The organism is Pseudomonas sp. FP818 (assembly GCF_030687335.1).
GTDB lineage: Bacteria > Pseudomonadota > Gammaproteobacteria > Pseudomonadales > Pseudomonadaceae > Aquipseudomonas > Aquipseudomonas shahriarae.
In genome coordinates this window covers 288,358-345,522 of record NZ_CP117427.1, presented here as the reverse complement: position 1 = coordinate 345,522, position 57,165 = coordinate 288,358, and the positions used below count along the sequence as shown (strand labels likewise).

At 60.2% G+C, this 57,165-nt stretch carries 49 protein-coding genes, 2 tRNA genes and 2 pseudogenes (2 of these 53 cut by a window edge); 30 read left to right on the top strand and 23 right to left on the bottom strand.

The window, feature by feature from the left end; all coding sequences use genetic code 11:
- Positions 1 to 63, bottom strand: the 5' portion of a protein-coding gene (locus PSH80_RS01520) for a DUF2339 domain-containing protein (RefSeq protein WP_169989251.1). 3,009 nt of this gene lie to the left of the window's left edge; the window shows 63 of its 3,072 coding nt (coding positions 1–63); it begins with the start codon at positions 61 to 63; its stop codon lies off the left edge, out of view.
- A gap of 156 nt (positions 64 to 219) precedes the next feature.
- Entirely contained in the window at positions 220 to 2,670 is a 2,451-nt protein-coding gene (locus tag PSH80_RS01515) for a glycogen/starch/alpha-glucan phosphorylase (protein ID WP_305418902.1), read from the bottom strand.
- A gap of 240 nt (positions 2,671 to 2,910) precedes the next feature.
- On the opposite strand from PSH80_RS01515, the gene PSH80_RS01510 reads away from it, so the two are divergent.
- Complete coding sequence (locus PSH80_RS01510) at positions 2,911 to 3,345, top strand: YkgJ family cysteine cluster protein (protein WP_032862271.1); 435 nt, start codon at positions 2,911 to 2,913, stop codon at positions 3,343 to 3,345.
- A 205-nt stretch (positions 3,346 to 3,550) separates the two neighbouring features.
- Here PSH80_RS01510 and typA read toward each other — a convergent pair whose 3' ends face one another.
- Both typA and thiI read right to left on the bottom strand, forming a co-directional pair.
- Positions 3,551 to 5,371, bottom strand: coding sequence for a translational GTPase TypA (gene typA / locus PSH80_RS01505; protein ID WP_024072901.1), 1,821 nt, complete (start codon positions 5,369 to 5,371; stop codon positions 3,551 to 3,553).
- Between the two features lie 139 nt (positions 5,372 to 5,510).
- Positions 5,511 to 6,965: a tRNA uracil 4-sulfurtransferase ThiI gene (thiI, locus tag PSH80_RS01500; protein WP_057437149.1), complete on the bottom strand. Its 1,455-nt coding sequence runs from the start codon at positions 6,963 to 6,965 to the stop codon at positions 5,511 to 5,513.
- 333 nt (positions 6,966 to 7,298) lie between these two features.
- Between thiI and glnA the strand changes: the two genes are divergently transcribed.
- From glnA to ntrC, 3 genes are all read left to right on the top strand, one after another.
- The gene (gene glnA / locus PSH80_RS01495) at positions 7,299 to 8,705 is read left to right on the top strand and encodes a glutamate--ammonia ligase (protein ID WP_057958042.1); all 1,407 of its coding nucleotides are present in this window, start codon (positions 7,299 to 7,301) and stop codon (positions 8,703 to 8,705) included.
- 464 nt (positions 8,706 to 9,169) lie between these two features.
- A complete protein-coding gene (glnL, locus tag PSH80_RS01490; RefSeq protein ID WP_057437145.1) occupies positions 9,170 to 10,255 on the top strand; it encodes a nitrogen regulation protein NR(II) in 1,086 nt (361 codons plus the stop codon).
- Positions 10,252 to 11,688, top strand: coding sequence for a nitrogen regulation protein NR(I) (ntrC, locus tag PSH80_RS01485; RefSeq protein WP_057444610.1), 1,437 nt, complete (start codon positions 10,252 to 10,254; stop codon positions 11,686 to 11,688). Before glnL ends, ntrC begins: the two co-directional genes overlap by 4 nt.
- A gap of 427 nt (positions 11,689 to 12,115) precedes the next feature.
- Here the strand turns inward: ntrC and PSH80_RS01480 are convergent, their stop codons facing one another.
- Positions 12,116 to 12,556 (bottom strand): hypothetical protein, encoded by a 441-nt coding sequence (locus PSH80_RS01480; RefSeq protein ID WP_057958040.1) that lies wholly within the window; start codon positions 12,554 to 12,556, stop codon positions 12,116 to 12,118.
- Between PSH80_RS01480 and PSH80_RS01475 the strand changes: the two genes are divergently transcribed.
- The gene (locus tag PSH80_RS01475) at positions 12,555 to 13,010 is read left to right on the top strand and encodes a tRNA (cytidine(34)-2'-O)-methyltransferase (RefSeq protein WP_057437141.1); all 456 of its coding nucleotides are present in this window, start codon (positions 12,555 to 12,557) and stop codon (positions 13,008 to 13,010) included. The genes PSH80_RS01480 and PSH80_RS01475 overlap by 2 nt on opposite strands.
- 157 nt (positions 13,011 to 13,167) lie before the next feature.
- On the opposite strand, the gene secB is transcribed toward PSH80_RS01475, so the two are convergent.
- From secB to PSH80_RS01460, 3 genes are read right to left on the bottom strand one after another with little or no spacing between them, the layout of a single operon-like run.
- Positions 13,168 to 13,653 carry a protein-export chaperone SecB gene (gene secB, locus PSH80_RS01470; RefSeq protein WP_057437139.1) on the bottom strand — a complete coding sequence of 162 codons (486 nt, stop codon included), beginning with the start codon at positions 13,651 to 13,653 and terminating at the stop codon, positions 13,168 to 13,170.
- 44 nt (positions 13,654 to 13,697) lie between these two features.
- Positions 13,698 to 13,952, bottom strand: coding sequence for a glutaredoxin 3 (grxC, locus tag PSH80_RS01465; protein WP_115127178.1), 255 nt, complete (start codon positions 13,950 to 13,952; stop codon positions 13,698 to 13,700).
- A 1-nt stretch (position 13,953) separates the two neighbouring features.
- On the bottom strand, positions 13,954 to 14,367 hold the full coding sequence (locus tag PSH80_RS01460; protein WP_029295907.1) for a rhodanese-like domain-containing protein: 414 nt from the start codon (positions 14,365 to 14,367) through the stop codon (positions 13,954 to 13,956).
- A gap of 151 nt (positions 14,368 to 14,518) precedes the next feature.
- On the opposite strand from PSH80_RS01460, the gene gpmI reads away from it, so the two are divergent.
- The 4 genes from gpmI (at position 14,519) to PSH80_RS01440 (ending at position 19,701) form a co-directional block, all read left to right on the top strand.
- Positions 14,519 to 16,045, top strand: coding sequence for a 2,3-bisphosphoglycerate-independent phosphoglycerate mutase (gpmI, locus tag PSH80_RS01455; RefSeq protein WP_057958038.1), 1,527 nt, complete (start codon positions 14,519 to 14,521; stop codon positions 16,043 to 16,045).
- A gap of 257 nt (positions 16,046 to 16,302) precedes the next feature.
- A complete protein-coding gene (locus PSH80_RS01450) occupies positions 16,303 to 17,589 on the top strand; it encodes a murein hydrolase activator EnvC (protein ID WP_057958037.1) in 1,287 nt (428 codons plus the stop codon).
- A gap of 29 nt (positions 17,590 to 17,618) precedes the next feature.
- Positions 17,619 to 18,926, top strand: coding sequence for a S41 family peptidase (locus tag PSH80_RS01445; RefSeq protein ID WP_057958036.1), 1,308 nt, complete (start codon positions 17,619 to 17,621; stop codon positions 18,924 to 18,926).
- A 1-nt stretch (position 18,927) separates the two neighbouring features.
- Complete coding sequence (locus PSH80_RS01440; protein ID WP_273878737.1) at positions 18,928 to 19,701, top strand: divergent polysaccharide deacetylase family protein; 774 nt, start codon at positions 18,928 to 18,930, stop codon at positions 19,699 to 19,701.
- Positions 19,702 to 19,704: 3 nt separating this feature from the next.
- On the opposite strand, the gene PSH80_RS01435 is transcribed toward PSH80_RS01440, so the two are convergent.
- The 7 genes from PSH80_RS01435 to PSH80_RS01405 all read right to left on the bottom strand — a co-directional run bounded on the left by PSH80_RS01435 (position 19,705) and on the right by PSH80_RS01405 (position 25,472).
- On the bottom strand, positions 19,705 to 20,460 hold the full coding sequence (locus PSH80_RS01435) for an ABC transporter substrate-binding protein (protein ID WP_057444609.1): 756 nt from the start codon (positions 20,458 to 20,460) through the stop codon (positions 19,705 to 19,707).
- A gap of 66 nt (positions 20,461 to 20,526) precedes the next feature.
- A complete protein-coding gene (hisF, locus tag PSH80_RS01430; protein WP_003171107.1) occupies positions 20,527 to 21,297 on the bottom strand; it encodes an imidazole glycerol phosphate synthase subunit HisF in 771 nt (256 codons plus the stop codon).
- A 9-nt stretch (positions 21,298 to 21,306) separates the two neighbouring features.
- Positions 21,307 to 22,044 (bottom strand): 1-(5-phosphoribosyl)-5-[(5-phosphoribosylamino)methylideneamino]imidazole-4-carboxamide isomerase, encoded by a 738-nt coding sequence (gene hisA / locus PSH80_RS01425; protein WP_186625110.1) that lies wholly within the window; start codon positions 22,042 to 22,044, stop codon positions 21,307 to 21,309.
- Positions 22,045 to 22,083: 39 nt separating this feature from the next.
- Positions 22,084 to 22,341: a DUF2164 domain-containing protein gene (locus tag PSH80_RS01420; protein ID WP_029295898.1), complete on the bottom strand. Its 258-nt coding sequence runs from the start codon at positions 22,339 to 22,341 to the stop codon at positions 22,084 to 22,086.
- Positions 22,341 to 22,979, bottom strand: coding sequence for an imidazole glycerol phosphate synthase subunit HisH (gene hisH, locus PSH80_RS01415; protein WP_305418890.1), 639 nt, complete (start codon positions 22,977 to 22,979; stop codon positions 22,341 to 22,343). The genes PSH80_RS01420 and hisH overlap by 1 nt, the downstream gene beginning before the upstream one ends.
- Positions 22,979 to 23,572, bottom strand: coding sequence for an imidazoleglycerol-phosphate dehydratase HisB (gene hisB, locus PSH80_RS01410; protein ID WP_003218037.1), 594 nt, complete (start codon positions 23,570 to 23,572; stop codon positions 22,979 to 22,981). Before hisB ends, hisH begins: the two co-directional genes overlap by 1 nt.
- 238 nt (positions 23,573 to 23,810) lie before the next feature.
- On the bottom strand, positions 23,811 to 25,472 hold the full coding sequence (locus PSH80_RS01405) for an OFA family MFS transporter (RefSeq protein ID WP_057958034.1): 1,662 nt from the start codon (positions 25,470 to 25,472) through the stop codon (positions 23,811 to 23,813).
- A gap of 296 nt (positions 25,473 to 25,768) precedes the next feature.
- Here PSH80_RS01405 and PSH80_RS01400 point away from each other — a divergent pair, with 296 nt between their 5' ends.
- The 6 genes from PSH80_RS01400 (at position 25,769) to PSH80_RS01375 (ending at position 32,753) form a co-directional block, all read left to right on the top strand.
- Positions 25,769 to 27,988 (top strand): AsmA family protein, encoded by a 2,220-nt coding sequence (locus PSH80_RS01400; protein ID WP_305418887.1) that lies wholly within the window; start codon positions 25,769 to 25,771, stop codon positions 27,986 to 27,988.
- Positions 27,985 to 29,052 carry an A/G-specific adenine glycosylase gene (gene mutY, locus PSH80_RS01395; protein WP_057958032.1) on the top strand — a complete coding sequence of 356 codons (1,068 nt, stop codon included), beginning with the start codon at positions 27,985 to 27,987 and terminating at the stop codon, positions 29,050 to 29,052. The genes PSH80_RS01400 and mutY overlap by 4 nt, the downstream gene beginning before the upstream one ends.
- Positions 29,049 to 29,321 (top strand): oxidative damage protection protein, encoded by a 273-nt coding sequence (locus PSH80_RS01390; protein WP_038445278.1) that lies wholly within the window; start codon positions 29,049 to 29,051, stop codon positions 29,319 to 29,321. The genes mutY and PSH80_RS01390 overlap by 4 nt, the downstream gene beginning before the upstream one ends.
- A 103-nt stretch (positions 29,322 to 29,424) precedes the next feature.
- Positions 29,425 to 29,500 (top strand) — tRNA-Phe (locus PSH80_RS01385).
- Between the two features lie 206 nt (positions 29,501 to 29,706).
- A complete protein-coding gene (locus PSH80_RS01380; protein ID WP_057437122.1) occupies positions 29,707 to 30,375 on the top strand; it encodes a hypothetical protein in 669 nt (222 codons plus the stop codon).
- Between the two features lie 302 nt (positions 30,376 to 30,677).
- Complete coding sequence (locus tag PSH80_RS01375) at positions 30,678 to 32,753, top strand: TonB-dependent siderophore receptor (protein ID WP_057437686.1); 2,076 nt, start codon at positions 30,678 to 30,680, stop codon at positions 32,751 to 32,753.
- A gap of 29 nt (positions 32,754 to 32,782) precedes the next feature.
- Here the strand turns inward: PSH80_RS01375 and PSH80_RS01370 are convergent.
- Positions 32,783 to 34,421: pseudogene (locus PSH80_RS01370) on the bottom strand (ArnT family glycosyltransferase).
- 321 nt (positions 34,422 to 34,742) lie between these two features.
- Here PSH80_RS01370 and PSH80_RS01365 point away from each other — a divergent pair.
- Together PSH80_RS01365 and PSH80_RS01360 are read left to right on the top strand one after the other, a co-directional pair.
- Positions 34,743 to 35,651, top strand: a complete 909-nt coding sequence (locus PSH80_RS01365; RefSeq protein ID WP_120731284.1) for an alpha/beta fold hydrolase — start codon at positions 34,743 to 34,745, stop codon at positions 35,649 to 35,651.
- 70 nt (positions 35,652 to 35,721) lie between these two features.
- Positions 35,722 to 36,135, top strand: coding sequence for a hypothetical protein (locus PSH80_RS01360; protein ID WP_057437118.1), 414 nt, complete (start codon positions 35,722 to 35,724; stop codon positions 36,133 to 36,135).
- 240 nt (positions 36,136 to 36,375) lie between these two features.
- Here PSH80_RS01360 and gabP read toward each other — a convergent pair whose 3' ends face one another.
- Positions 36,376 to 37,767, bottom strand: a complete 1,392-nt coding sequence (gabP, locus tag PSH80_RS01355; RefSeq protein ID WP_057437117.1) for a GABA permease — start codon at positions 37,765 to 37,767, stop codon at positions 36,376 to 36,378.
- Between the two features lie 553 nt (positions 37,768 to 38,320).
- On the opposite strand from gabP, the gene PSH80_RS01350 reads away from it, so the two are divergent.
- The 5 genes from PSH80_RS01350 to PSH80_RS01330 all read left to right on the top strand — a co-directional run bounded on the left by PSH80_RS01350 (position 38,321) and on the right by PSH80_RS01330 (position 42,562).
- The gene (locus PSH80_RS01350) at positions 38,321 to 39,094 is read left to right on the top strand and encodes an ABC transporter ATP-binding protein (protein WP_057437115.1); all 774 of its coding nucleotides are present in this window, start codon (positions 38,321 to 38,323) and stop codon (positions 39,092 to 39,094) included.
- Positions 39,095 to 39,107: 13 nt separating this feature from the next.
- Positions 39,108 to 39,860, top strand: coding sequence for an ABC transporter substrate-binding protein (locus tag PSH80_RS01345; RefSeq protein ID WP_057437113.1), 753 nt, complete (start codon positions 39,108 to 39,110; stop codon positions 39,858 to 39,860).
- 74 nt (positions 39,861 to 39,934) lie between these two features.
- A complete protein-coding gene (locus PSH80_RS01340; RefSeq protein ID WP_057437111.1) occupies positions 39,935 to 40,630 on the top strand; it encodes an ABC transporter permease in 696 nt (231 codons plus the stop codon).
- Positions 40,631 to 40,668: 38 nt separating this feature from the next.
- Entirely contained in the window at positions 40,669 to 41,358 is a 690-nt protein-coding gene (locus PSH80_RS01335) for an ABC transporter permease (RefSeq protein WP_029295855.1), read from the top strand.
- Positions 41,339 to 42,562, top strand: coding sequence for a methyltransferase (locus PSH80_RS01330; RefSeq protein ID WP_057958028.1), 1,224 nt, complete (start codon positions 41,339 to 41,341; stop codon positions 42,560 to 42,562). Before PSH80_RS01335 ends, PSH80_RS01330 begins: the two co-directional genes overlap by 20 nt.
- Positions 42,563 to 42,792: 230 nt before the next feature.
- Here the strand turns inward: PSH80_RS01330 and bcsQ are convergent, their stop codons facing one another.
- Positions 42,793 to 43,644 (bottom strand): cellulose biosynthesis protein BcsQ, encoded by an 852-nt coding sequence (gene bcsQ, locus PSH80_RS01325; protein WP_198817962.1) that lies wholly within the window; start codon positions 43,642 to 43,644, stop codon positions 42,793 to 42,795.
- 190 nt (positions 43,645 to 43,834) lie between these two features.
- Complete coding sequence (locus PSH80_RS01320) at positions 43,835 to 44,683, bottom strand: SDR family NAD(P)-dependent oxidoreductase (protein ID WP_198817961.1); 849 nt, start codon at positions 44,681 to 44,683, stop codon at positions 43,835 to 43,837.
- A 252-nt stretch (positions 44,684 to 44,935) separates the two neighbouring features.
- On the opposite strand from PSH80_RS01320, the gene PSH80_RS01315 reads away from it, so the two are divergent.
- A tRNA-Thr gene (locus PSH80_RS01315) sits at positions 44,936 to 45,011 on the top strand.
- 199 nt (positions 45,012 to 45,210) lie between these two features.
- Positions 45,211 to 45,849, top strand: a pseudogene (locus PSH80_RS01310) (integrase); the annotation flags it as partial.
- Here the strand turns inward: PSH80_RS01310 and PSH80_RS01305 are convergent.
- Both PSH80_RS01305 and PSH80_RS01300 read right to left on the bottom strand, forming a co-directional pair.
- The gene (locus PSH80_RS01305) at positions 45,830 to 46,483 is read right to left on the bottom strand and encodes a hypothetical protein (RefSeq protein ID WP_305418880.1); all 654 of its coding nucleotides are present in this window, start codon (positions 46,481 to 46,483) and stop codon (positions 45,830 to 45,832) included. The pseudogene PSH80_RS01310 and the gene PSH80_RS01305 overlap by 20 nt on opposite strands.
- Positions 46,480 to 47,460 (bottom strand): ImmA/IrrE family metallo-endopeptidase, encoded by a 981-nt coding sequence (locus PSH80_RS01300; RefSeq protein ID WP_170044754.1) that lies wholly within the window; start codon positions 47,458 to 47,460, stop codon positions 46,480 to 46,482. The genes PSH80_RS01305 and PSH80_RS01300 overlap by 4 nt, the downstream gene beginning before the upstream one ends.
- Positions 47,461 to 48,252: 792 nt before the next feature.
- Between PSH80_RS01300 and PSH80_RS01295 the strand changes: the two genes are divergently transcribed.
- On the top strand, positions 48,253 to 48,543 hold the full coding sequence (locus PSH80_RS01295; protein WP_057958022.1) for a DUF3077 domain-containing protein: 291 nt from the start codon (positions 48,253 to 48,255) through the stop codon (positions 48,541 to 48,543).
- A 43-nt stretch (positions 48,544 to 48,586) separates the two neighbouring features.
- On the opposite strand, the gene PSH80_RS01290 is transcribed toward PSH80_RS01295, so the two are convergent.
- Positions 48,587 to 49,384 (bottom strand): helix-turn-helix domain-containing protein, encoded by a 798-nt coding sequence (locus PSH80_RS01290; protein ID WP_057437098.1) that lies wholly within the window; start codon positions 49,382 to 49,384, stop codon positions 48,587 to 48,589.
- 119 nt (positions 49,385 to 49,503) lie between these two features.
- On the opposite strand from PSH80_RS01290, the gene PSH80_RS01285 reads away from it, so the two are divergent.
- From PSH80_RS01285 to PSH80_RS01270, 4 genes are all read left to right on the top strand, one after another.
- Positions 49,504 to 50,382, top strand: coding sequence for an EamA family transporter (locus PSH80_RS01285; protein WP_305418876.1), 879 nt, complete (start codon positions 49,504 to 49,506; stop codon positions 50,380 to 50,382).
- 136 nt (positions 50,383 to 50,518) lie between these two features.
- Entirely contained in the window at positions 50,519 to 51,865 is a 1,347-nt protein-coding gene (locus PSH80_RS01280; RefSeq protein ID WP_057958019.1) for a CHASE2 domain-containing protein, read from the top strand.
- 37 nt (positions 51,866 to 51,902) lie between these two features.
- A complete protein-coding gene (locus PSH80_RS01275) occupies positions 51,903 to 52,268 on the top strand; it encodes a hypothetical protein (protein ID WP_057437096.1) in 366 nt (121 codons plus the stop codon).
- Positions 52,269 to 52,280: 12 nt separating this feature from the next.
- Positions 52,281 to 53,846 carry a M48 family metallopeptidase gene (locus tag PSH80_RS01270; protein WP_216312182.1) on the top strand — a complete coding sequence of 522 codons (1,566 nt, stop codon included), beginning with the start codon at positions 52,281 to 52,283 and terminating at the stop codon, positions 53,844 to 53,846.
- A 75-nt stretch (positions 53,847 to 53,921) separates the two neighbouring features.
- On the opposite strand, the gene PSH80_RS01265 is transcribed toward PSH80_RS01270, so the two are convergent.
- Entirely contained in the window at positions 53,922 to 55,217 is a 1,296-nt protein-coding gene (locus tag PSH80_RS01265) for an OprD family porin (protein WP_057958017.1), read from the bottom strand.
- Positions 55,218 to 55,677: 460 nt separating this feature from the next.
- Between PSH80_RS01265 and PSH80_RS01260 the strand changes: the two genes are divergently transcribed.
- Positions 55,678 to 57,165, top strand: partial view of a TonB-dependent siderophore receptor gene (locus PSH80_RS01260; RefSeq protein ID WP_305418872.1) — the 5' portion only. It continues 579 nt past the right edge of the window; the window shows 1,488 of its 2,067 coding nt (coding positions 1–1,488); it begins with the start codon at positions 55,678 to 55,680; its stop codon lies beyond the right edge, outside the window.

The following is a 57,165-nucleotide window of genomic DNA, read 5'->3' as shown; positions in this document are numbered from 1 at the left end:
ACTGAACGATTCATCCAGCGCCCAGCCGAGCACCAGGCCAATCAGCATGAACATCCATTGCATGGTCCAAATCCCTAAGCAAACCGAGACCCAGTATATAGACGCATAACCCATGTGGGAGCGGGCTTGCTCGCGATAGCGGTGCATCAGTCAACTATTTGCTAACTGACGTACCGCTATCGCGGGCAAGCCCGCTCCCCCATTTTGCTCCTGCGGCGTTTAGTCCAGGGCTTTCCAGATCTCGGTCGCATATTCCCGGATGGTGCGGTCCGACGAGAACCACCCCGTACGCGCGGTATTGAGCACCGCCGAACGCCACCATTCCTTGGAGTCATGCCAATGGGCTTCGACCCGCGCCTGGGCGTCCCAGTAGGAATCAAAATCGGCGCACACCAGGAAGCGATCGTAGTCGATCAACGAATCAATCAGCCCCACATAGCGCCCTGGATCATCCGGCGAGAACACCCCGCCACGAATCGCCTGCAGCACATCGTTCAGGCGATGAGAGGCGGCGATTTCGGGAGCGGCGCTGAACTCACCGGCCTGTTTACGCGCTTCCACCTGTTCGGCACTCAGGCCGAAGATAAACATATGCTCGCCGCCGATGCGCTCGTGCATCTCCACGTTGGCGCCGTCCATGGTGCCGATGGTCAGTGCGCCATTGAGGCCGAACTTCATATTACTGGTGCCCGAGGCCTCGAAGCCGGCGGTGGAGATCTGCTCCGACAGGTCAGCGGCCGGGATGATGTTTTCCGCGAGGCTGACGTTGTAGTTAGGCAGGAACACCACCTTGAGCAAACCGCGCACGGTCGGGTCGTTGTTCACCGTACGGGCGATGTCGTTGGTCAACTTGATGATCAGCTTGGCCTGGTGATAACTGGCCGCCGCCTTGCCGGCGAAGATCTTCACCCGCGGCACCCAGTCCACCTCGGGCTCGGCACGAATCGCCTGGTACAGGGCGACGGTGTGCAACAGGTTCAGCAACTGGCGCTTGTACTCGTGGATGCGTTTGACCTGCACGTCGAACATCGCCGCCGGGTTGACCGCGATCCCCAGGCGTTCATGGATAATATCGGCCAGCACGCGCTTGCTGTACAGGCGTTGCTCGGCAAAGGCTTTGCGAAATGCCTGTTTCTCGGCAAAGGTTTCCAGCTCCACCAGGCGCTGTTCCATATTGTCGAGAATATCCGGGCCCAGGGCTTCCACCAGCATCGCGGTGAGCTTGGGGTTGGCCTGGAACAGCCAGCGGCGGAAGGTAATGCCGTTGGTCTTGTTGTTGATACGCTCGGGGTAGAGCTTGTGCAGTTCGGAGAACACCGTGCTGCGCATCAACTGCGTGTGCAACCCGGACACGCCGTTGACGCTATGGGAGCCGAGGAACGCCAGGTTGCCCATGCGCACACGCCGGCCGTTGTCCTCTTCGATCAGCGAGACGGCGCGCAGTACATCGAAATCGTGGATGCCCTTGGCCCGCAGCGAATCAATGTGCTGGGCGTTGATCAGGTAGATGATCTGCATGTGCCGGGGCAGCATGCGTTCCATCAGGCCCACCGGCCAGGTCTCCAGGGCTTCGGGGAGCAGGGTGTGGTTGGTGTAGGACAGCGTCTCCACCGTGACCTGCCAGGCCGCCTCCCAGGCAATATCGTGCAAGTCGACCAACTGGCGCATCAACTCGGCCACGGCGATGGACGGGTGGGTGTCGTTGAGCTGGATGGCCGCGTGCTCGCCCAGGCTCAGGACCGACCCGTGCATGTTTTTGTGGCGCCGCAGCAGGTCTTGCAGGGAGGCCGAGACGAAGAAGTATTCCTGGCGCAGGCGTAGTTCCTGCCCCGCTTCGGTGCTGTCGGCCGGGTAAAGCACCCTGGAGATGCTTTCGGCACGGGCCACTTCGGCGACGGCGCCCAAATGGTCACCGGCATTGAAACGCTCCAGGTGCAGGTCTTCCACGGCCCGCGCGCGCCACAGGCGCAAGGTGTTCACACTGGCACCGCGCCAGCCGACCACCGGGGTGTCGTAGGCCACCGCGCGCACGGTTTCATTGGGCGACCAGACCTGGATCGACTTGCCGGACGCATCCAGCACGGTCTCGACACTGCCGCCAAAACCGATCGGGTAGATCACCTCGGCGCGCTCGAACTCCCAGGGGTTGCCGAAATCCAGCCAGCGCTCGGTCTGTTCCTGCTGCCAGCCATCGACAATCGCCTGGCGAAACAGCCCGTGCTCGTAGCGAATGCCATAACCATGGCCGGCAATGCCCAGGGTCGACATGCTTTCCATAAAGCACGCGGCCAGGCGCCCCAGGCCACCGTTGCCCAGGGCCGCATCGGGCTCCAGCAGGCGAATGCGCTCCAGGTCCACACCCAACTCGCCGACAGCTTCGCGCGCCACCTCCCACAGGCCGAGGTTGCTCAGGCTGTCAAACAGCAGACGGCCGATCAGGAACTCCAGGGACAGGTAATACACCCGCTTCTGCCCGCTGCGGTAGATACGCCGGGTGTGGTCCATCCAGTGCTCGACCATATGGTCGCGCGCCGCCAGGGCAATGGCTTCGAACCAGTCGTGGTCGAAGGCGTGATCGGGGTCCTTGCCCACCGCATAAGTGAGTTTGGTCAAGACAGCATCGCGAAACGCGGCTACCTCTGCTTCTCGTGCAAGCGGTTCCTGAGACATCGGTGCGACCTCGGGCGAGATAGAAGAAGGGAAATCCTAGAGCCTAGACGGTCTGACCCATGGCATGGCTGACGGTTCGGCAGTTTTTTCACTCATTCACGCATACCGGTTTTAGATGCAGGGGCCGTGCCCGTTTGTGCGTCGGACCGGCCTTTGAGCCGAAACCCGCAAAATATTGTTCAAAAAATCACCAATCCCGGTATCATCGCGCGCCCGGACAAAGCCCCTCTTGGAAACCTGATGAAGCCTCAACTGATCGCCGCCGCGGAACTCGACCGTCTCGAAACGTGGCAGAAATACTCCAGCCACATGTGCGGCGGCTGCACATCCAACTGCTGCACCCTGCCGGTTGAGGTGAAGATCAAGGATTTGATCCGCATTGGTATCGTTGACGAGTTCGAGCGTGGCGACCCGCCGAAGAACATCGCCAAGCGCTTGCAGAAGGAAGGCATCGTCGAGCGGTTCAACTCCAAGTCCGAGATCTTTACTCTGCAGCGCATGAGCAACAACGATTGCCTGTACCTGGATCGTAAGACGCGCTTCTGCACTATTTATGACAAACGCCCGGATACCTGCCGCAATCACCCGAAAATCGGGCCACGGCCGGGGTATTGCGCGTACAAGCCCAAGGAAGTGGTGCGCGAGACCAAGTTGCGTACGCTCGACAAGTTCTAACCGATGATCGTTCCCACGCTCCGCGTGGGAATGCCTCCTGGGGCGCTCTGCGCCCCGCTGCCAAGGGCAAACGCAGAGCGTTCAGGGCTGCATTCCCACGCGGAGCGTGGGAACGATCACAGGCCAGACACCACACAATCTGCAGGCATAAAAAAACGCCCCCGGCCTTTCGACCGGGGGCGTTTTTTTCAGCTGGAACTAAGTATCAGTTCTTGGCCTTTTTGGCAGCGCGGGTACGCTCGCCTTCGTCCAGGATCTTCTTACGAAGACGGATGGACTTCGGCGTTACTTCGCACAGCTCGTCGTCCTGGATGAATTCCAGAGCCTGTTCCAGGGTGAAGCGAACAGGTGGAACCAGGGCGATGGTTTCGTCTTTACCCGAAGCACGCATGTTGTCGAGCTTCTTGCCTTTGGTTGGGTTGACGCCCATGTCGTTGTCACGGCTGTTCAGACCAACGATCTGGCCGTTGTAGATCTCTTGACCGTGTTCAACGAACAGCTTGCCACGCGCCTGGAGGGTTTCCAGGGAGTAGGTCAGCGCCTTGCCGGTTTCTACCGATACCAGAACACCGTTCTGACGGCCGGACATGTCGCCGGACTTCATGGTGTCGTAGCGATCGAAGATCGAGGTCAGGATGCCAGCACCGTTGGTCAGGGTCAGGAACTGGTTACGGAAACCGATCAGACCACGAGCAGGGATGTTGTATTCCAGACGCACACGGCCTTTGCCATCCGGCACCATGTTGGTCAGGTCGCCCTTACGCAGGCCCATCTCTTCCATGACCTTGCCCTGGGATTCTTCAGGGGTGTCGATGGTGACGTTTTCGAACGGTTCCTGCTTCACGCCGTCAACGGTACGGATGATCACTTCAGGACGACCAACGCCCATTTCGAAGCCTTCGCGACGCATGGTTTCGATCAGTACCGAGAGGTGCAGCTCACCACGGCCGGAAACCTTGAACTTGTCAGCCGAGTCGCCTTCTTCAACGCGCAGTGCAACGTTGTACAGCAGCTCTTTGTCCAGACGTTCCTTGATGTTACGGGAAGTCACGAACTTGCCTTCTTTACCGCAGAAAGGCGAGTCGTTTACCTGGAAGGTCATGGAAACGGTTGGCTCGTCAACGGTCAGAGGCTTCATCGCCTCGACAGTGTCCGGCTGGCACAGGGTGTCGGAGATGAACAGCGAGTCCATACCGCTTACGCACACGATGTCGCCGGCGAAAGCTTCTTCAACGTCGATACGGTGCAGACCGTGGTGACCCATCAGCTTCAGGATACGACCGTTACGCTTCTTGCCGTCGGCGCCGATAGCCACAACCGGGGTGTTCGGCTTGACGCTACCACGAGCGATACGGCCAACGCCGATAACACCCAGGAAGCTGTTGTAGTCCAGTGCCGAGATTTGCATCTGGAACGGACCGTCACGGTCAACCTTCGGAGGTGGCACGTGGTCAACGATCGCCTGGTACAGCGGGGTCATGTCTTCCGCCATGGCGGTGTGTTCCAGACCGGCAATACCGTTCAGGGCAGAGGCGTAGATCACTTGGAAATCAAGTTGCTCTTCGGTAGCACCCAGGTTGTCGAACAGGTCGAAGATCTGGTCCAGAACCCAGTCCGGACGCGCGCCTGGACGGTCAACCTTGTTGATGCACACGATCGGACGCAGGCCGGCTTCGAAAGCCTTCTTGGTCACGAAACGGGTTTGCGGCATAGGGCCGTCTTGGGCATCAACCAGCAGCAGAACGGAGTCAACCATCGACATTACGCGTTCTACTTCGCCGCCGAAGTCGGCGTGGCCCGGGGTGTCCACGATGTTGATGTGGTAGCCGTTCCAGTTGATAGCGGTGTTTTTTGCCAGGATGGTAATACCGCGCTCTTTTTCCTGGTCGTTGGAGTCCATCACGCGCTCGTCGTTGAGCTCGTTGCGCTCCAGGGTGCCGGATTGACGCAGGAGTTTGTCTACCAGGGTGGTTTTACCATGGTCAACGTGGGCAATGATGGCGATGTTACGTAGATTTTCGATCACTTGTGTATCTCGATCAGAGGATTCGGTGTGCTGACAGGTCGTGGCAGCGATTAACAGTAGAGTCAGGCCTTGCCGTTACAGCTTGACGGCAGAGTCGGGGGGCCGGTGACGCAGGCCACAGGCAAACAGCCCCGGGCTCTTAGCTCGGTCGATAAACGCGCACATTGGCATATCCCTCACTGAGCAAATGGTGGGCATGCAGGCGACTCATCACGCCTTTGTCGCAATACAGCAGGTACTGACGGCTGTTATCCAGTTCCTTGAAACGCGCGTTCAGTGCATAGAACGGCAGCGTTTGCACGTCGATGCCAGCGATTTCCAGTGGCTCATCTTCAGCGGCATCCGGGTGACGGATGTCGATGACGATCTGGCCGGCCAGGGCTTCGCTGACTTCTTCGATCTGCACATCCTGGCCCAATTCATCGATTACCCGATCAATCGGCACCAGTTTGGCGTTCTCGAGCGCTCGCTCCAGAATCGCCATGTCGAATTCTTTCTCTTCATGCTCCACGCGGTAGCGCTTGGCATGGGTCTTGGGGTTCACCGAGATGACCCCGCAGTACTCTGGCATGTGCTTGGCGAAATCAGCGGTGCCGATTTCGTTGGCCAGGTCGATGATGTCTTGCTTGTGGCTGGCGATCAGCGGGCGCAATACCAGCTTGTCGGTCACACAGTCGATCACGGACAGGTTCGGCAGGGTCTGGCTGGAGACCTGGGAAATCGCCTCGCCGGTAACCAGCGCTTCGATTTGCAGGCGGTCGGCGATTTTCGACGCTGCGCGCAACATCATACGCTTCAATACGACGCCCATATGACCGTTATCGACTTTTCCGAGAATTTCTCCCAGGACTTCCTCGAACGGTACGCTGACAAACAGCACGCGCTGGGAGCTGCCGTACTTCTTCCAGATATAGTGCGCGACTTCCATCACGCCCAATTCATGTGCACGCCCGCCCAGGTTAAAGAAGCAGAAGTGGCTCATCAGGCCGCGGCGCATGATCTGGTAGGCCGCCACGGTGGAGTCGAAACCGCCGGACATCAGTACCAGGGTCTGCTCCAGCGCGCCCAGCGGGTAGCCGCCGATGCTGTTGTGCTGGCTGTGGATCACAAACAACCGTTGGTCGCGAATTTCGATGCGCACTTCGATTTGCGGCTCTTTAAGCGAAATTCCAGCGGCGCCGCACTCGCGACGCAGCTTGCTGCCGACGTATTTCTCGACATCCATGGAGCTGAACGGGTGCTTGCCGGCACGCTTGCAACGCACTGAAAAAATCTTGCCTTCAAGGCTGTTGCCGAAGTGCAGTTTGCATTTTTCAGTGATGTCGTCGAAATCGCCCAGCGGGTACTCGTCGACCTGCAGGAAGTGCGCGATGCCCGGCATGCAGCTCAGGCGCTCGGTCATGTCTTTCAAGGCTTTGGCGTCAGTAATGCGGGTTTCCAGCTCGAGATTGTCCCACACACCGTTCACCACCACAGCCGGGTCCAGGTCACGGAGCACGGCGCGGATATTCTTGGCCAATTGACGGATGAAACGCATCCGTACCGGTCGGCTCTTGATGGTGATTTCGGGGAAGACTTTAACGATTAATTTCATGGAAACAGCGCGCGCAGGGCCAGCCGAAAAAGGGGGGCGCGGATTATAGCGGAAATCGCTCAAGGTTTGACCAGTTAATATACAAACGGCACACCATGCACCAAACAGGTGCATTTACAGGCAGTTGCGCTACATTGCAGTGCGCAATTTTTGCCGTTTTTTCGATTTGCACCTTTATAGGGGCGATTTTGAGGCAAAAAACCCATGTCGGGGCACTGGCATGCAATTTGCTCTCTTGTGAGGCAGGTTGCCATGGCGGACTATCCGCGCCGGCATCACCCACATTCTAAGGGCTACTCCACTACCCAAGCCCGAAGCCACCCGGAGGACACTATGTCGAAGTCGGTTCAACTCATCAAAGATCATGACGTTAAATGGATTGATCTGCGCTTCACGGACACCAAAGGCACTCAGCACCACGTGACCATGCCGGCTCGCGATGCGCTGGATGACGCCTTCTTCGAAGAAGGCAAAATGTTCGACGGCTCCTCCATTGCTGGCTGGAAAGGCATCGAAGCCTCCGACATGATCCTGATGCCGGACGACTCCACCGCCGTACTCGATCCGTTCACCGAAGAGCCGACCCTGATCATCGTCTGCGACGTGATCGAGCCTTCGACCATGCAAGGCTACGACCGCGACCCACGTGCGATCGCCAAGCGTGCCGAGGAATACCTGAAGTCCACCGGTATCGGTGACACCGTATTCGTGGGCCCGGAACCAGAATTCTTCATCTTCGACCAAGTGAAGTTCAAGTCCGACATCTCCGGCTCGATGTTCAAGATCTACTCCGAACAAGGTTCGTGGATGTCCGACCAGGACGTGGAAGGCGGCAACCATGGCCACCGTCCAGGTATCAAAGGTGGTTACTTCCCGGTTCCGCCGTTCGACCACGACCACGAAATCCGTACCTCCATGTGCAACGCCATGGAAGACATGGGCCTGGTCATCGAAGTGCACCACCACGAAGTGGCCACTGCCGGCCAGAACGAAATCGGTGTGAAGTTCAACACCCTGGTGGCCAAGGCTGACGAAGTCCAGACCCTGAAGTACTGCGTACACAACACTGCCGTTGCCTATGGCCGTACCGCTACCTTCATGCCTAAGCCACTGTACGGCGATAACGGTTCGGGTATGCACGTTCACCTGTCCATCGCCAAAGATGGCAAGAACACCTTCGCTGGCGAAGGTTATGCCGGCCTGTCCGACACTGCCCTGTACTTCATCGGCGGTATCATCAAGCACGGTAAGGCCCTGAACGGCTTCACCAACCCGTCGACCAACTCCTACAAGCGTCTGGTCCCAGGTTTCGAAGCACCGGTAATGCTGGCCTACTCGGCTCGCAACCGTTCCGCGTCGATCCGTATTCCTTACGTGTCCAGCCCTCGCGCTCGCCGTATCGAAGCACGCTTCCCGGATCCAGCAGCCAACCCGTACCTGGGCTTTGCTGCACTGCTGATGGCTGGCCTGGACGGCATCCAGAACAAGATCCACCCAGGCGACGCCGCCGACAAGAACTTGTACGACCTGCCGCCTGAAGAGGCCAAAGAGATCCCACAAGTGTGCGGCAGCCTGAAAGAAGCCCTGGAAGAGCTGGACAAGGGCCGTGCGTTCCTGACCAAAGGCGGCGTGTTCAGCGACGACTTTATCGACGCCTACATCGCCCTGAAAAGCGAAGAAGAAATCAAGGTCCGCACCTTCGTACACCCACTGGAATACGAGCTGTACTACAGCTGCTGATCCGGTAGCGCTGCTTAACGTGGCGTGACAAAAAAAGACCTCCTTCGGGAGGTCTTTTTTTTGCCTGAAACAATGACTATCCACCTTTGCAAACCCCATCAGAACTGTAGGAGCTGGCTTGCCTGCGATAGCGGTGTATCTGTCACATCACGACTGACTGAACCACCGCTATCGCAGGCAAGCCAGCTCCTACAGTTTGACTGGGGTTTTTCAGGAAATATTTGATCGCTGAACAGAATGTGGGAATTCGCACTATATTGGTGCGATAGGTTGCACCCTTGCCCACCCATCAACCCATTTTGGGTCGAAATCTCCCGAGAGAGCTGGCCGAACGCCATAGTTTCGCGCCTAAAGCCCCCATTTCAGGGCTTTTACGCTTCTTTTCGGAGCCTTGGTTTGGTTTTTGCATTTTCCTGGTATCAGCGTGTGCCTCAAGCCCACGCCTTGCTCCAAAAGAGGTCCTAATGACCATCAGCGACGCACTGCACCGCTTGCTACTCGACAACCTGACCACCGCGACCATTCTGCTCAATGACGAACTGCGCCTTGAGTACATGAACCCCGCGGCGGAGATGCTCCTGGCCATCAGCGGTCAGCGCAGCCATGGGCAATTTATCAGCGAGCTGTTCACCGAGTCCGCCGAGGCCTTGAGTTCCTTGCGCCAGGCCGTGGAGCAGGCCCACCCGTTTACCAAGCGTGAAGCGATGCTCACGGCCCTCACCGGCCAGACCCTGACCGTCGACTACGCGGTAACGCCGATCCTGAGCCACGGCGCCACCTTGCTGCTGCTGGAAGTGCATCCCCGGGATCGCCTGCTGCGCATCACCAAGGAAGAAGCCCAGCTGTCCAAGCAGGAAACCAGCAAGATGCTGGTGCGCGGCCTGGCCCATGAGATCAAGAACCCGTTGGGCGGGATTCGCGGCGCCGCACAGTTGCTGGCCCGCGAGCTGCCGGATGAGAACCTCAAGGACTACACCAACGTCATCATCGAAGAAGCCGACCGCCTGCGTAACCTGGTGGACCGCATGCTCGGCTCCAACAAGCTGCCGTCGCTGGCGATGACCAATATCCATGAGGTACTGGAGCGCGTCTGCCAGTTGGTGGAGGCCGAAAGCCAGGGCTGCATCACCCTGGTGCGCGACTACGACCCGAGCATTCCCGATGTCCTGATCGACCGCGAGCAGATGATCCAGGCGGTGCTCAATATCGTGCGCAACGCCATGCAAGCCATCAGCAGCCAGAACGAGTTGCGCCTGGGGCGCATCAGCCTGCGCACCCGCGCCTTGCGCCAGTTCACCATCGGCCATGTGCGCCATCGCCTGGTAACCAAGGTCGAGATCATCGACAACGGCCCGGGTATCCCGGCCGAACTGCAGGAAACCATTTTCTTCCCAATGGTCAGCGGCCGCCCGGACGGTACCGGGCTGGGCCTGGCCATTACCCAGAACATCATCAGCCAGCACCAGGGCCTGATCGAATGTGAAAGCCATCCCGGCCACACGACCTTTTCGATCTTTCTGCCACTGGAACAAGGAGCCCCATCGACATGAGCCGTAGTGAAACTGTCTGGATCGTCGATGACGACCGTTCCATCCGCTGGGTCCTGGAGAAAGCCTTGCAACAGGAAGGCATGACCACCCAGAGCTTCGACAGCGCTGATGGGGTGATGAGCCGCCTGGCGCGCCAGCAGCCCGACGTGATCATCTCCGATATCCGCATGCCCGGCGCCAGTGGCCTGGACTTGCTGGCGCGGATTCGCGAGCAGCACCCGCGTTTGCCGGTGATCATCATGACCGCGCACTCGGATCTGGACAGCGCTGTCGCGTCCTATCAGGGCGGCGCCTTCGAGTACCTGCCCAAGCCGTTCGACGTCGATGAGGCGGTGGCACTGGTCAAGCGCGCCAACCAGCACGCCCAGGAACAGCAAGGCCAGGCCGTGGTACCGACCCTGACCCGCACCCCGGAGATCATCGGTGAAGCACCGGCGATGCAGGAAGTGTTTCGCGCCATCGGGCGCCTGAGCCACTCCAACATCACCGTGTTGATCAACGGTGAGTCCGGGACCGGTAAAGAGCTGGTGGCCCATGCCCTGCACCGTCACAGCCCACGGGCGGCCTCGCCGTTTATCGCGCTGAACATGGCGGCGATCCCCAAGGACTTGATGGAATCCGAGCTGTTCGGCCACGAAAAAGGCGCGTTTACCGGCGCAGCCAACCTGCGTCGCGGGCGTTTTGAACAGGCGGACGGCGGCACGCTGTTCCTCGATGAAATCGGCGACATGCCGGCCGACACCCAGACCCGGCTGTTGCGGGTACTGGCCGACGGTGAGTTCTATCGTGTCGGCGGCCATACGCCGGTCAAGGTCGACGTGCGCATCATCGCCGCGACCCACCAGAACCTGGAAACCCTGGTGCACGCCGGCAAGTTTCGCGAGGACTTGTTCCACCGCCTGAACGTGATCCGCATCCATATCCCACGCATGTCGGACCGCCGCGAAGATATCCCGACCCTGGCCCGTCACTTCCTCAGCCGCGCCGCCCAGGAGCTGGCGGTGGAGCCCAAGCTGCTGAAGACGGAGACCGAGGAATACCTGAAGAACCTGCCATGGCCGGGCAACGTGCGCCAACTGGAAAACACTTGCCGCTGGATCACGGTGATGGCGTCCGGGCGCGAAGTGCATATCAGCGACCTGCCACCGGAACTGTTGAGCCTGCCGCAGGATTCAGCACCGGTGACCAACTGGGAACAGGCCCTGCGCCAATGGGCCGACCAGGCCCTGGCCCGCGGCCAGTCAAGCCTGCTGGACAGCGCCGTGCCGACCTTTGAGCGGATCATGATCGAAACCGCCCTCAAGCACACCGCAGGCCGGCGTCGTGATGCCGCAGTGCTGCTGGGCTGGGGCCGCAATACCTTGACCCGCAAGATCAAGGAATTGGGGATGAAGGTCGATGGTGGGGATGATGATGAGGGCGAAGAGGCCTGAGTACAGCCCTCCAGCACATGAATGACCTAATGTGGATGAGGGCTTATGTGGGAGCTGGCTTGCCTGCGATTGCATCACCTCGGTATCTCTGAAAGGCCGAAGTGCCCGCATCGCAGGCAAGCCTGCTCCCACATTTGTGTGGTGTGCACCGCTTCAACGCACCATGAACCGGTATCGCGCACAAAACCCAGGCTACTTTTAAATAAATCCTGAGCCCTGAAAACACCAAAGCCCCGTAATCCGGGGCTTTGCGCTTTATAAAAGAAAACTCTCAGACAATCTCGCCAATCTGGCACGCCCCCTGCAATAACCCTGGTACTACCCAGTTTCGGGGACCTTGGTACAGGCAGGCCGAGAATCCCCTCTTTAATTCGAGCGTCAAACCGTTTTGGGAGCCCTGGTACAGGCAGGCCGGGAACTCCCTCTTTTATTGCTCCAGGAGATGGATCTCCAGTCGCCAGCGGTCATCGACCGCCTTGCCCGACCATTCCCCCCGCAGCGGCCGCGCCGCCACCAGGTTCAGCAGCAAGCCAGCATCGGTCTTGCGCACGCGCCAGTTCACATCCTTGTCATTGACCTTCAATTGCCCCGCCTGGGCCTGGCCCTGGGCGTCGAACAGCAGCGCCACGGTGCCGTCGATATGCTCGCCATGCAGCTTCGGCTCGCTGTTGAACCACACCACCAGGCCATCTGCGGCAGGCTCGACCTGCAGCAAGGCAGTCGGGTCCGGGGTGGTCAGGCGACCGATCATCAAACCCACCATCAGGCCGACAATCGCCAGCGAGCCCAGGACGCGAGGCAATAGCTTCGGCCTGGGGTCGTCTTCAGGGGTAGAATGCGCTGCATCTTTATCTTCGGAGCCGTGCATGTTTCACGTCATCCTTTTTCAACCAGAAATTCCGCCGAATACCGGCAACGTTATCAGGCTGTGCGCCAACAGTGGCTGCCACCTGCATTTGATCGAGCCGCTGGGCTTCGAAATGGACGACAAGCGCCTGCGCCGCGCGGGCCTGGACTATCACGAGTACGCCACCCTGCAGCGCCACGCCGACCTCGCCAGTTGCCTGGAGAGCCTGGGCCAGCCGCGCCTGTTTGCGTTCACCACCAAGGGCTCGCGGCCGTTTCATGATGCCAGCTTTGCCGAAGGGGACGCCTTCCTGTTCGGCCCAGAGAGCCGTGGCCTGCCGGCAGACGTACTCGACGCCCTGCCCGACGGCCAGCGCCTGCGCCTGCCGATGCGCGAAGGCTGCCGCAGCCTGAACCTGTCCAACACCGTGGCCGTCGCCGTCTACGAAGGCTGGCGCCAGCTCGGGTTCAAATAACCCCCAAAACCAAATGTGGGAGCGGGCGTGTGTGGGAGCCGGGCTTGCCCGCGATGCAGGCACCTCGGTGTGTCAGTGACACAGAGGTGATGCTATCGCTGGCAAGCCAGCTCCCACACACGCCCGCTCCCACATTTAGAGCAGCGTCGGGTTCAGCTTACTGAACCGTCGGTGCGCCTTCCTGTTGCATGCGCTGCAGCTCTTGCGCATACAGGGCATCGAAGTTCACCGGGGCCAGCATCAGGGCCGGGAACGAGCCACGGGTGACCAGGCTGTCCAGGGTCTCGCGGGCATACGGGAACAGGATGTTCGGGCAGAACGCGCCCAGGGTGTGGCTCATGGACGCATCGTCCAGGCCCTGGATCAGGAAGATACCGGCCTGCTGGACTTCAGCGATGAATGCCACTTCTTCACCGTTCTTCACGGTGACCGACAGGGTCAGTACCACTTCGTGGAAGTCGCCTTCGAGCTGCTTCTGACGGGTGTTCAGGTCCAGGCCGACGCTTGGGGTCCATTCCTGACGGAAGATCGCCGGGCTTTTCGGCGCTTCGAACGACAGGTCACGCACGTAGATACGCTGCAGGGAAAATTGTGGGCCTTGAGCCTCTTCTGCTGCCGCTTCGATGTTCGGTTGGTCAGTCATCTCGCAGATCCTTCTTGATCTTGGGGTCTTTTAGGTTTTTGGAGTCAGACGTGAAGCAGCGCGTCGAGTTTACCGGCGCGCTCCAGGGCGAACAGGTCGTCGCATCCACCGATATGCTGGGTACCGATCCAGATTTGCGGCACAGAGGTGCGCCCCGCCTTCTGGGCCATCTCGGCACGCACCGCAGGCTTGCCATCGACCTTGATCTCTTCGAAGGCAACCTTTTTGCTCTGGAGCAACTGCTTGGCTCGCATGCAATAGGGGCAATAATCGCTGGAATAAACGACAACCTGGCTCATATCACTTCACCAACGGCAGGTTATCGGCGCGCCAGCTGGAGATACCACCCGACAGCTTGGCGGCGGTGAAGCCGCTTTTCATCATTTCGCGGGCATGGCCACCGGAGTGCTGGCCTTGGGCGTCGACCAGGATAATGGTCTTGGCCTTGTGCTTTTCCAGCTCGGCGATGCGGGCGATCAGCTTGTCCTGGGGAATATTCAGCGCGCCGACGATATGACCGGCGGCAAAGTCCTTGGCCGGGCGGATGTCGACGACAACGGCCTGGTCCTTGTTGACCAGCGCGGTCAGCTCGGCGGTGCTGAGGCTACGGCCGCCACGGCTCACTTCATGAGCAATCAGCAGCGCCAGCAGTACGACGAAGGCACCGACCAGCAGATAGTGAGAGGTAGCAAATGCAATCAGGTGATCAACCATCAAGGAGGTTCCAGGGCGTTAAAATGGCGGTAAGTATACACAGCCGCCATGGGGGGCCAACCCCCGTAAAGCGGTGACGGCATCGGAACTTCGCTTTAAACTGCCACTCCCTTTTCAATCGCCTTCCTTTAATAACGCCGCGAGAGGATCTATGACTACCACGCCTAAACCTTTGGTCCTGATGATTCTCGATGGCTTCGGTCACAGTGAAAACCCCCACGACAACGCCGTATTCGCGGCGAACAAGCCAGTACTGGACCGCCTGTGCGCCAGCGTACCCAATGGCCTGATCTCCGGATCGGGCATGGACGTCGGCCTGCCGGACGGCCAGATGGGCAACTCCGAAGTCGGCCATATGAACCTGGGCGCCGGACGAGTGGTATATCAGGACTTCACCCGTGTGACCAAAGCCATCCGCGATGGCGAGTTCTTCGAGAACCCGACCATCTGCGCCGCGGTGGATAAAGCCGTTGCCGCCGGCAAGGCCGTGCACTTCATGGGCCTGCTGTCCGACGGTGGCGTACACAGCCACCAGGATCATCTGGTGGCCATGGCCGAACTGGCCTTCAAGCGCGGTGCCGAGAAGATCTACCTGCACGCCTTCCTCGATGGCCGCGATACCCCGCCCAAAAGCGCGCAATCGTCCATCGAACTGCTGGACGCGACCTTCGCCGCCCTCGGCAAGGGCCGTATCGCCAGCCTGGTCGGCCGCTACTTCGCCATGGACCGCGACAACCGCTGGGACCGCGTGTCCCAGGCCTACAACCTGATCGTCGACGGCAACGCCGAATTCAACGCTGCCACCGCCCAGCAAGGCCTGGAAGCCGCCTACGCCCGTGGCGAGAGCGATGAGTTCGTCAAGGCCACCACCATCGGCGAGCCGGTGAAGGTCGAAGATGGCGACGCCGTGGTGTTCATGAACTTCCGCGCCGACCGTGCCCGCGAGTTGAGCCATGTGTTCGTCGATGAGGGTTTCAAAGACTTCGAGCGCGCGCGCCGCCCGCAGGTCGAATTCGTGATGCTCACCCAATACGCCGCCAACATCCCGGCCCCGTCGGCCTTCGCCCCGGGCAGCCTGGAAAACGTGCTGGGTGATTACCTGGCGAAGAACGGCAAGACCCAGCTGCGCATCGCTGAGACCGAGAAATACGCCCACGTCACGTTCTTTTTCTCCGGTGGCCGCGAAGAACCGTTCCCCGGCGAAGAGCGCATCCTGATCCCGTCGCCGAAAGTCGCCACCTACGACCTGCAGCCGGAAATGAGCGCACCGCAAGTTACCGATAAAATTGTCGACGCCATCGAACACCAGCGTTATGACGTGATCGTGGTCAACTACGCCAACGGCGACATGGTCGGCCACAGCGGCAACCTGCAAGCAGCAATCAAGGCCGTGGAATGCCTGGACCTGTGCGTAGGCCGGATCGTCGAGGCCCTGGAGAAGGTCGGCGGCGAAGCGCTGATCACCGCTGACCACGGCAACTGCGAGCAGATGTCCGACGAATCCACTGGCCAGGCCCACACAGCCCACACCACCGAGCCAGTGCCGTTCATTTATGTCGGCAAACGCGACTTCAAGGTGCGCGAAGGCGGCGTGCTGGCGGACGTGGCACCGACCATGCTCATGCTGATGGGCCTGGAGAAACCTGCCGAGATGACCGGCACCTCGATTCTGGTCTGATTTTAAAACCACCACCAAACAATGTGGGAGCGGGCTTGCCCGCGATAGCGACGGATCAGCCGACATTGCTATGGCCGACATAGCGCAATCGCGGGCAAGCCCGCTCCCACATGGGTAAGTGGCGTTTTTGAAGGTGGCTTTTAGCCACACCCCCGCCACTCGGCACCTAACTTGCCCGCCAGCCTGAATTGGGCGTTTTTTTTGCAGCGTGGGGCGGGCATACTAGGCCGTCCCTTTCCCTGGTGTCGCCCGCCTCTATGCTTCGCGCCTTGATTACCCTTGCTCTTGTCTGCGTGCTCCAACCGGCCTTGGCCGACGAACGTGCGCAAACCCAACAACAGTTGGACGCTACGCGTCAGGACATTACCGAGCTGAAAAAGCTGCTCGGCAAGCTCCAGGAAGAAAAATCCGGGGTGCAGAAAGACCTGCGCGGCACGGAAACCGAAATGGGCAAGCTGGAGAAGCAGGTCCAGGAGCTGCAAAAAGAATTAAAGAAGAGCGAGTCGGAACTGGAGCGACTCGACGGTGAGAAAAAAAAACTCCAGAGCGCGCGCGTTGAACAGCAACGCCTGATCGCGATCCAGGCCCGTGCCGCCTACCAGAACGGCCGCCAGGAATACCTCAAGCTGCTGCTCAACCAGCAGAACCCGGAAAAATTCGCCCGCACCCTGACCTACTACGATTACCTGAGCACCGCGCGCCTGGAGCAACTCAAGAGTTTCAACGAGACCCTGCGCCAGTTGGCCAACGTCGAGCAGGAAATCGCTGACCAGCAAAGCCAACTGCTGGCCCAGAAGAGCAGCCTGGACACCCAGCGCGACGAGCTGGACAAAGTGCGCAAGGAGCGCCAGCAGGCCCTGGCCAAGCTCAACAACGACGTAAAAGCCCGTGATGCCAAGTTGCAGGCGCGTCAGCAGGACCAGGCCGACCTGGCCAAAGTACTCAAAACCATCGAGGAAACCCTGGCACGCCAGGCCCGCGAGGCCGAAGAAGCGCGGCAGAAAGCGCTGATGGCCCAGCAGGAAGCAGAAAAAAAGCGCCAGCGTGAAGCCGAGGCGCTCGCCAGCGACGCCCCGCGTAAACCGGCGCGTGCAGCACCCGGGCCGCTGGTTTCCAGGGCCGGCGAATCGTTTGGCGGGCCTTTTGCTACTGCCCGAGGCAAACTTCCATGGCCAGTTGATGGTCGACTACTGGCACGCTTTGGTGAAACCCGTGGCGATGACACCCGTACCAAGTGGGATGGCGTGATGATCAGCGCCTCTGCGGGCAGCCAGGTGCACGCCGTCCACGGCGGGCGCGTGGTGTTCGCCGATTGGTTGCGCGGCGCCGGGTTGCTGGTGATTCTTGACCACGGCAATGGCTATTTGAGCCTGTACGGCCACAATCAAACGTTACTCAAGGCCGCAGGTGATGTTGTAAAAGCCGGTGAATCCATCTCCACTGTCGGTAACAGTGGTGGCCAGGACACCCCGGCGCTGTACTTTGCTATTCGTCAGCAGGGCCGCCCGAGCGACCCTGCACAATGGTGTCGCGCCCAAGGATAGGCCGCACCTACATTAGGAGTTCGTTCGACATGCTGCATTTGTCCCGCCTCACTTCGCTGGCCCTGACGATCGCCCTGGTGATCGGCGCGCCTATGGCATTCGCCGACCAGACCGCACCGTCTGCCATGGCCGCGACCACCAAGGCACCGCTGCCGCTGGACGAATTGCGCACCTTTGCCGAGGTCATGGACCGGATCAAGGCCGCCTATGTCGAACCCGTGGACGACAAGACCCTGCTGGAAAACGCCATCAAAGGCATGCTCAGCAACCTCGACCCGCACTCTGCCTACCTGGGCCCGGAAGATTTCGCCGAGCTGCAGGAAAGCACCAGCGGCGAATTCGGCGGCCTGGGCATCGAAGTCGGCGCCGAGGACGGCATCATCAAGGTGGTGTCGCCAATCGACGACACCCCGGCGTCCAAGGCCGGCATCCAGGCCGGCGACCTGATCGTCAAGATCAACGGCCAGCCGACCCGTGGCCAGACCATGACCGAAGCCGTCGACAAGATGCGCGGCAAGGTCGGCCAGAAAATCACCCTGACCCTGGTGCGCGACGGCGGCAGCCCGTTTGACGTGACCCTGACCCGCGCCACCATCGTGGTCAAGAGCGTGAAGAGCCAGTTGCTGGAGTCGGGCTACGGCTATATCCGCATCACCCAGTTCCAGGTCAAGACCGGCGACGAAGTGGCCAAGGCCCTGGCCAAGCTGCGCAAGGACAACGGCAAGAAGCTCAACGGCATCGTCCTGGACCTGCGCAACAACCCCGGCGGCGTGCTGCAATCGGCGGTGGAAGTGGTCGACCACTTCATCACCAAAGGCTTGATCGTGTACACCAAGGGCCGCATTGCCAACTCCGAACTGCGCTTCTCGGCCACCGGCAAGGACCTCAGCGAAAACGTACCGCTGGCGGTGCTGATCAACGGCGGCAGCGCCTCGGCCTCGGAAATCGTCGCCGGCGCCCTGCAAGACCAGAAACGCGGGGTACTGATGGGCACCACCAGCTTCGGCAAGGGCTCGGTGCAAACCGTGCTGCCGCTGAACAACGAGCGTGCGCTGAAGATCACCACAGCGCTGTACTACACGCCTAATGGTCGCTCGATCCAGGCCCAGGGCATCGTGCCGGATATCGAGGTGCGCCGGGCCAAGATCACCAACGAAAGCGACAACGAGTACTTCAAGGAAGCCGACCTGCAAGGTCACCTGGGCAATGGCAACGGCGGCGCCGACCAGCCAACCGGCAGCGGCCCGAAAGCAAAGCCGATGCCACAGGACGACGATTACCAACTGGCCCAGGCGCTGAGCCTGCTCAAGGGCTTGAGCATTACGCGCAGCCGTTGATATGCGTTTTGCGCTAATCCTTGCAATGTTGTGCAGCCTGGCCGGAGTCGCCCTAGCGACGCCGGCCGACAAGCCCCACAAAGCCTACCTCACGCTTATCATCGACGACCTTGGGCAAAACCTGCCCAGGGATCGTCGTGTGCTGGCCCTGCCCGGCCCGGTGACGGCGGCGATCATGCCCGACACGCCCCACGCTGCTGAAGTCGCCCGCGAGGCCCACCGCGCCGGCAAGATCGTGATTCTGCACATGCCCATGGACCCGGCCACCGGCCCCTTCGCCTGGCACCCCGAGCTGCCCATCGAAGAACTGGGCAAGCGCCTGGATGCGGCGTTCAAGGCCGTGCCCTACACCGCCGGCATCAACAACCACATGGGCAGCCGCATGACCGCCGAGCCTGGTGCTATGGCGTGGTTGATGGGCGAGCTGCAGCGTCGGCACAAGTTTTTCGTCGACAGCCGTACCAGCGCCAAGACCGTGGCGGCCGCCGAGGCTCAGAAAATCAACCTGGCCCACGTCTCACGGGATGTATTTCTGGATGACGAGCGGACCGAAGCGGCCATCGCCACGCAGTTGCAGACGGCTATCAAGCTGGCCCACAAACAGGGCTCGGCGGTGATGATCGGCCATCCTTATCCACAGACCCTGGCGGTGCTGGAGCGCGAGCTGCCCAAGCTCAAGGCCCAGGGTATCGAGTGGATTGATATCAAGCTGATGATCAGTGTGCGCAGCAATCGGGCGATGGCTGGGCACGGCAAGGATGGGGTTTACCGCTGAAACCTACAGATAGCGCGCCATGATCTGATCCACCACACCCTCCTTGCGTAGCTGGTCCAGCGCCGCCTGCAGCTTGGCCACCACCTCATCCGGCACCTCCTTGTTCAGCGCCAGGTACAACTGGGCGCTATTGAAGCGCAGCACCGTCTTGAGCCCGGAAACCCCCACCTGACGCGCCAGATAGCGCCCGGCCGGGTCGCCGGTGGCCCAGAGGTCAATCTGCCCCTCCATCAGCTTTTGCGCATTGTCCTGGTCGCGCAGCACGATGATCGGCTTGAGCCCGCGCTTTTCCAGGGTCTGGGCAATGGCATCGCCTTTGTAGGCACCGATCTTGTAGCTACGGGCGTGCTCAAGGTCGGTCAGCTGGATCTTGCTGTCAGCCTTGGCCAGCAGCACCCAGTCATCCGGGCCGATGGGGCCGACCCACTTGAACAGCGCTTCGCGGTCCGGCAGGCGCGCCATGACGAACACGCCGTAGCCTGGCTTTTCCAGGGCGAGTTTATAGATCCGCTCCCAAGGGAAGCGCAGCGTGAGGTTGTAGGAAATGCCAGCCTGCTTGAAAGTCTCGCGGACAATGTCCACCGCAATGCCTTCGATGTTCTCGTCCTTGGCGAAGTTCTTGCCGTTTTTCGCCATGTTGTAGGGCGGAAAGTTCTCCGTCAGCAGCACCAGAGAAGTGCCAGACGGCTCAGCGGCATTGGCCGAGCCCGCCAACAGAATGGAAGAACTGGCGAGGGCAAGCAGCAGGTCTTTGAGCATGTAGGGGTACCGGAATCCATGGCAGGCCCCAGAGTGCCGCGAGCCTGCCATGGTGTCCAGTGACGTTTAGCGGACGACGATTCCGCGTGCTGCCATGTAGGCCTTTGCCTCAGGCACGGTGTATTCGCCAAAGTGGAAAATACTCGCCGCCAGCACCGCGCTGGCGTGGCCTTCGATAACGCCGTCGGCCAGGTGTTGCAGGTTGCCCACACCACCGGACGCAATCACTGGAATGCCCAGTGCATCACTGATGGCGCGGGTCACGCCCAGGTCAAAGCCGTTTTTCATGCCGTCCTGGTCCATGCTGGTCAGCAGGATTTCACCGGCGCCCAGGCCTTCCATCTTCATCGCCCACTCCACCGCATCCAGGCCGGTCGGCTTGCGCCCGCCGTGGGTGAAGATCTCCCAGCGCGGGGTTTCACCCGGGCCGGAGACTTTCTTGGCGTCGATGGCGACGACGATGCATTGCGAACCGAAGTGCTGCGCCGCTTCGCCGACAAACTCCGGGTTGAACACCGCGGCCGTGTTGATCGAGACCTTGTCCGCACCCGCGTTAAGCAGGTTACGAATATCCTGCACGGTGCGTACGCCACCGCCCACGGTCAGCGGGATAAACACCTGGCTGGCCATGCGCTCGACGGTATGCAGCGTGGTATCGCGGCCGTCGACGCTGGCGGTGATGTCGAGAAAGGTAATCTCGTCGGCACCCTGCTCGTCGTAGCGACGGGCGATTTCCACCGGGTCGCCGGCGTCACGGATGTTCTCGAACTTGACGCCCTTGACCACCCGACCGTTGTCGACGTCCAGGCAAGGGATGATGCGTTTGGCCAGCGCCATGGTCAGTCCTCAGCCTTTGTAGGCATCGCAGTAAGCCTGGGCTTCGGCGACGTCCAGGGTGCCTTCGTAGATCGCCCGGCCGGTGATGGCGCCGATGATCCCCGGCGCCTGGGCGTCCAGCAGCGACTTGATATCGCCCAGGTTGTGGATACCGCCGGAAGCGATCACCGGGATTTTGGTGGCGGCCGCCAGCGCAGCGGTAAACGGTACGTTGCAGCCCTGCATCATGCCGTCTTTGGCGATGTCGGTATAAACGATGGCGGACACACCGTCGGCCTCGAACTGCTTGGCCAGGTCGATCACCTGCACGGTGCTGATTTGCGCCCAGCCGTCTGTAGCGACGAAACCATCCTTGGCGTCCAGGCCCACGATGACCTTGCCCGGAAACGCGCGGCAGGCTTCGGCGACGAAGGCCGGGTCTTTCACCGCCTTGGTGCCGATGATCACGTAGCTCACGCCTGCCTTGACGTAGTGCTCGATGGTTTCCAGGGAGCGGATACCGCCACCGATCTGGATCGGCAGGTTCGGGTAGCGCTTGGCGATGGCCGTCACTACTTCGCCATTGACCGGTTGGCCTTCAAAGGCGCCGTTCAAGTCCACCAGATGCAGGCGACGGCAGCCACCCTCCACCCACTTGGCAGCCATGCTCACCGGGTCATCGGAAAACACCGTGGAATCTTCCATGCGGCCCTGGCGCAGACGTACACAAGCGCCGTCCTTGAGATCGATAGCGGGAATAATCAGCATCTGGCAAACCTTATTCGATATTCAGCATTGCTCGGAAAATCAGGGTTTTTCGAGCGCCCACAAGTCGCTTTCGATGCTTTCGAACCTTTCTTTAAGGTGCGTCTGCACATCGAAAATCGCCCTGTTGTAATAGTGCGGAGCAATTTCAGTGGTGAACAGCTCGAGGATCTCAGCCACCTCGAACGACCCGAGACGGAGCTCGAAGCGATCTTCCATGAAACGCTTGATCTTGTCGGTCGCCTCACTCTCCTGCTGGGGAGTGAGATTGAGGATCGGTGGCTTGATCTTCTTGGCCATTACCAGCGCCCGTCCCAACTGGCGAAGTTCTGCAACAGCTGCAGGCCATGGGTATGGCTTTTCTCCGGGTGGAACTGCACGGCAAAGCGCGAACCTTCGGCCAGCGCTGCGGCAAAATCGACGCCGTAGTGCCCGCCACCCACCACCTGGCGCGGGTTACCGGCGGCGATGTAGTAGCTGTGGACGAAGTAGAAACGCGCCATGTCCGGGATGTCATGCCACAGCGGGTGGTCGACGGTGCGGCGCACTTCGTTCCAGCCCATGTGCGGGACTTTCAGATGCTCGCCGTCTTCGTGCAGATCCTTGCCGAAAAACTTCACCGCGCCTGGGAACAGGCCGATGCAGTCAACGCCGCCGTTCTCTTCACTGCGGTCGAGCAAGGCTTGCATGCCCACGCAGATCCCGAGGAACGGCCGGTCCTGGCTGACTTCGCGCACCAGGCTGTCAAAGCCCAGGCGGCGGATTTCGGCCATGCAGTCGCGAATCGCGCCCACACCGGGGAACACCACACGGTCGGCTTCGCGGATCACCTGCGCATCGCTGGTGATCAGCACCTTGCCGGCACCGACGTACTCGAGGGCCTTGGCCACCGAATGCAGGTTACCCATGCCGTAGTCGATAACCGCGACCGTCTGCATTACAGAACGCCCTTGGTCGACGGCATTTGCCCGGCCATGCGGTCATCGAGCTCCACGGCCATGCGCAGGGCGCGGCCGAAAGCCTTGAACACGGTTTCGATCTGGTGGTGGGTGTTGGTGCCACGCAGGTTGTCGATGTGCAGGCTGACCAGGGCGTGGTTGACGAAGCCCTGGAAGAATTCCTGGAACAGGTCCACGTCAAAGCCACCCACCGTGGCGCGGGTGTAAGGCACGTGCATCTGCAGGCCTGGGCGGCCCGAGAAGTCGATGACCACACGCGACAGCGCCTCGTCCAGCGGGACATAGGCATGGCCGTAACGGCGGATGCCCTTTTTGTCGCCGATGGCCTTGGCAAACGCCTGGCCGAGGGTGATACCGACATCCTCCACGGTGTGGTGGTCGTCGATATGCAGGTCACCCTTGCTGACGATATCCAGGTCGATCAGCCCATGACGGGCGATTTGATCCAGCATGTGCTCAAGAAAAGGAACACCGATATCAAATCGGGCCTTTCCGGTGCCATCCAGGTTGATCGAGGCTTTGATCTGGGTTTCCAGAGTGTCGCGCTCGACGGACGCCTTACGTTCGGCCATCACCAGCTCCGCAAAATCATTGGGCGAAAAAGGTGGTCATTATAGGGGCTGCGGGCGCTAAACAGAAACATCGAAGGGGATAAGACTGACGGCCTGTCGGGCATAGACATGTCAGTACAAGTGCGGGAGCTGGCTTGCCTGCGATGCAGACGCCTGCGTACTACAGATACACCAAGCGGGTTCTATCGCGGGCAAGCCCGGCTCCCACAGGAACCGGGCCCACACGGGTTATGCGGTGTTAGTGGAACAGCACTGCTGTCTTCTGCAAGGTCACCCACACGCCCCACGCCAGCGGAATACCCACCACCAGCCACGCAGCAATTGCCAATGGCACGGTGCCGGAAGCGGCTTTCCACTCCAGGGAAGTGCTGGCATCGGCGCCCTTGTCATGGCCCAGCGCCTGTTCGGCGGCCAGTTCGGCGTCGGTCATGAAGTACTTGTCGGCCACCGGACGCACCAGCAGGTTGCAGATAAAGCCCAGCACCAACAGGCCGGCGAGGATGTACAAGGTGATGTCATAAGCCGCAGCACGCTCCACGCCAATGCTCAGCTGATACTCACGCAGGTAGTTGACCAGCACCGGGCCCAGCACGCCGGCCGCCGCCCAGGCAGTCAGCAGGCGACCGTGGATCGCACCGACCATTTGCGTACCGAACAGGTCCGCCAGGTAGGCCGGCACGGTCGCGAAGCCGCCGCCGTACATCGACAGGATGATGCAGAACGCCGCCACGAACAGCGAGACGTTGCCCAAGTGGCCGAGGTTCGGGATCAGCGCATACAGGGCAAAGCCCAGGGCGAAGAACACGAAGTAGGTGTTTTTACGGCCCAGGTAGTCAGAGAACGACGCCCAGAAGAACCGCCCACCAATGTTGAACAGGCTCAACAACCCGGTGAAACCGGCAGCGATGGCTGCGATGGAGGCCAGTTGCCCGGCATCCAGTTGGCCAAATGGCACATCCACACCCAGCAACTTGCCACCAAACACTTCCTGCAACAGCGGCGACGCCATGCCGAGAATGCCGATACCGGCCGATACGTTCAGGCACAGCACCAGCCACACTAGGCGAAATTGCGGGGTTTTCCAGGCCACGTTCACGTGCACGTGGCGATGGGTAATCATCGCGTTGCTGGCTTTTTTCGCCGGCGCGGTCCAGCCCTCAGGCTTCCAGCCGGTCGGCGGGACGCGGTAGGACAAGGCGCCGCCGATCATGAACACGAAGTAGATCGCGGCCATCACCAGGAAGCTCTGCCATACGCCCACGCCCGTCGGCGAAGCGAAGTGGCCCATCAGTGCCGCTGCCAGGGGGGCGCCGACCATCGCACCACCACCAAAGCCCATGATCGCCATGCCGGTGGCCATGCCGCGCTTGTCCGGGAACCACTTGATCAGGGTCGAGACTGGCGAGATGTAGCCCAGGCCCAGGCCGATACCGCCGATGACCCCGGAGCCGAGCCACATCAGCCAGATCTGGTGGGTATAGATCCCCAGCGCCGAGATCAGCAGGCCACCACACCAGCACAGTGCCGAGACCACACCGGCCTTGCGCGGCCCGGCGTGTTCCAGCCAGCCGCCCCAGATCGCTGCCGAGCAGCCCAGGAAGATGAAGAACAGGGTGTAGATCCAGCCCAGCATGGAGATCGGCCAGTCGCAGGACGACGAGAAGATCTGCGCGATAAAGCTCATGTCCGGCGCGCACGCGACCGGTGCGGTGACGCCCAGCGCCTTGGACAGTGGCAGCCAGAACACCGAAAAGCCGTAGGCCATGCCGATGCACAAGTGGATAGCCAGGGCGGCCGGCGGAACCAGCCAGCGGTTAAACCCTGGCTTGGCGATGATACGTTCCTTGGACAGGAACGCAGGCTGCGCAGCAGGAATGCCGGCCGCAGTGCTAGTGTTCATTGGTGTTTCCCCCAGTTGTTGGTCTGTGTTCGCCAGGCGCTCTCCTCCTCGGCCTTTGCACGCAATGCGTGGCCGTTTTGTCGAGTGAAGCTCCCTGTAAGCGCGACGTTTCGTCGCAGAAGGCGGGCGAACGCGCAAAGATTAGCATTTGGCGCCGCGAGAAAAACCAAACTGACACTACCTTTTTCGGCTCATCTGTTTTGTTTGACACTATGTAACGATGCGTAAACAGCCGCAGGTCCAGCGGCGTTATACTCTGCGGCTAAATTTTGAAATCGACATACAAGGACTCGCCCATGAAAGCGTTCGGCAAAATCCTGGGTCTGGTACTTCTCGGGCTGTTGCTGATCATTGTGGCTCTGGGCTTTGCCCTGACCCACCTCTTCGATCCCAACGACTACAAAGACGAGATTCGCCAGATTGCCCGCGACAAGGCCCACATCGAGCTGACGCTCAATGGCGATATCGGCTGGAGCCTGTTCCCGTGGCTGGGCCTGGAGTTGCATGAAGCCAGCGTGGCCACCCTGAGCAATCCTGCCCAGCCGTTTGCCGATCTGCAGATGCTCGGCCTGTCGGTACGGGTACTGCCGCTGCTGCGTCGTGAAGTGCAGATGAGCGATGTGCGCGTCGAGGGCCTGAACCTGCGCCTCAACCGCGACAAGCAAGGCCACGGCAACTGGGAAGATATCGGCAAGGCACCGCCCGTTGCAGCCACCGGCACCGCCGAGGCACCCGTGACGACTGCGCCAACCACGGCGCCAGCGCCGGACAAACCGGCTCAGCCGATCCGCCTGGATATCGACAGCCTGACGGTCAACAACGCCCGCATCGAGTACAACGACGAGCAGACCGGCAAGCAATTCAGCGCCGAGAGCATTCAGTTGAGCACCGGTGCCGTGCATGAAGGCGCGAGCATCCCGGTCAAACTCACTGCCTTCTTCGGCAGCAACCAGCCAGTGATGCGGGTCAAGAGCGAACTCAGCGGCGAGCTGCGTTTTGATCGCGCCCTCAAGCGCTATCAGTTTGAAGACATGAAAGTCGCAGGCGAAGCCACCGGCGAGCCGCTGCAAGGCAAGACCGTGACCTTTGCCACCCAGGGCCAGTTGCTGGTGGACCTGTCGGCGAACATTGCCGAGTGGACCGGCCTCAAGCTGTCGCTCAACCAACTGCGGGCACTGGGCGAAGTAAAGGTCAACGACCTGGATAAAACCCCAGAGATCAGCGGCGCCCTGTCGATTGCCCAGTTTGACCTGGCCAAGTTCCTCGACAGCGTCGGCCAGCCCCTGCCGGCCATGGCCCCAGGGAGCCTGAGCAAAGTCGAACTGGTCAGCCGCCTGCAAGGCACGCCGTCGAGCATGGCCCTGGAAGACCTCAACCTGAAAGTCGACGGCAGCACCTTTACCGGGCGCCTGGCGGTGGAGGACTTTGCCAAGCAATCCCTGCGCGTGCAGCTCAAGGGCGACACGTTCAATGCCGACCATTACCTGCCCGCCAAGTCAGAAGCAGCCAACAGCGCCGCCGTCGCACGCCAGGCCGAAGTGCAAAGCAGCGAAGCCGGGGCCATGGCCGCCGGTGGCACCACGCCGTTGCCGGACGCGCCGACCAAAGGCGCCTGGAGCACCGACAAGCTGCTGCCCCTGGCGCGCCTGCGCAGCCTGGACGTGATTGCCGACCTGTCCTTCGGCCAACTGACCCTGAGCCAGTTGCCCATCGAGAATGCAGCCCTCAAGGCCTCCGGCCAGGGTGGCCAGTTCAAGCTCGACACCTTGAGCGGTGGCCTCTATAACGGCACGTTCCAGGCCAACGGCAGCCTCGATGCACGGGAAGATGTGCCGGTGCTGGCGTTGCAGACCAAAATCAAGCAAGTACCGGTCGAGCGCATCCTGCAAGCCCAGGGGCAAACCCCGCCGGTCAAGGGCCAGATCACCCTCGACAGCAACCTGAACGGGCGTGGCAACAGCCAGAAAGCGCTGATCGACAGCCTCAACGGCACCGCCAGCTTTGTGATCAACAATGGCGTGCTGCTCAATGCCAACCTTGAGCAACAACTGTGCACGGGTATCGCCCTGCTCAACCGCAAGACCTTGGCCACCACACCGCGCAGCAAGGACACACCGTTCCAGGAACTCAAGGGCAACCTGACCTTCCGTAACGGCGTGGCGAGCAACCCGGACCTGAAAGTGCGCATCCCCGGCCTGACCGTCAACGGCAATGGCGACGTGGACCTGCGTGTACTGGGCATGGACTACCGCGTGGGCATCATCGTCGAGGGCGACAAGCGCGACATGCCGGACCCGGCCTGCCAGGTCGGCTCGAACTTCCAGGGTATCGAAGTGCCGCTGCGCTGCCGTGGCCCGCTGGAACTGGGCGCCAAAGCCTGCCGCCTGGACAAGGACGGCCTGGGCCAGGTGGCCGCCAAGATGGCGGGCAACAAGCTCAGCGAGAAACTTGAAGAGAAGCTCGACAAGGTCAACCCCAAGCTCAAAGACGCCCTCAAAGGTTTGTTCAACCGATGAGAAACGAGCAATTTTCAGCGGCCGTGCTCGACTGGTACGACCGCCACGGTCGCCATGACTTGCCCTGGCAACAGGGCATCACCCCGTATCGGGTGTGGGTCTCGGAAATCATGCTGCAACAGACCCAGGTCAGCACCGTGCTCAATTACTTCGACCGCTTCATGGCTTCGCTGCCAACGGTCGAGGCCCTGGCGGCCGCGCCGGAAGATGAAGTACTGCACCTGTGGACCGGGCTGGGCTACTACACCCGGGCGCGCAACCTGCAGAAGACTGCCAAGATCGTGGTGGCCGAATACGGCGGCGAGTTTCCCCGCGATGTAGAGAAACTCACCGAACTGCCGGGCATCGGCCTGTCCACCGCCGGTGCCATCGCCAGCCTGAGCATGGGCCTGCGCGCACCGATCCTCGACGGCAACGTCAAGCGCGTGCTGGCACGTTTTACTGCCCAGGAGGGCTATCCGGGCGAGCCCAAGGTGGCCAAGCAGCTGTGGGCCACTGCCGAGCGCTTTACCCCCCACGACCGCGTCAATGCCTACACCCAGGCCATGATGGACATGGGCGCCACCCTCTGCACCCGCAGCAAGCCCAGTTGCCTGCTGTGCCCCCTGGAAAAGGGCTGCGAGGCGCACATGCTGGGCCTGGAAACCCGCTACCCGATCCCCAAGCCGCGCAAGACCATCCCGCAAAAGCGCACGCTGATGCCGATGCTGGCCAACCAGGAGGGCGCGATCCTGCTTTACCGTCGCCCCTCTACGGGCCTTTGGGGCGGGCTGTGGAGCTTGCCGGAGCTGGACGACCTGAACGACCTGGAACACCTGGCCAACCAGCACTCACTGGCGCTGGGCAAGCATCAGGCGCTACCTGGACTGGTCCACACCTTCAGCCACTTCCAGCTGGCTATCGAACCCTGGCTGGTGCAGGTCGAGGAATCGGCCCATCACGTGGCCGAGGCCGACTGGCTCTGGTATAACCTCGCCACCCCGCCGCGCCTGGGCCTTGCCGCCCCGGTGAAAAAACTGCTGAAGCGCGCGGCCGACGTATTGAACGCAGGAGTTTCGTCATGACCCGCACCATCATCTGCCGCAAGTATCACGAAGAACTGCCAGCCCTGGAGCGCGCCCCATTCCCGGGCGCCAAGGGCCAGGACATTTTCGACCACGTCTCCGCCAAGGCCTGGGCCGACTGGCAGAAGCACCAGACCCTGCTGATCAACGAAAAACGCCTGAACATGATGAACGCCGAAGACCGCAAATATCTGCAGGGCGAGATGGACAAGTACTTTTCCGGCGAGGATTACGCCAAGGCCGACGGCTACGTGCCGCCTGCTCAATAATTGAGCAAAAACCGGGGTTGGCACGTAAGCGACGGTAATAATTAAATATTTTTTGAAAACTTGCTTGACGACCCCCTGAAAAACCCGTTTAATGCGCCCCGTTGCCCAGATAGCTCAGTCGGTAGAGCAGGGGATTGAAAATCCCCGTGTCGGCGGTTCGATTCCGTCTCTGGGCACCACTTATTAGTTTCAGGTGGTGCAAAAATCATCTGGAACACCCAAGAAACCCGCCTAGTGCGGGTTTTTTGTTGCCTGCGATTTAGTACGCCAGCGCCCCTCTGGTTACTTTCAGGTTAACGCCAAGCCTTGCTGGCACCTGATGTGTTATTTATTTCCATGCTCAACCGTCTAGCCTTAATCCAATCTTCAGCAAGGTAGTTATTTCATGACCCGGTACTTGTTATGCACGCTGTTAATGCTGACAGCGCTGCTCAGCGGATGCGCTACTACGATGGACGTCGCGATCAACGCAACCCCTGACCCGGATTATCACTTTGACCGACAAGCGACGGTGCTGGTGACGTCGGTCGGCGGCAATGCCGAGAACGCGCTCAATGCCCGCTACTACCTGCGCGATATGGTCAGCGCCATGAAGGACCAGGGGTTTCGCGAGGTGTATACCGACGTGTCCCTGCCCAAGAACCGCACGCCGAAAATCACGATCACCCTCGACATCGACAGTCACCAGGTGACCTACCGCTATACCGCCACCGAGTATGGGCAGGTGCCAACCAGCACCTCCACCGTGTGCAAGAACAGCAAGAAAAAAAGCGACCAGATGATCTGCACCAGCACGCCGAACACCACCTATGGCCCGGTAGGCAGCTCGGAGCGCACCGGCTACACCACCCTCACCACCTTCACCGCCACGGCCCGGGATGAAGCGAGCAAACGCGCGGTGTACCTGCTGCGGGTAACGTCCTACAACGAGGACTGCCAGGCCGCCAAGGTCGAAGCCTTCCTGGTGCAGCAGGGCCTGCAGAACCTGAACTTCCAGGATCGCGTGCAGCGCAACTACACCGTCACGATGCCCGAGGGGTATCGCTGCAAATAGTTCGTCGCCCCCTTCCAGGTAGTTCAGGACGAATGTCACTTCGCACTCCTGCCTGACTGCCAGCCTTGATTGGCCCTCCCCGCTCAGGGCGACCCCACCCGGTCGCCCGCATCAAACACCCCCGCCAAAAAGCCAGGCTCGACTGAAGCCCATGGTTGCTAATAGCAATTATTATCATTTAAGCTGGCGCGCAAAATCCCCCCTGCACCACTAACAATAATCAAGGAGCTGCGATGCCCTCTGCACGCGAGTCAGGTTCATGGTTGAAGGCGTTTGGCCTTGCCCCCTTCGGATTCGCTTCGATGCTTGTCCCGGTCGCAGACGCGGCCGAGAAAACAGGCCAGCTCGAACTGCCCAGCCAAAGTATTACGGCAACTGCCTCAGAAGAAACGGCCGACGGCCCGGTCAAAGGCTACGTCGCCAAGCGCAGTACAACAGGGGCCAAGACCGACACCCCCATCACTGAGATCCCCCAGTCGATTTCCGTCATCAGCGCCGACCGCATGCGCGATCAGGGCGCGCTGACCGTGCAAGACGCATTGCGATATGTTTCCGGGGTGCGGGCCGAAACCTTCGGGCTCGATAGCCGCGGAGACTGGTCGAAAGTGCGAGGCAGCTCGCCGGCCCTGTTCCTTGATGGTTTACAGCAGAGCTTCGGCACTTACACCAACGTGCGCACCGACCCCTTCACCCTGGAACGCCTTGAAGTGCTCAAGGGCCCCGCGTCGATGCTGTATGGGCAAAGCCCGGTGGGCGGCCTGATCAACCAGGTCAGCAAACGCCCCAAAGCCGAACAGCACACCGAACTGCAACTGCAATACGGCAATTACAACCGCAAGCAGGTCGCCGTCGACACCACCGGCGCTCTGAACCCGCAAGGCACGCTGCTGTACCGGCTGGTGGCGATCCAGCGCGACAGCGACACCCAGGTTGATCATGTCAAAGACAACCGCCAGGTGCTGATGCCATCGCTGACCTGGCGCCCCAACGAAGATATCGACTGGACCGTCATGGCCAACATCCAGCGCGATGACAGCGGCTCCACCACGCAGTTCTTCCCACACAAAGGTACCGTCTGGAATGCGCCATATGGCCGGATCCACAGCAACCGGTTCGCCAGCGAGCCAGGGTTCGACGAATACGACAGTGACCAGACAGCCCTGACGTCGCAATTCTCGTGGCACCTGAACGACACATGGACGCTGCGCCAGAACCTGCGCTGGCAGAAAAGCAAAGTCAGCTACCAGTCGATTTATGCGAAATTCGCAAGAAACCCACCGTTTAACGCCGATAACCAGACCCTCGACCGTGTCTATTACGTTTCCAAGCCAGAGGTCAAAGTCTGGGTTGCCGACCAAAACGCCGAGGCCCGATTTGACACCGGCCCGCTACAGCACACGCTGCTGCTGGGGGGCGACTACCAGCATGCGGTCTCCAACCGGGAAGGTGCCAGCGGTAACGCAACACCACTGAACGTGTACGAACCGGTGTATGGCACCTTTGATCCCTCGGTCATTCGCCTCACCGCAGACCCGGAACAACGGGTCATGCAACAAGGGCTGTATGCCCAGGACCAGATCAAATACGAACAGTGGCTGCTGACCCTCGGCCTGCGCAAGGATTGGGCCGCCAGCCAAACCCAAGGCAGCGCCCGGCAAAAGGACGACAAGGTGACCGGCCGCGCAGGCCTGACCTACCTGTTCGACAACGGCATAGCGCCCTACTTGAGCTACAGCGAATCATTCCAGCCCCAAATCGGCCTCAACCGGCGAACGCTGGAGCCCTACGTACCGCTCAAGGGCAAACAGTGGGAGCTGGGGGTGAAATATCAGCCGGTTGGCAGCAACAGTCTCTACACCGCAGCGGTGTATGACATTCGCGAGCAGAACCGCCGCATGCCCGACCCCCTGGATGCGATGAATACCCTGCAAAGTGGTGAAACCCGCGCCCGTGGCCTGGAGCTCGAAGCGCTGGTGACGGTCACGCCCGACTGGGACCTGATTGGCACCTACAGCTACACCGACACCACCGTCATCAAGGGCGCGCCCGCCGAGCAAGGCAAGCGCCTGTCCAGCGTTCCAGAGAACATGGCCTCGGTATGGAGCCAACATCGGTTCAGCATCGGCGACATTTCCGGGTTCAGTGTCGGTGCCGGCATTCGCTATGTGGGAACCAGCTGGGATGGCGCCGACCGCCTGAAAACGCCGTCTTCTACCCTGGTGGATGCGATGCTCGGGTACCGCTACCAGAACTGGAACCTGACGCTCAACGCGACCAACCTTGAAGACAAGACCTACTACACCACATGCCTGGCGCGAGGCGACTGCTTTATCGGCAACCGTCGTACGCTCGTCGGTACGCTGGCCTACAACTTTTGATTGAGTTGTAAATCCACGGCGGCGGCTGATCATGGCACCCGGAACACCAGCAACGGGTTGTCATTAAGCCGCCCATTGAAAGCCGGTACCAGATGCTGCAGCGGCGTGCCCTGCAGCAGTTCGGTTTCCTTGCGCGCGACAATCACCCAGGACGAGCGCGGCAGTGCGTTCAGGCGCGCAAGGTCATCGCGCCCGATAAACAGCGGCTGCTCGTCATGATCCAGGTTCATGATGTAGCGAATGGCCCAGGTGTCCTTGCCAAGGTTGAGAAACACCAGCGGCCCGGGGTGCTCGGCCCGCAGGGTTTCCACCGCACCCACAAAGTTTTTGGTGTCGAATTGCAGATCCTTGGCCGGCTCCACGACCGTCACCAGCACCAGCCATTGGGTGGCCAGCGCGATCAGGCTGAGCACCACCAGTCGCGCCCCCACACGGCTGCGCCAGCGACGCCAGGCCACCACCGCCGCCAACTGCAGGGCGATCAGCAGCGCAATCAACCCCGGCACTGAAACATCAGGCCAGTAACCGTGTTTGCTCCACAACTGGCGGCAGACCAAGACCACGACAACCCCCAGCAGCGGCAGGATCGCCACCAGCCACGCATAACCCCGACGCACCCCAAGCAACCAACCCCGGGCCTGAAGCAGCCCATAAGCCGCCACCGCGGCAAACATCGGGACCATCGGCAGGATGTAGTAGGCACGCTTGAAGTTCGGCACCGACAACCCCAGCAGGATCAGGCCACAGCCGCCCAGGCGCAGCATCAGCCGCACATCGGCATCATCATTGCGCGCTGACCAGGTGTGGCGCAGGGCAATCAACGTCGCCAGCGCCAGCGGGATCACCGGGAAATAGCGATACAGGCTCAGCTTGAAGTAGAAGTAGAACGGCTCGCCGCTTTCATCCAGGCGACCGGCCACCTGCATCTTCATCACCTCGTCGGCAAAAGCATCACCCCCGCTGATCCGCGCCAGCTTCAGCAAACACCCACCAACAGGCAAGGAGCAGGACCAGGCCGATCACGCCGTGGGCAAGCACCTTTTTCAGCAAGCCAATCTTCTCTTCCCGCGTGCGGGCAGGCCCCAGCGCCCAGTACACGCAAGCAACCCCACAGACCTCGATCAAGCCCAAAGGGCCACGCATGGCAAACGCCGCCACGAACAAGGGAAAGATTGCGTATTGACGCAGCCGCGAGCCCAGGCGCTCGCCGGTGTGCAGCAAGTAGAAACAGCCCAGGCACAGCAGGGAGACCATCTGATCCAGGCAGACTGAGCGCGACTTCTCCAGCCATTGCGCGGTCAATGCCGTCAGCACTACCGTCAGCAACGCCCAGGTCCGGCCGCAGGGCACCAGCAAGCGGTAGACCAGGGCCACGACCCCAGCCGACGCCAGAGCGGTGGGCAACACGTTAGCCAGGTCGTTAGGCGCACCGAACAGCCGGGCAAAGAGCAGGCTGAAATAGGTCGCCGTGCCCGGATAATCCGGGTAAGGCTCACCGTAGGTGGTGGGGAAGAGGCTCGCGCCGTGGCGAAACATCTCCTGCATAAACACCGCCCAACGCCCGTCAAACCCTTGCGGCGACTGATCCCAGATGCCCAGGGTAAATAACAACAAGGCCACCAGGAAAACACCCAGGGCCTCCACACGAAAACGGTTGCGGTGTTCCATGGTTTAACCTGCCAGGGCGGGGGAGATGCTGGCGTATATTGCCGGCAGCACGGCTGAATCACGCCTGAACCGAATGCAACATTTACCTGTACACACCTGTGGCGAGCGGGCTTGCCCGCGCTGGACTGCAGGGCTGTCCCATTTTTGGGGCCACTGCGCGACCCAACGCGGGCAAGCCCGCTCGCCACAACCGCCTTTTTTACGGGATTGGCTGGCAGGTATTGCGCGCCTTTGGCTGGCGATTTTGTTAGTGTCAGCCTCCAATAAAAACTGCGCACGGGTCGTCACCCCCCATCGAAAGCGCATGGATCGAGGCCAGTGATGAACCTGCCCAGCCGCCCGCACCCCGAGACATTCCACGAGCCCGCCGCCGACCACTACCCCATTGGCGGCTTCACCTGGCGCCATATCCGCAGCGATATCGAACGCCCAGTGGTGATCATCAACGCCGCCACCTCAGTGCGCTGCCGCCACTATTCGCGCTTTGCCGAGTACCTGTTTGCCAAGGGTTTCGATGTCATTACCTACGACTACCGCGGCATCGGCGAGTCGCGCAGTGGCTCGTTGCGTGGGTTCAAAGCCTCGTGGTCAGACTGGGGCCGGCTGGATTTCGAGGCCATCCTGCGACGGGCGCAACGCGAGTTTGCCGGGCAGCCCATTGATGTAGTCGGCCACAGCTTTGGCGGCTGCGCGGCCGGGCTCGGGGCGTCGGGCGCCGCGATCAGGCGCCTGGTGACGGTGGGCGCACAGTTCGCCTACTGGCGTGACTATCAAGCGAGCGGGCGCTGGCGGATGTTTGCCAAGTGGCACCTGGTGATGCCGCTGGTGACTGCTGTGTGCGGGTATTTCCCGGGCAAGCGCCTGGGCTGGCTGGAAGACACTCCCGCCGGTGTGGTGCGGGACTGGAGCACACCCACCCCCACCTACGAAACACGCCCCAGCGGGCGGGCCTTGGACGAGTTGCCTTTTGCCCGGGTGCAGGCACAGATCCTGGCGATCAGCATCAGCGACGACCCGTTTGGTACCGTGCCCGCCATTGAGCGTCTGCTGAATTACTTCCAGGCCAGCGAGCGCACGCACCTGCGTATCGCGCCGGGGGATATTGGCGAAGAGGTCGTCGGGCATTTCGCGTTTTTTCGCAGTGAATATCAGGATCGGTTGTGGCCGATTGCACTGGCGTGGCTGCAGCACGGCCAACTGGCGCCCGACACACCGGGCACCCGGCTGTAGAAACCCTTGGGATTTCGCCAGACCTGCGCTTCAATACGCCACCCAGATCCTGAACCAAGGACGTGAGCCCATGGCTTCGCCAGACAAGCAGCAAAAACGTGCCCAACGGGCAAAAGCCAAGGCCAAGCAGAACCGCACCCAGCGCGCCAATGCGCCGAAGCCGGATGCGTTTGCCGGTGACGACGACCGCATTGACCTTGAGTCGGTGGACTTGACCGAACTGTTCGTGGAAATGCGCGCGGCCGGCGAGACCAGCCAGCAGGCGCTGTGTGCGGCATTCCTGGCGCACCCGTTGCTGGCGCTGGTGCTGGAGCAGGAAGGCGAAGAAAACGCCACGGACTTTATCCTGGCGGCGCTGATCGAGTATCGGCAGTGGTCCACCGACAGCGATGATGAAGCGGCGGCGTTGGCCTGGATTGAATCGCCACAGTTCCAGGCGGACTACGTGGCGGCATCCCAGGCGCTGACCAGCGCGCAGGATTGATACAAAACCAATGTGGGAGCCGGGCAAGCCCTAATGCCGATCAGTTAAGCGAACGCAATGCTCAAAGCAGCGAAGATCCCCTGTGGGAGCGGGCTTGCTCGCGAAGACGTCGGCCCAGCCAACATTGATGTTGACTGACCCACCGCTTTCGCGAGCAAGCCCGCTCCCACAGGGAATCTGCGCTTAACTGCCCGGCTCCCACAGTGCTTTGTGGTGCCAGGCAGCAAGCATTTCAACTCGTCAGTTGAGTACCGCAGCCCCCAACTTCTGGGCCCGGCGCCGGCTCGCCACCAGCAACCCCGCCAATACCACCAGCAGGCTCAACACACCGGTCGCAATAATCTCCACCCGGTGCGCTTCCTGGAACAGCATGATGGTCAACGCGCCGACGATAAACACGATCACCGCATAAGTCAGGCCCGGAAACAGCCACATCTTGAAGGCAATCTTCTCGCCCGCCGCGGTCCGTTTCTGACGCATGCGCAGTTGCGACACGGCAATCACCAGGTACACCAGCAGCGCAATCGCGCCGGAGCTGGCCAGCAGGAATTCAAACACCGCCGCCGGGGCCACGTAGTTGGCGAACACCGCGAGGAACGCCGCGCCGGTAGACAGCATCACCGCCCAGTAAGGCGTGCCGCTCTTGTTGGTGCGTTTGGCCACTGCCGGCGCATCACCACGCCGGCCCAGGGAAAACAGCATGCGCGACGCGGTGTACAGCGCCGAGTTCAAGCAGCTGGTTACAGCGACCAATACCACCAGGTCGACGATCAGCTTGGCATTCGGGATGCCCATGCGTTCCAGCACAGTCTGGTAGGAACCAACGGCTGCCAGGGTCGGATCGTTCCATGGCACCAGGGCCACGACGATGAAGATCGACACCAGGTAGAACAAGCCGATCCGCCAGATCACCGAGTTGGTGGCCTTGGTGATCTGCTGGCCAGGGTTCTTCGACTCTGCGGCCGCGATGGTCACGATCTCGGTGCCCATGAACGAGAACATGGTGGTCAGAATCGCCGCCAGCACCGCGCCCATGCCGTTGGGCAAAAAGCCTTGGGTGTCGAACAGGTGCGAGACGCCGCTGACCTGGCTGCCTGGCAGCAAGCCAAAGATCGCCAGTACGCCGAGGATCACAAAGCCGATGATCGCCACCACCTTGATCAGGGCAAACCAGAACTCGAACTCGCCGTAGTTCTTCACACTGAACAGGTTGGTCGCGGTCAGCAGCAGGGTGATGACCAAGGTGAAGGCCCAGATCGCCACATCGGGGAACCAGGCATGCAGGATGGTTGCGGCGGCGTTGGCTTCCAGGGGAATCACCAGCACCCAGAACCACCAGTACAGCCAGCCGATGGTAAAGCCGGCCCAATGGCCGATGGCCCGGTCGGCGTAGGTGGAAAATGAACCGGTGTCTGGCGAAGCAACGGCCATCTCGGCCAGCATGCGCATCACCAGCACCACCAACGTACCGGCTGCGGCATAGGCCAGCAGCACGGCAGGCCCGGCTGCCGCAATCGCGTGGCCGGAGCCGACAAACAAACCGGCGCCGATTACACCGGCAATCGACAACATGGTGACATGCCGCGGTTTGAGCCCCTGTTCGAGGTCATTGGAGCTTTGCGTACTACTCATTGACACACCTTTGCGAGGAATTGCGTATTCGGTCCACCCGGTTTGCTGCGTCTTCGTGAAAAGAAACAAACGGGGCGTTCTTTATTTTTTACGCAAGATTTGCGCCAAAATGTTACAAAGCCAAGGTTGACGCGGCCTGTAGGACAATCCATCAGCGCTCGCAAGCCATTGAGATTACTGGCAATCCGCCACAGCGTTACCGGTCGACTCACTTCAAGAACGAATGAGCGCACCAAAAACACACACAAAAAGTCAGTGACGCCCAATTAAAGGGCCGATAGGTGCCGTTTACCCGTTTAACCCTTCCAACACCCGGCCAAAGCTGGCACCATCGCGCCCTTTTTTACGCGACTGCCACGGGTTTATCGGTTAAAACGGCTGTTCGGTTGTTGATGGCGCGACACGCTACTGTGCCGATGCGACAACCTGTCACACACCGCCTGTTTAACGCCCGTGGCGCTGTTGGCTGTCATCCGAACGCTATGCTAGCTTGGCGCCACGCCAGGAAGGCGACCCAACAGCAGGAACGCAATGAACACAATGAGGACCGCACATGGCTTTGGCCGCGCCCGCGCTTGAAATCCGCAACTTGCATAAACGCTATGGTGAGCTGGAGGTGCTTAAAGGCATCTCGCTGACCGCTCGCGACGGCGATGTGATCTCGATCCTGGGTTCGTCCGGTTCCGGCAAGTCCACATTCCTGCGCTGCATCAACCTGCTGGAAAACCCGCACCAGGGCCAGATCCTGGTGGCCGGCGAAGAGCTCAAGCTCAAGGCCGCGAAAAACGGCGAGCTGATGGCCGCCGACGGCAAGCAGATCAATCGCCTGCGCAGCGAAATCGGTTTTGTCTTCCAGAATTTCAACCTCTGGCCCCACATGAGCATCCTCGACAACATCATCGAGGCCCCACGCCGCGTGCTCGGCCAGAGCAAGGCCGAAGCCATCGAAGTGGCCGAAGCGCTGCTGGCCAAGGTGGGCATTGGCGACAAACGCCACGCCTACCCGGCGCAATTGTCTGGCGGCCAGCAACAACGCGCGGCCATCGCCCGCACCCTGGCGATGCAACCTAAAGTCATTCTGTTCGATGAGCCCACTTCGGCACTTGACCCGGAAATGGTTCAGGAAGTACTTAATGTGATCCGCGCACTGGCCGAAGAAGGCCGCACCATGCTGCTGGTCACCCACGAAATGGGCTTTGCCCGCCAAGTGTCCAGCGAAGTGGTGTTCCTCCACCAGGGGCTGGTCGAAGAGCAAGGATCGCCACAGCAGGTGTTTGACAACCCGCTTTCGGCGCGCTGCAAACAATTCATGTCCAGCAACCGCTAACGGAGCAACATGCATGCAGAACTATAAAAAATTCCTCCTGGCCGCCGCCGTTTCCATGGCGTTCAGCGCCACGGCCATGGCCGAGACTTTGAAAATGGGGATCGAGGCGGCTTACCCGCCCTTCAACAATAAAGACGCCAGCGGCAACGTTGTCGGCTTCGACAAAGACATCGGCGACGCCCTGTGCGCCAAGATGAAAGTCGAGAAGTGCGAAGTGTATGTCTCGGACTGGGACGGCATCATCCCGGCCCTGAACGCCAAGAAGTTCGACTTCCTGGTGTCGTCGCTGTCGATCACCGACGAGCGCAAGCAAGCCGTTGACTTCACCGACCCGTACTACTCCAACAAGCTGCAATTTATCGCGGCCAAATCCATCAAAGACTTCAAGACCGACGCCGACTACCTCAAAGGCAAGATCATCGGTGCCCAGCGCGCGACATTGGCCGGTACCTACCTGGAAGACAAACTGCCAGACACCACCGCCAAGCTCTATGACACCCAGGAAAACGCCTACCTCGACCTGACATCCGGCCGCCTGGACGGGATGCTCGCCGACAAGTACGTGCAATACGAGTGGCTCAAGAGCAAAGACGGTTCGGCCTACGAGTTCAAAGGCGATCCGGTTGTAGAAAGCGACAAGATCGGCATCGCCGTGCGCAAAGGCGACCCACTGCGCGAGCGCCTGAACAAGGCCCTGGCGGAAATCAAGGCCGACGGCACCTACAAGAAGATCAACGACAAGTACTTCCCTTTCAGCATCGAATGATCCTGATTGGCCAGTCCGGCGCGCTCGCTTGAGCGCGCCGGCTTTTCGCAAGCCTTGCGCGATATGAAAAAACCATGAATTTCGATCTCTACGGATTCGGCCCCGCACTCGCTGCCGGCGCGCTGATGACCGTCAAACTGGCACTCACGGCGTTATGCCTGGGGCTGGTGCTCGGCCTGGCCGGCGCCTTGGCCAAGACTTCCCCGTACAAGTTCCTGCAATGGCTTGGCGGCGCTTACTCGACCATTGTCCGGGGCATTCCCGAACTGCTGTGGGTCCTGCTGATTTATTTCGGCACGGTCAATATGATGCGTGCCCTCGGGGAGTTCTTCGGTAACCCCGACCTGTCGCTCAGCGCCTTCGCTGCCGGCGTGATTGCCCTGGGCCTGTGCTTTGGCGCCTACGCCACCGAAGTGTTTCGTGGCGCGATCCTGGCGATCCCCAAAGGCCATCGTGAAGCGGGCATCGCCCTGGGCCTGTCGAAGCTGCGTATTTTCACCCGGTTGATCATGCCGCAGATGTGGCGCATCGCCCTGCCGGGCCTGGGCAACCTGTTTATGATTTTGATGAAGGACACCGCGCTGGTCTCGGTGATCGGCCTGGAAGAAATCATGCGCCACGCGCAAATCGGCGTGACCGTTACCAAGCAGCCTTTCACCTTCTTCATGGTCGCGGCCTTCATGTACCTGGGCCTCACCGTGCTGGCCATGGTCGGCATGTACTTCCTGGAAAAACGCGCCGCTCGCGGCTTTGCGAGGAGCACGCAATGAACGGCGACTACAGCTGGCTGTCGCATTTCGACCTGGGCCTGAACTGGGCCGTGATCATCAAGTGGCTGCCACGACTGGCCCAGGGCGCGACCCTGACCCTGGAACTGGTGGCCATCGCGGTCATCGCCGGGCTGCTGCTGGCGATCCCCCTGGGCATCGCCCGCTCTTCGCGCCTGTGGTACGTGCGCACCCTGCCCTACTGCTACATCTTCTTCTTCCGTGGCACACCGTTGCTGGTGCAGCTGTTTTTGGTCTACTACGGCCTGGCGCAGTTCGACGCCGTGCGCGAGAGCGCCCTGTGGCCCTACCTGCGGGACCCGTTCTGGTGCGCCACCGTCACCATGACCCTGCACACCGCCGCTTACATCGCGGAGATCCTGCGCGGCGCGATCCAGGCCATCCCGCCCGGGGAAATCGAAGCGGCGCGGGCGCTGGGCATGTCCAAGCCCAAGGCGCTGTTCTACATCATCCTGCCGCGCGCCGCGCGCATCGGCCTGCCGGCCTACAGCAACGAAGTGATCCTGATGCTCAAGGCCAGCGCCCTGGCCAGTACCGTGACCTTGCTGGAACTGACCGGCATGGCCCGCACCATCATTGCCCGCACCTACCTGCCGGTGGAGATCTTCTTTGCCGCCGGGATGTTCTACCTGCTGATGGCCTATGTGCTGGTGCGCGGCTTCAAGCTGCTGGAACGCTGGTTGCGGGTCGATGCCTGCCAGGGACGCTGACAGCGGGTTGACGGGCGAGCGACTGCTGGTCCGTTTTCTCGCGCTGGATGCGTTCCTCACCGAACATCAAGGGCTGTGGCGACCACGGCCCTTCACCCATCTGCAATTGCCTTGGGAAGCCCAGCATCCAGCGCTGGCCCAATGGCTGCGCCGGCGCTCCCTGGCAGAAGCCGAAAGCAGCCATAACCTGCCCACCGAACTCCAGGCCCCAGCGCCGTTTCCCCAATGGGCGCAGCTGGCCGTCCAGCTCAGTGCTGTGGATAAGTTACCGGCGGGCGCGCTGCATGCGCCGTCGGCGCGCCTGAATGTCGATGTACCGGGGCGTAAATGGCAGCAAATCGAGGCGTTTGGCAGCGCTCTGCAGTTTGCCGAGCGCCCCACCCATTGGCTCGACTGGTGCGCCGGTAAAGGCCACCTCGGCCGGCGGCTGCTGCAACCGGGGCAACACCTGACCTGCCTGGAGTACGACCCGGCGCTGATCGCCGCAGGCCAGGCCCTCAGTGACCATCATCAAATGCCCGCCCGCCACCACCCACAAGACGTGATGGCCGAGGACGCGGTGCAACAACTGCGCGGCGAACACACCCCCGTCGCCCTGCACGCCTGTGGCGATCTGCACGTACGCCTGCTGCAATTAGCCAGCGCCGCCGGCTGCAAGCACCTGGCCGTGGCGCCCTGCTGTTACAACCGCATCAGTAGCGAGCAGTACCAGGCGCTGTCGGCCCCGGCCCGCGCCTCGGCGCTGCGCTTGTCGCGGGAGGACCTGGGCCTGCCCCTGAGCGAAACCGTCACCGCCGGCTTGCGGGTGCGCCTGCAACGCGACACCTCCATGGCCCGGCGCCTGGGTTTCGATCAGTTGCAGCGGCAACTGCGCGGGTGCGATGAGTACCTGCCCACGCCTTCGTTGCCCAGCGAATGGCTGCATCGGTCCTTTGCTGACTACTGCCAGCACCTGGCGGCGCTCAAGGGGTTATCCACAGGCGAGCAGGACTGGGCCGCGCTGGAGCAGCACGGCTGGCAACGCCTGGCGCAGGTACGAAACCTGGAGTTGGTGCGTGGGCTGTTTCGCCGCCCGTTGGAAATGTGGCTGGTTCTGGATCGGGCACTGTTTCTTCAAGAGAACGGCTACCAGGCTCAAGTAGGCCGCTTCTGCGAAACAGCGCTGACCCCGCGCAACCTGATGGTGCTCGCCGAGCGCGATTAAAGGGCAGGACGCCCTGTGGATAAGTCTGTTGATGAAATTCTGTCGAGTGCCGTAAAGACGGGCGCCACAGGCACAAATGCTGACTGGTCATTATTTGTTCACAAAATAAAACGCACGCAAAACAGGCAGTTGCAGCGTAATGAGAACATCTTCACAAAATGGCTGTTTCAACACTTGTGCGACCAACAAATTGTGCATAAGCATTTGCGCCTAACCGTATAAGACGTGGTTCAGGCCGCGCCTGGAGGGCCATCCAGTAACTGGCACAGCCCATGGATATCGTCACAGGCCAGGCTCGCGGCCTCGTTATCCAGTGGGTCCTCGCCAAAGGCCAGCGCCTCGCTGATCTGCGGGTCACGATGGATCACTTCCACGCCACCTTCCCCAAGACGCTGCTTGAACAGGTCCAGCATATCCAGGCTGAAGGCACAGCCCTCATCCAGTTGGTTGACCAACACCAGGCAACGTGGCGCCAACGGGCGCGCAAGATACGGCGCCAACAATCGCTGCATCTGCTCCAGCGTGCCCAGCGACGCCGCGTCTGCCAGGGCCAGCACCACCACGGTATCGGCGACGTGTAATGCCTGGTGCAGGTAAACATTATTGCCGGCGGGGGTGTCGATGATGACCGTGTGTTGCTCACTCAAACCCAGGCGTGACAAGTGCTGCGCCAGCCACTCCGGGTCCTGCTTGAGCCAGCGCTGCAGGTCTTCCTGCTGCTGCATATCGGTCTCGCCGAAGACCACCACCTGGCAGCCGCAGAAACCGGGCTGGGCGAGCTGATCCCAAGGTTGATTACACAGGCTGGCACGACCGAGGCCCGGGGTGCCCTGGGGCAGGTCAAAGTGCAGGTACAGGGCGTTTTGCGGATCCAGCTCCAGCACCGTCACCGCCCGCCCGAGGCGCTGCAAGCCGCTGCCCAGTGCCGTCGCCAGCGTGCTGCGGCCCACCCCACCATTGACCGAGGCCAACACCACCACCCGTGGGCGTTTTGCTGAAGCGTCGATTGGCTGGGGTTGTTCCGCAGGGGAAGACGCGTCGTCGATGGGGGTGTCTTCGAAGAACTGCAATGTCGCCGTCATCGGGTGATCCTGACGGATAGCATGCGTTGCAAAACCTTCGTCGGCCTGGCTCACAGCCCCTCCTTGTCCCGGTACCGCTTGCAGAGCATGGGCGCACATGTTGTTCAGGCAGTCTGGGACAGGTCGGTGGAGGTGTCATTATTTTGGTGTTTTTTATCATGTTCATTTAGACGAGCGGTCGAAAGTCAATCTAATGACTCTGCTTTATGCGCTCCCACTGCTGCGCAACGTGCTCGGCACTGGACGCACTCACTCGCGCCAGGTCGACGGGATACTCCACACCCTGATTCTCGACAAACCGCGTCGCGGTAAATTGACCATTACTGGCGCGCAGTATGTAGCCCGTGTCCTGGCATTGCCCCGACGCCAGGAACACCACCCCCGGCGCCACCCACTCCGGCTTGAGATTGTCCGGCTCACCCTCAATGCCCCACATGCGCGTCTTGGCCACCGGCGACACCGCATTGACCAGGATCCCGTCCTTCGCGCCTTCCATACTCAGGGCATTCATGATGCCCAGTTGCGCCATCTTGCCCGCCGCATAGGCCACCAGCCCGGGCTGGGCATATTGCTGGTACATCGCCCGATCAGACGACGTCAGCACCACCCGCGCGGCAGTGGATGGCTTGAGGTATTGCCAGGCATGTTTGCATAGCCAGATGGGCGCATAGACATTGATACCCAGCGCACGCCCGATAAACGCCGCGTCCGCCTCCTCAATGGATTGATAACCCACCCAGCCGGCGTTATGAATCAGGATATCCAACTGCCCAAACGCCGCGATGGCCGTCTCGACCAATTGCCGACAGCCTTGCTCGCTGGACAAATCCCCCTGATGAGCAACCGCGCTCAACCCCTGGGCCTCAAGGCGGCGTGCCGCGTCCAGGGCGATGGCGTAGTCGCTTCCCGAACCGAGGTTATCGGCGCCGATATCACTGATCACCACATTGGCCCCGCGCTGGGCCAGTGCTTGTGCGTAGACAAACCCCAAGCCACGGCCTGCGCCGGTGATAACGGCGGTTTTCCCTGCGAAATTCATTGGCTTTTCCTCATTGAGTGCCACTTCAACTTAGCAATGAACAACGGCGTTGTTTAATACTGATCAAGGGGCGGTTTGATACCTTCTGCGTATCAAGCCCTACGCCCCCCAAGGCCTCGGCACCGGCACGCATCACCCCTTGCCAAAGCGCTGGAGCGCGCGACCGGCAGCGGAAAAACCACGTTCTGAAAAATAGTCAGAATTCAGGGGTTTACAGAACCTTTCCAATCGCTATAATCGTCGCCCTAACACGCCGGTATAGCTCAGTTGGTAGAGCAACTGACTTGTAATCAGTAGGTCCCGGGTTCGACTCCTGGTGCCGGCACCATACAAAACAAGGCCTCGCAGCAATGCGGGGCCTTGTTGTTTCTGGAAAACGTACAAATAGACGTACATTCTTTTTGGGGCCGATTGAGTTATCCACAGATTCTCAATGTGCCGACTATCTGAAAAACTTCTCCCCTTGGCGTCCTGTCGACCGAACACAATCTCCGATAGTCGTAGTGAACTATTCAAAGGCCGCTGGTAACCCGGCAAAGGGCATCGAGTCGCCCAAAGAACGCAAACAGCGCCGACTGCCAGACGACACGGTTATGGTTAACCTGATCAGGTTCGCGAAACAACAAGGCCAGCTCAAGAGCGGCCAGCCCGGGGCCTGCTCGCCTTACCTTTGGTATGTGATGGAAATCGGCTACCTCTGCCGCCTGCGCGGTATCGAGACGATCACGCTCACCGACGAGAACGAACTCGCCGAAGGCGTCCTCACCAACCGCCGCAAGGGGAGCCGGGACAATATTGTCCGTTGGACGCCCCGGCTGCGGACGGCGTGGGATGCGGCCAAGGCCATCAGGTCGGAGACGTGGGAACGAAAGCGTGTGCCGGTGCCGATCCGCGCAGATCAGCGCTTCCTGATCATTGCCGCCACCGGTCGACAGTTGTCGAAGTCGGAGCTTGATACAGCCTTCCAGCGACTGATCGTTCAGGCCATTGAAAAGAAAGTGCTCATTGAGGAGCAACGTTTCGGGATGCACGACTTCAAGCGCAAGGGCATCACCGATACCGTGGGCACCCGGGCGGACAAGCAGCAGGCGTCAGGCCACAAAGACGAATCTATGATGGATGTGTACGACCTGAGCGTACCGACAGTCAACCCATCTGGGGATTGAATAGCTTTACAACATCAAGCATGTAACTGCGAAGGCATTCAGTACAATGTTTTTCGTCCCGGCCTTCGCCAAATGCAAAACGAAGAACTTTATCGTATTTCTTTTCAATTACTTGTTGTCGAGCGACCGAAACCCGCTCGTTGACAAACTCATATCCGGCATAGTCGATAAGCCTTAACATTGAAGATTCCAAGCAATCAACATTATCCGGCAGGAAAGAAAATGCCGTATCAAAATGCTCATAGGAACAGATAGCCGATAGCGCTCTCTTATCTCCGGTCAGTATTCTGAACTGTTCGCCGCTGCCATGGAGATCGTTCGCGTGCAGAAATAAAGCAAACTCTCCAGGATCAACCTCATCGATTTTTTGCATATGATCGATTAAGTCAAAATCAACTTTCGCGTCATTGAGCACGCTGCACTGCTCGAGAAATCCACAGATTCGCTCGTAAGCCTGTACGCTTCCAACATACTTTTCGATAGATTTATCTGGGTCTTTAAGACGAAGGCTGTATGGAAGGCTAGAAAGCACGAAGCAATCATTGGCGCCCGACTCTAAGCTAACGAGAGTTTCTTGAAGAAGGTCACATTGCGCAAGCTTGACCACCAAGTCGTTATCGGACAGTAGGATCATTCAGGGTCAACTAGAGCCCTTAGCAAGTCGAGACTATCTTCTTTAATCTCTTCTGCAAGATTTGAAAACAAATAGCTAGACACCAAAGCTTTATCACTCACATTTCGAGCTAAAAGCTTAAGCGTTTTAGTACACAACGGCCAAAAATTACCGTTATGAGCGCAATTCAACAAAACATGTGTTGGATCAATATGGTTCGCAGCGCCATAGTTGTTTACAACTCTAGCGAGATCTGCGGCCGGCATAAAGCGACCCAGCCGCAACTTCGCTGATGCTTTACCCGCAAGAAGCTCAAGCGCAAATTCATCAGCCGCAACTTCATCGTCATCCCGACCGTCATCGTTTTTTGCAATTTCCGTATCAACGATCGCGCCATTGGCATCTACATGCCCTAAAGCTATGTGTCCGAGTTCGTGAGCGAGGTGGAAAAGCAGATAGCCGCACTCTTTCTTCGACGAGAGCACAATCGACGGGCGCTCGTTCGTAGACATTGCGATACCGTCCATCTTTTTCTTCATAATAGAAGACGCAAGATGGATTACTGGAATGCCGCATTCCCAGCAGTAGTCCAATAGGTCGCTCAAGCCCACCCAAGGTTTACCAGAGGACAATATCTTTTTACGAATGTCCGCTGCAGCTGCCGGCCGTACGTAAGGACGCTCGATATTAGACAGTACGATTTTGGATGCACTGCGAGCCAAAGCCACAGCGAGCTCAACATCGTCCGCTGTCGTGCCTTTGATGAGCCTGAATCGACGCTGCTCAGGCAAGTCAAACTCGATACGCGCAGGCGTCTCGGCGATAGATCGCAGCTTCAGATTCAATGCCCGCGCCAAGATGAACTTAGCTTGCTGGAGACCGCTAGGCGTTTCAGCTATCTCGTCATCCCACCATGAAGGCAGGAACGCTTGCACCTGCCGCTTAGGCAGGCCGTGGGCTCGGAACGCACTGTAAAGGCTTTGCATGGATTCAGTCATATCAAAGCCTCCATTCAGACGTTAATGACATAAGAAATAGTCAGGTGTGAGCTTTTCTGCATGCCGGTTAGACATCGGCCCGCCCCTGAAAAGTCACGCAAAGCATAATTCTTTTTTGCGTTTCACGCAAGTTATCCACAGCCTTGTGCACAGCCCTCAGCCGGTATAAACGGCTTCAGATGGCGCGTACATTAGGAGGCTGGAGGCTCGGAAATCGGGGCTTTAAATTGCATCTCCGCGTACAAATAATACGCTAGACCCCGTATCACACATCGCTAACGGGACTGACTTGTAATCAGTAGGTCCCGGGTTCGACTCCTGGTGCCGCACCATACAAAACGAAGCCTCCACAGAAATGTAGGGGCTTTGTTGTTTCTGGGAATTGGGTTTCAGAACCGCCGATATTCCGGAGAACTGCTCCACCAGAAAAATCCCACACCCTGCAAGTTGCACCCCATAAGCCGTCGCGCTAACCTCCCCAACGTCGCTGCTCATCAGTGACCGGGCGTGGAATCCCGAGTAAGAAGACGCTACAGCGTCGTCAAGCAATCAGCGGGCGCTTTTTTTGTGCCTGTTTTTTGTGCTTTTTGGCGGCTGTACGTGGGAGGCCCCGTGCCTGCCGAGTCGCTTCTTCTCGGATTCCAACCTGCGTACAGCTGCCACCCTCACGCTTGGAATCGTGACTGGCAGCTCTTTTTGGTTGTACCAAAGGAGCAAGCTTATGCCGTACGAAAAGACCTCAAGACACACTGCACTCCCCGCTTATGGCCTTCCGTATTCCGGAGACCAGCAATGAACACTTCACCCCCAGCAACCACCCTCGGTGCCGTAACCTTCGCAGACTGTGGCGAAAGCAAACACGATATGAAGGTCTTCCGCGTCAATGCCGGCATTCCCGTCCAGGAAGCCCTTGAACACGCCTCCCACCTGCTCTACTACGCCAATGTTCTCTCGCTCGATGCCGCCATGGATGTAGACGGGGAAAAGTATGCGTTTTCTTCGCACTACCTGGGCGAGATGGGTAAAGCGATCCTCGACGATGTGCTCCTGGCCATGCAGCCCGAGGGGCCTGAGCCGCAGTAAGCCGTTCGCGCCCGATGCTGTGCGTCGGGCGCCTAAATGCTCATTAGGCCTGAGCCCAAGCAACCGAATCCTTCGCAAAATACCGACTAGGCACCTCCCCCAACACCCGCCTGAAAACACTCGTAAACGCACTCGAGCTGCTATACCCCAAATCAATCGCCACCCGCGTCACCGACTCCCCGTTCCCCAACCTGACCACCGCCGCCAACAGGCAGGCTTGCTGGCGCCATTCCACAAAGCTGATGCCCGTCTGCTGGCGAAACAAGCGGGTGAAGGTGCGGCGGCTCATGCCGAGGCGCTGGGTCATGTCGTCGATGCTGGTTTCCAGTGATGGCTGTTCCAGCAGGTGACGACAGATGGGGGCCAGCCGGGGGTCGTTGGGGAGTGGGGCGTTGAGTGACAGGGGGCGCATGTCGGCTATTTCGTCGAGCAGCAGGGTCATCAGGCGGCCGTGCAGGTGGTCCTTTTCGTACAGCGCCGGTATGTCGATGGCGCGGGTCAGCAGTTCGCGCAGCAGCGTCGATACACCGAACACCTGACATTGCGCGGGCAGGTTCAGGCGGGTTGCGGCGTGGGGGCGGATGTAGGTGTTGAGCATGGTCACCGGGCCGCTCATGCTCATTTCGTGGGGTACGCCCGCCGGGACCCAGATGGCGCGGTGGGGTGGCACCACCCAGTTGCCCTGTTGGGTGAAGACGGTGATCACGCCGCAGGCGGCGTAGGCGAATTGCCCGCGGCGATGGGTATGCACCGCAAAGTGCTGGCCATCGGCATAGTCGTTGGCGGTGACCACGGCGTCGCGGGGGGTGTTTTCGTAGGGGTCGATGTCAGTTTGGCGCATGGCCCGAATTTAATGATTTATGACCTGATAGTGCAAGCGAGCCATCGCGCCTATTGCGCATAGTTGCGCCTTGGCTGGCGCACACAGGTGCCGGCGCTGCTTTGTGGAATCAGAACACCATGCAAAAGAAGCATCTGGCCCTGGCCGTGTTGGTGACGGCTGTCTGGGGGCTGAATTTTCCGATTACCAAGTTGGGGCTGGCGGGGGTTGATCCGTTGTTGCTGACTGCGCTGCGCTTTACGTTGGCGGCGTTGCCGTGGGTGTTTTTTGTGCGGCGCCCGGCCATTGCCATGAAGTGGTTGGTGGCCTACGGGCTGATTTTCGGGGTGGCAATGTGGGCCTTGATCAACCTGGGGATTGAATGGGGTGTACCGCCAGGTACGGCAGCCTTGTTGATCCAGTTCAGTGCGTTTTTTACCCTGGTTTGGGGGGTGTTGTTGTTTCGCGAGCAACTGAGCGTCGGCCAGATCCTCGGGGTGGGGCTGGCGGCTGTAGGACTGGTCGGTATTATCGCCAGCAGTCCGGGCGAGGCGACAACCCTGGGTTATGGCCTGTTGCTGGTAAGTGCGTTCAGTTGGAGTGTGGGCAACGTCATCATCAAGCAATCAAAAGTGCGCGAGATGTTTGCCTTTGTGGTGTGGGCCAGTCTGTTCCCGCCGCTGCCGTTGTTGCTGCTGACGTGGCTGGCCCATGGATCGGCGCCGTTCACTGCGCTGGTCACCCATATGGAGTGGTTGACGGTGTTCTCGCTGTTGTTCCAGGTGTACGCGGCCACGCACTTTTGTTACTGGGGCTGGAACCTGCTGCTGCGCGAGTACCCGGTCTCCAAAGTGGCGCCGTTGTCGTTGCTGATCCCGGTGTTTGGCGTCACCGGCTCCATGCTGTTGCTGGGGCATCGGGTCGATCTCAACGAGGGAATCTCGATTGCGCTGATTTTGTCGGCCTTGGCAGTGGGGCTGGTGAAATCGCGCCCAGCGAGGACGTCATCTGCCGCTTGATGCCAAGGGCGACGCGCGCAAGATGGCACTTAGCCATATTTCTAATTGACACCCCCCTCCCCGTCCTTTAAAACCCATGCATTCGCTGCGGGAACCCTGCCCCCAACAGCACCCGCCGTTTTTTATCGAGACATGGATGTCGAAGAACCCGCCGCTTTTTAATCGTCGTCGCTATTTGCTCGCGTTTTTTATCGTGTTGCTGGCGGTGCTCGACCCCTTCGGCCTGGCCAGTTCCAGTGACAAGGCATCCGCCCAGTGGCTCAACCGGATGTTCTCCAGCAATTACCCGAGCACCGGCCAGCAACATATCACCGTGGTGTTGATCGACGACGCCTACCTGATGCGCAACAACACCTCATGGCCGATGCCGTATAGCGAGCAGAGCAAGTTGTTCAAGCGCTTGCTGGCCTACAAGCCCAAGGCGGTGTTTGTGGATTTGCTGTACAGCCACGATCACTCCCTGGGCGACCCGACGCGGGGCAGCCAGTTGTTGGCGAATGTGTTCGAGCGCTATCAGCGCCGGGGCATTCCGTTGCTGCTGGCCAACACCGGGGTGACACGGGGCGAGAATGGGCAGGCCAATACCCTTGAGCAATTTGCCGCGTTCAGCCAGCCAGGGCTGGTGGTCTGGGACGGTGTGGACGACAAGTACCCCTTGGCGATGCCGACCGCGCTGGGGGTAATGGAAACCCCGGCCCTGGCGCTGTACCGCCAGTTCTGCAAGGGCCAGCCGTGTGCCGACCAACTGCCGCGGGATGCTGAAGCCGCTGCACAGCTACAGCCGATCGCCGTGCAGTGGGGCTTGAAGCTGGCGCCGCAGCAGGCGCAGATCGCGGATATCCGGCACTGCGCACCACCGCGCAACTTTGTGCTGGATGGGGTGGCGCAATTGTTCCAGGCGGTGTTCTGGAAACTCGACGACTCCGCCCAGGCCCGTTGCCCGTATAGCCTGACCCTGTCGGCCAGCGACCTGGAGGTCAGCTCGCCGGAAGACCAGGCGTTGGTGGCCGGGTTGCTGCGCGACCGACTGGTGATGGTCGGGGCCAGTATCACCTCCACCGGCGACCTGGTGCAGTCGCCCGTGCATGGCCTGATCCCCGGGGTTTACCTGCATGCCATGGCTCTGGACAACCTGATCAACAAGGGCATGGATTACGACCGCGAGCCGGCCAATTTCCCGAGGTTGAACCTGCACTGGGTAGACGTCCTGGAGCTTGGGCTGCTGGCGCTGATTATCGTGCTCAAGGCCCTGCATGCACGGCGCCTGGCCGGTTTGCAAACCTGGACTCGCTGGCGGGATCACGAAACCCGCTTCTTCACCTCGCCCTACCCGTCGTGGGGGCTGGTGATGCTGGTGCTGCTGGCGGTGTGCTGGGTGCTGTATCTGAACCACATCACCCTGGTCAACGTGCTGGGTATTGTTTTGCTGTCATTGGCGCTGTTCAGCGAGCGGATCGAAGCTTTCTTCGACCGTGGCCGCTGAGGGTGCCGCCATGTCGTCTCACTCAAGGAAACCAAGGATGAACAGAATCCTCATCGTGTTACTCGCCGCGCTCTACAGCCAGGGCGTACTGGCCGAAACCCACGTCATCAAGGAGTTCCTGGCCGACCCGGTGGAGGTGGTGGACGAGCAGGGCAAGCTGCAGCGGGAAATCGCCCGCAAAGACACCCCCAAGCAACCCGTTCAGGTGTTGAAACTCAACAAGGAACTGGAGCTGGTCCAGGTGGAACTGGCTGGGCAGAAAGTCTGGCTGGATACCGGGGACCTGCGCATCGAGCCGCCCTTCCACGTCACCGAGCTGCCGTGCCAGCTCATGCCCCAAAGCCTGGCCAAGGACAGTAACAACAAGTCCACCCTCGGCTACGGTGCCGGCTGCAATCAATAAGGGAGTATCGCGGTGAAGGGATATCTATTGCTGGCCAGTGCATTGCTCAGCGGCTGCGCCACCTTGAAGGGGGCAGACCAGGCGTTTATGAACCTGGTGGGGCCATCGACGCAGTCGCGCGTCGAAGGCCACTATGTGGATAACGCCGACGTGCGCCAGTACTACAGGCTCGACCCGCAGCGCGCGGGCCAGCAGCGCTTGAGCTACGACGGCCGCACCGTACCTGCCGCCGAGGCACGCCAGCAGAACCTGGTGGATATCCCGATGCTGCAGGTGTACTTGCAGGGCATCGTCACGCGCCTGTCCAAGGGCTGGCCGGGGCAGTTGCCGCTGTTGCAGGTGAAGATCACCGACAGCTACAGCTTCGGGCCGTCGGCGGACCCGTACGGCAATATCTTCGTGCCCCTGGGCATGCTGGAGAACGTCGGCAGTGAAGATGAAATCGCCGCCATGCTCGGCCACGAAATGAGCCATGTGCTGTTGCATCACCATGACCGCGCCGCTGCCTTCCAGCAGCAGAAGGATATGTTCACCACCGTGGCGTCCACAGTGGCCCTGGCAACCGTGGCGGCCAACACCGGGGTGGACCGCAGTTCGGGCACCATGAAACTGTTCAGCAAAGACCCGGCCGGCACGCAAAAAACCATCGGCAATACCGTGTTGTATACCTCGCTGGCCAACAGTTTTTCCGACAACGTGTGGAGCACTGCGTGGGGCCGCAGCCAGGAAGACCAGGCCGATCTGCTCGGCACCGACCTGATGATCCGGGCCGGCTACGCGCCCCGTGCGGCCACCCACAGCCTGGAGCGCCTGAATGATTTCCAGGGCAAGCAGAAACCATTGCTGACGGGCTTTCTCACCGCCCGCAAGGACGCGATGCAAGACTCATTGCAGCAGTTCAACCTCGACCGCTTTACCAAGGAGCTGGACGTGCTGGTCAAGGACGGCCTGACCCATACCATCACCGCCACCACCGATTACTTCAACCGCTCCCACATGTCCGCCATCGACCGTGACACCGAGCTGCGCCAGTACCTGCAACGCGAGTACCGCAAGGAGCGCCGCGCCCGGGTCAACACCACGAACTGGCCGAAGGTGCGTGACGCCGCCCCTGTGGCCAAGGCCATGCAGGGTTACAAGGACGCCTACGCCGCCACCGCTGCCCTGGCAAAAAACAAGGTGCCCGAAGCCGATGCGTTTATCCGGCGCGCCTTGAGTTCACCGGTCAAGGACCAGCCAAACATCCGCCGCACCGCCTACGCCGTGCGCCTGGCCCAGGGCAAAAACGCCGAGGCGCTCCAGCAATTGCAGGCGATCAAGGACTGGTCCCTGGCCGGGCCTTCGACCTATGACTTGATGATCAGCTACTACCTCAAGCGCGGCGATGGCAAGGCCGCGCTGGCCATGATCGACACAGCCGAGCGCCACTTGGGTTCGGAAGAGTTGTTTATCACCGAGAAGCTGCTGGCCAATCAGCAACTGCAGAACACCCAACAGGTGCAAAGCGTACTGCGCAAATGCGGGCAGTACCCGACACGCAAGGCCAACTGCCAGAAGTTGGCGCAGGTCAAGGCGTAAGGTTTCAGGCAGCCATAAAAAAACCCCGACACGTCGGGGTTTTTTATTGCCTGGTATCAGGCACGACGCACGATCTTAGAACACGTTGATCGGGTAGTCGGCGAACAGACGGATTTCGTTACCACCAACGTTGTAGTTGTTGGCGTTGGTCGAAACACGCAACCAGGAGGCACGGGCACGCAGGCTCAGGTCTTTAGCCGGGCCGCTCTGTACCACGTACTTGAACTGGTTGAAGATTTCACGCTCGGTGCCATCGCCACGGTTGCTACCGTCGTCGATGTTGGTGCCGCGCACGTAAGCGATGTTGTAGCTCAGGCCCGGTACGCCAAAGGTGGTGAAGTCAATGCCGTAGCCGACCTGCCAGGAGCGCTCGTCTTTACCGTTGAAGTCAGACCAGAAGGAGTTGGCCAGCAGGATGGTGTTACCACCGTCGCCGATACCACTACCCTTGGTGTTGTTACGGTAGCCGCCGTACATGTAGCCGGTGTCACCGGTGCTGCGCTGGTGTGCCAGGGTCAGGCTGTGCGGACCGAAGGCCCAAGTGGCGCCCAAACTCCAGATTTTATTGTCGCGAGCGTCGGCATCACCTTGAGTCAGCTGGGCGAAGCTCTTGTCCAGCTTGGTCTTGTAGCCGTTGAAGTCAAACGTCAGGGACTGCTCTTGCGGCAGGGCCAGCACGTAGTTGACGTTGACGTATTGCTTCTTCAGCACGTCTTCCATGTCGGATGCGTACAGCGCGGCCGACAGGCTTTCGGTGAATTTGTAGCTACCGCCCAGGTAGGCGATGTTTTTCAGGTTGCCGCTGTCGGTGCCTTCGGCGCCTTTTTGGGCTTCCTTGGTGAAGTAACCGCCTTGCAGCTCCAGACCCTTGATCTCTTTGGAAACGATCGAGGTACCGGTGTAGGTTTCCGACAACAGACGGGAGTTGTCGTACTGCAGGACCGGCACGGCTGGCATCTGGTCACCGTACTTCAGTACGGTGCTGGAGATGCGTGCCTTGACGGCTGCGCCGCCCTTGGCCAGGTCGTGTGGTGCTGCGCCGCTGTCGCCTTGCTTGAAGAAGTTGATGCCACCAGCGCCGCTGCGACCTTTACCACCGTCCAGACGGATGGCGTATTGGCCGATCACGTCCACACCCACACCGACGGTGCCTTGGGTGAAGCCGGACTCAAACTTACCGATAAAGCCTTGGCCCCATTCAGCTTTATCTTTACCGCCGTCTTTGTAATCGCGGCTGATATACGCATTACGCGCCGCGATGTTCAGGTGGCTGTCTTCCACGAAGCCTTTGGATTGCTCCTGGTCGTTTGCCATTGCCTGAGTAGCGCTCAAAATCCCCAGAGCAATCAGACCCATCCGTTTATTCAACATTTTCTTATTCCTTATTACTGGTTGAGTACGCGCTGTGACACCTGGCTCCATTTGGCTTTTTTGGTATCAACTTTCCCCGGATAAAAAAAGGCCCGCGGACGACCGAATATGCCGCGGGCCTTTTTTTATAGGGAAGTCATGGCGGTTAGCCACAGGCGTTGAGGCGAATCCTATCCGCGCCCTCAGCCGCATGTCAATTTAGTGAATCGTCTGTATTTAGGCAAAAAAAGTCTAAGCGATATTATTTAGCCATTATTTACGCGATATATACGCTCGGCCAATTCATCGCCTGAATAAGCCGCTGGTGGGTAACGCATTTTCCCCTGCGGCGTAAAATTCTATAAAAAACACATCTTGAAACATTTGTTTTCGTGGAAGGTCGAGGAATGATTAACGCGCGCAAATAGCAAGCATTATCATTCGCGCGTTTTCTTCCTCCTTCTTACGGATACGCCCCTAGATGCCTGCCTCTCGCCTGACGCCCATAACCCTTGGGCTTTCCGCACTGCTGTGCGCCGGATTTGCCTGCGCCGCGACCACACTGCCCGCCACCTCCATCAGCGCCGAAGCTGACGAGGACGACCCGCGCGTCAAAGACACCAACACCGCCACGCGCACAAGCACGCCGGTGCGCTACGCGCCCCAGGCGATCGACTCGGTAAAGACCGAGAACCTGCGCGCCTACGGCACCAACGATCTGGGCCAGGCCCTGAGTGGCATCCCCAACGTCAGCAGCGGCGCCGACACGCGCTTCGACAGTTTGCGCATCCGTGGCTTCGATGCCAGCAACGACTTCTACCTCGATGGCATCCGCGACGACAGCCAGTACGTACGCGACCTGCACAACATCGAACGCATCGACGTGCTCAAGGGCCCCGCCGCCGTGTTGTACGGCCGTGGTGGCCAGGGCGGGATCGTCAACCGCGTCAGCAAAATGCCCCAGGCCGGGCGTGCTTCCAGCCTCGAGGCCCAAGGCGGCACGAACGGGCTGCGCAGTCTGTACACCGACTTGAGCGCTGACCCGACCGAGAACATCAGCCTGCGCCTGAACATGGGCAACGAGGACACCGACAGCTTCCGCGACGGCATCAGCGGCAACCGCAAACTGTTCGCGCCGTCGATAAGCTGGCAACTGACCCCGCAACTGAACTGGCTGGTGCAATACGAATACAGCCGCTACGACCGCACCCCGGACCGTGGCATCCCCGGCGTGCGCGGGCGCCCGGCCGATGTGAGCCGCGACACCACCTACGGCGACCCACGGGACTATATCGACGACACCACCCAATCCCTGCGCTCCAAGCTCGCCTATGAACTCAACGACAGCTGGCAACTGCGCCACACCCTGGGCGTGTTCAAGCTCGACAGTGACTTCGACAACACCTACCTGACCGGCTACAACCCCGTGACCAACATGGTCGGGCGCCAGCGCTGGCAGCAAGACCTGACGACGCGCAACGTATTCAATAACGTCGAACTCGAAGGTGGCTTCAATACCTTTGGCCTGGAACACCGCCTGCTGACCGGCGTGGAGCTGGGCAGCCAGCGCCGTGATCCGAAGTTGTACAGTGGCCAGGGCGTCCCGGCGCTGGATCTGAACCACCCCAACCGCCACCTGAGCCATACCGGGCCGATGACGATCTCGAGCAACAACCACACCGAGGTCGAAAGCCAAGGCCTGTATGTGCAGGACCAACTGCGCCTGAACGATCAGTGGCAGTTGCTCGCGGGTTTGCGCTACGACCGTTTTGAAGTGGACACCACCAATAAAATCATCAACCTGCGCAAAAAGGTCGACAGCCACAACACCAGCCCACGGCTGGGCGTGGTGTGGACGCCGGTGGAGAACCATTCGTTCTACGCGTCATGGAGCAAGACGTTTTCCCCCACCGGCGGCGGCCTGATCGGCATCACCCCGAATGCGACGGACAATACCAATGACCTGAGC

What these genes read in the sequence shown, in the direction of transcription:
- PSH80_RS01515 (WP_305418902.1), bottom strand. Translation starts at nt 2,670, where the DNA reads ATGTCTCAGGAACCGCTTGCACGAGAAGCAGAGGTAGCCGCGTTTCGC.
- PSH80_RS01510 (WP_032862271.1), top strand. Translation starts at nt 2,911, where the DNA reads ATGAAGCCTCAACTGATCGCCGCCGCGGAACTCGACCGTCTCGAAACG.
- thiI (WP_057437149.1), bottom strand. Translation starts at nt 6,965, where the DNA reads ATGAAATTAATCGTTAAAGTCTTCCCCGAAATCACCATCAAGAGCCGA.
- glnA (WP_057958042.1), top strand. Translation starts at nt 7,299, where the DNA reads ATGTCGAAGTCGGTTCAACTCATCAAAGATCATGACGTTAAATGGATT.
- glnL (WP_057437145.1), top strand. Translation starts at nt 9,170, where the DNA reads ATGACCATCAGCGACGCACTGCACCGCTTGCTACTCGACAACCTGACC.
- ntrC (WP_057444610.1), top strand. Translation starts at nt 10,252, where the DNA reads ATGAGCCGTAGTGAAACTGTCTGGATCGTCGATGACGACCGTTCCATC.
- PSH80_RS01475 (WP_057437141.1), top strand. Translation starts at nt 12,555, where the DNA reads ATGTTTCACGTCATCCTTTTTCAACCAGAAATTCCGCCGAATACCGGC.
- PSH80_RS01480 (WP_057958040.1), bottom strand. Translation starts at nt 12,556, where the DNA reads ATGCACGGCTCCGAAGATAAAGATGCAGCGCATTCTACCCCTGAAGAC.
- secB (WP_057437139.1), bottom strand. Translation starts at nt 13,653, where the DNA reads ATGACTGACCAACCGAACATCGAAGCGGCAGCAGAAGAGGCTCAAGGC.
- grxC (WP_115127178.1), bottom strand. Translation starts at nt 13,952, where the DNA reads ATGAGCCAGGTTGTCGTTTATTCCAGCGATTATTGCCCCTATTGCATG.
- PSH80_RS01460 (WP_029295907.1), bottom strand. Translation starts at nt 14,367, where the DNA reads ATGGTTGATCACCTGATTGCATTTGCTACCTCTCACTATCTGCTGGTC.
- gpmI (WP_057958038.1), top strand. Translation starts at nt 14,519, where the DNA reads ATGACTACCACGCCTAAACCTTTGGTCCTGATGATTCTCGATGGCTTC.
- PSH80_RS01450 (WP_057958037.1), top strand. Translation starts at nt 16,303, where the DNA reads ATGCTTCGCGCCTTGATTACCCTTGCTCTTGTCTGCGTGCTCCAACCG.
- PSH80_RS01445 (WP_057958036.1), top strand. Translation starts at nt 17,619, where the DNA reads ATGCTGCATTTGTCCCGCCTCACTTCGCTGGCCCTGACGATCGCCCTG.
- PSH80_RS01440 (WP_273878737.1), top strand. Translation starts at nt 18,928, where the DNA reads ATGCGTTTTGCGCTAATCCTTGCAATGTTGTGCAGCCTGGCCGGAGTC.
- PSH80_RS01435 (WP_057444609.1), bottom strand. Translation starts at nt 20,460, where the DNA reads ATGCTCAAAGACCTGCTGCTTGCCCTCGCCAGTTCTTCCATTCTGTTG.
- hisF (WP_003171107.1), bottom strand. Translation starts at nt 21,297, where the DNA reads ATGGCGCTGGCCAAACGCATCATCCCTTGCCTGGACGTCGACAACGGT.
- hisA (WP_186625110.1), bottom strand. Translation starts at nt 22,044, where the DNA reads ATGCTGATTATTCCCGCTATCGATCTCAAGGACGGCGCTTGTGTACGT.
- PSH80_RS01420 (WP_029295898.1), bottom strand. Translation starts at nt 22,341, where the DNA reads ATGGCCAAGAAGATCAAGCCACCGATCCTCAATCTCACTCCCCAGCAG.
- hisH (WP_305418890.1), bottom strand. Translation starts at nt 22,979, where the DNA reads ATGCAGACGGTCGCGGTTATCGACTACGGCATGGGTAACCTGCATTCG.
- hisB (WP_003218037.1), bottom strand. Translation starts at nt 23,572, where the DNA reads ATGGCCGAACGTAAGGCGTCCGTCGAGCGCGACACTCTGGAAACCCAG.
- PSH80_RS01405 (WP_057958034.1), bottom strand. Translation starts at nt 25,472, where the DNA reads ATGAACACTAGCACTGCGGCCGGCATTCCTGCTGCGCAGCCTGCGTTC.
- PSH80_RS01400 (WP_305418887.1), top strand. Translation starts at nt 25,769, where the DNA reads ATGAAAGCGTTCGGCAAAATCCTGGGTCTGGTACTTCTCGGGCTGTTG.
- mutY (WP_057958032.1), top strand. Translation starts at nt 27,985, where the DNA reads ATGAGAAACGAGCAATTTTCAGCGGCCGTGCTCGACTGGTACGACCGC.
- PSH80_RS01390 (WP_038445278.1), top strand. Translation starts at nt 29,049, where the DNA reads ATGACCCGCACCATCATCTGCCGCAAGTATCACGAAGAACTGCCAGCC.
- PSH80_RS01380 (WP_057437122.1), top strand. Translation starts at nt 29,707, where the DNA reads ATGACCCGGTACTTGTTATGCACGCTGTTAATGCTGACAGCGCTGCTC.
- PSH80_RS01375 (WP_057437686.1), top strand. Translation starts at nt 30,678, where the DNA reads ATGCTTGTCCCGGTCGCAGACGCGGCCGAGAAAACAGGCCAGCTCGAA.
- PSH80_RS01365 (WP_120731284.1), top strand. Translation starts at nt 34,743, where the DNA reads ATGAACCTGCCCAGCCGCCCGCACCCCGAGACATTCCACGAGCCCGCC.
- PSH80_RS01360 (WP_057437118.1), top strand. Translation starts at nt 35,722, where the DNA reads ATGGCTTCGCCAGACAAGCAGCAAAAACGTGCCCAACGGGCAAAAGCC.
- gabP (WP_057437117.1), bottom strand. Translation starts at nt 37,767, where the DNA reads ATGAGTAGTACGCAAAGCTCCAATGACCTCGAACAGGGGCTCAAACCG.
- PSH80_RS01350 (WP_057437115.1), top strand. Translation starts at nt 38,321, where the DNA reads ATGGCTTTGGCCGCGCCCGCGCTTGAAATCCGCAACTTGCATAAACGC.
- PSH80_RS01345 (WP_057437113.1), top strand. Translation starts at nt 39,108, where the DNA reads ATGCAGAACTATAAAAAATTCCTCCTGGCCGCCGCCGTTTCCATGGCG.
- PSH80_RS01340 (WP_057437111.1), top strand. Translation starts at nt 39,935, where the DNA reads ATGAATTTCGATCTCTACGGATTCGGCCCCGCACTCGCTGCCGGCGCG.
- PSH80_RS01330 (WP_057958028.1), top strand. Translation starts at nt 41,339, where the DNA reads ATGCCTGCCAGGGACGCTGACAGCGGGTTGACGGGCGAGCGACTGCTG.
- bcsQ (WP_198817962.1), bottom strand. Translation starts at nt 43,644, where the DNA reads ATGACGGCGACATTGCAGTTCTTCGAAGACACCCCCATCGACGACGCG.
- PSH80_RS01320 (WP_198817961.1), bottom strand. Translation starts at nt 44,683, where the DNA reads ATGAATTTCGCAGGGAAAACCGCCGTTATCACCGGCGCAGGCCGTGGC.
- PSH80_RS01305 (WP_305418880.1), bottom strand. Translation starts at nt 46,483, where the DNA reads ATGATCCTACTGTCCGATAACGACTTGGTGGTCAAGCTTGCGCAATGT.
- PSH80_RS01300 (WP_170044754.1), bottom strand. Translation starts at nt 47,460, where the DNA reads ATGACTGAATCCATGCAAAGCCTTTACAGTGCGTTCCGAGCCCACGGC.
- PSH80_RS01295 (WP_057958022.1), top strand. Translation starts at nt 48,253, where the DNA reads ATGAACACTTCACCCCCAGCAACCACCCTCGGTGCCGTAACCTTCGCA.
- PSH80_RS01290 (WP_057437098.1), bottom strand. Translation starts at nt 49,384, where the DNA reads ATGCGCCAAACTGACATCGACCCCTACGAAAACACCCCCCGCGACGCC.
- PSH80_RS01285 (WP_305418876.1), top strand. Translation starts at nt 49,504, where the DNA reads ATGCAAAAGAAGCATCTGGCCCTGGCCGTGTTGGTGACGGCTGTCTGG.
- PSH80_RS01280 (WP_057958019.1), top strand. Translation starts at nt 50,519, where the DNA reads ATGTCGAAGAACCCGCCGCTTTTTAATCGTCGTCGCTATTTGCTCGCG.
- PSH80_RS01275 (WP_057437096.1), top strand. Translation starts at nt 51,903, where the DNA reads ATGAACAGAATCCTCATCGTGTTACTCGCCGCGCTCTACAGCCAGGGC.
- PSH80_RS01265 (WP_057958017.1), bottom strand. Translation starts at nt 55,217, where the DNA reads ATGTTGAATAAACGGATGGGTCTGATTGCTCTGGGGATTTTGAGCGCT.